This is a genomic window from Pseudonocardia sp. GCM10023141 (assembly GCF_042653605.1).
On record NZ_JBHSIR010000055.1, the window covers coordinates 170993 to 226855 of the forward strand.

Below are 55863 nucleotides of genomic sequence, written 5' to 3' on the forward strand. Positions count from 1 at the left end.
CAGTCCCAGGCTGGGGGACCGGGCGAACAGCGCCACCAGGTTGAGCGGCGGAGCGGCCGGGAGCCCGGTGAGATCCTCGGGCGGCCACTCCCGGGAGATCACCGGGTAGCCACCGACCGGGCGCAGGAACGCGAGCGCGGGATCGATGCGCCGCAGCAGCGCCAGCCAGGTGTAGTAGTGGCGGAAGAACGCGTGGAATCCGTGCTCGACCACCTGGCGCGTGCCGTCGGGCAGCGTGTGCGGCCACGCCCCGAGCCGCCCGCCGAGCGTGGGTGCGGCCTCCACGAGCGTGACGTGGACGCCCCGCTCGGCCAGCACCACCGCGGCGCTCACCCCGGCGATGCCGCCACCCACGACCACGGCCTCGGTGCCGGCGGGCGCCGACCGGGGCAGCGCCGGATCGGCAGGCACCACGACCTGGGGGCGCATCCGCAGCGGGGCGGCCCGCAGATCCTTCATGGGTCGACCCTAGGACGCCGCACCGACAGGCCCCCGGGCAGATCAGCCACCGGACGCTCACGACGCGACGGCGCCGACCGGTTGGCCACGGCGCCGATGTCGGGACGTCGGCGCGGTGGCTACGGGGTTGGCGCGGTCAGGCTGCGGCGCTGTCGGTGCGCCGCCGCGCCCGCCGGGACGCGAAGCCCAGCAGCGTGCTGCGCAGGCGGGCGACCGGCGAACCGAGCCTGCCGATCAGGGTGTCGAGCCCGCGGACCGCGAACGTGGAGTACTCGGTGAGCTCGCGCACGTACTCGCGCTGCTCGGCGGCCGTGGCCTTGCGGCCCATGGTGGCCGCGGTGCCGCTCTGCAGCCGGAACCCGCCCAGCGTCTCGTCGAGCCCGACGAACTCGCCGTACTGCAGCAGCCGCATCCACAGGTCCAGGTCGGCGACGGACCCGCGGTCGCTGCGCCAGCCGCCCGCGTTGAAGAAGTCCTCCCGCCGGAACAGCACGCCGCCGGGGCTCTCGATGGGGTTGCCGCCGTGGCGCACGATGCGCCGCGCCACCTCGACCCCGGTACGGACGCCGATGAGGCCGGACAGGCCGCGCCGCGGGACGACGACGCGGGTCTGGTCGTCGAGCAGGTGCTGGCGACCGGCGGCGAGCGCGAGGCCGGGATCGGTCTCCATCGCACCGGCCTCGAGCTCGAGGCACCGCGGGTGCAGCATGTCGTCGGCGAGCACGACCTTGACCAGCGGCGCCCGCGACAGCTGGACGGCCCGGTTGCGGGCCTCCATCTCGGGCAGCAGCTGCGCGTAGTGTTCCACGCGCATGCGTGGGTCGCCCTGGAACGAGCGCACGATGTCGGACGTGCCGTCGCGGCTGGCGTTGTCGAGGATCACGAGCTCGAAGTCGCGGTAGGTCTGGTCCAGAACGCTCCGGATCGCCTCGGCGAGGAATCGCTCACCGTTGTGCACCGGAACGCAGACCGATACGCCGGGGATCGGCAGCAGCACTCCGGACCCTCCTCGAGATCGCGCCGATGGGCTCGCGCGGTGGGGGAGCTGGGACCACCCGGGCGGCCTCGCCGAGACGACGGGTCGGTGCGCAGTCACAGCACTGTCGCGGCCAGGCTATCGGCTGTCCGAGCAGCGGCGGAGGCCGGCACCGGTGGTGGAGGAGGGCCCGCGTCGGACCGGCACGGCCGTCCGGTCGTAGGATGAGCCCTTGAGGAGGCAGACATTTAGGCCGATTGGACTAGTGACAGTTGCGCCGATCGAGGCGGATGTCACAAAGATAAAGACAGGTAACGCAATAGCAGTACCCAGAGATAAACCCCGTGATGAGCGTCCTGAGCGGGAACAACGGTCAGCGATGGGCACAAGCACGCGAACACCGCATGGTCGGTGGGGGGAGAACGGCGATGCAGCGTAACGACAGCCCGAGGGTCTCGGTGGTCGTGCCGACCCGGAACGAGGCGCGCAACCTGGAGGTTGTGCTGCCCGCGATCGCCGCAGTCCGACCTGCTGTGCACGAGGTGGTGATCGTCGACGGCAACTCGGTCGACGGCACCATCGAGACCGCGCAGCGCGTGCTCCCCTGGGCCAAGGTCATCACGCAGACCCGCAAGGGCAAGGGCAACGCCATGGCCTGCGGTTTCGCCGCGGCCACCGGCGACATCATCGTGATGTTCGACGCCGACGGGTCCGCCGATCCGGCCGAGATCCCGGCGTTCGTGTCCGCGCTGGTCGCGGGCGCCGACTTCGCCAAGGGCAGCCGTTTCATCCGGGGCGGTGGCAGCGACGACATCACGCTGCTGCGCAAGTCGGGCAACGCGGGGCTCAACGGGGTGGCCAACGCGCTGTTCGGCACGTCCTACACCGACCTCTGCTACGGGTACAACGCCTTCTGGGCCGATCTGCGCTCGGTGCTGGACCTGCCGGCGATCGACCTGCCCGCCCCCGCCGACGGCATGCTCTGGGGCGACGGTTTCGAGATCGAGACCGTGCTCAACTGCCGCGTCGCCGCGGCCGGCCTGAAGATCACCGAGGTGCCCTCCATGGAGCGCGAGCGGATCTTCGGCCAGTCCAACCTGCGCACCTTCGCCGACGGCGCCCGCGTGCTGCGCACCCTGGCCGCCGAACGGCGCCGGGCCACCCAGTTCCGTGCGGAGCGGGTGCAGGTCGAGGTCGAGTCCCGCGCGCTGACCCCCGCCGGTGGCATCCCGATGGTGCCGCCGATGCCCGAGGACGGCGACAACGGCCGGCAGGCGCCCCGCGTGAACGGCACCTTCCACGGCACGATGAACGGTGCGGGCCCGATGAACGGCGCGGGGTCGAACCAGAACGGATCGGCGTCCGGTTCCCGCCACGAGAACCCGCGCGTGCTGCTGGCCTTCGAGGAGGAGGCGTCCTGATCGAGTGTGCTTCGGTCAGCTTCACACGAAGTCCCACTAGAATTCGGCGCCAACGGGTTCGCCGGGAGATCCAGCGGATGACCGTCCGGTGACGAACGGAGTATGTCGGTGAGTGTGCCCACCACCGCGGAGTTGACGCGTGCGCGGGTGGCGCGTCGGCTGATCGCGCTGCTCCTGGTGCTGGCAGGCATCGCCGCCTGTGCGCTGTGCGCACTCGGTGTCACCGGTGGATTACTCGGCGACACGCGGCTCTACGTTACGATCACCTTCCTGATCCTCGGCCCGGGATGGGCCGCCGCCGGCTTCCTGCGCCGCGCCCCCGCCGCCCACGTGTGGTTGCTGACCTTCGGTGTCGGCGTGGCCGTCACCCTGCTGATCGGGCAGATCATGGTCAGCGCCACCTTCTGGCAGCCCCAGGGCGCGCTCTACCTGGTCACCGTGCTGAGCGTCCCGTTCCTGCTGCGCCACGCGGTGGTAGCCCAGTGACGACGAAGGACCCGCTCACCGCCAGGGCCCCAGCAGACCCGGCCACCACCGCTCTGCAGACCGTCGGGCCCGACGCCGCCACCACGGTGATGCCGGCGATCCGGGTCGCGCCGACCCCGCGTGCGACGACGCCGCCGCCCCCGGCGCCGCCGGTGTCGAGCGGTCGGGCGTCGCTGTACCGGTTCCTCTCACCGGCGCTCGCCGTGCTGGCCGTGGCGCTGCTCCCGGTGGCCGCGGCCACCACCAACCTCGACATCCTCGACGGCTGGGGCCTCGCCAAGATCCTCGGCCCGGCGGCTTGGGCCTCGGTGCTGTGCGCCGTGGCTTCCTGCGTCGCGGAGCTGTCGAACCCCCGGGCCCGGATCCCGATGCTCGCCACCGCCACCGGCGTCCTGATCCTGTGCACCACCGGGCTGCCGTCGATCATCGAGCCGGCGGCGCGCTTCGGCACCTCGTACACGATCGCCGGGTTCGTCGACGTCTACTCGGTGCAGCACGGCGTCATCACCAACTTCATCGACGCCCGCTTCTACTGGCCGGCGTTCTTCGCGCAGTGGGCCTTCTTCCGCGACGCGGCGGGCGCCACCCAGCTCGACAGCGTGCTGCGCTGGTTCCCGCCGGTCGTCGTCGCCTTCTGGGCCATCGGCATCTACGCGCTGGCCCGCTCGATGCTCGGCGGCACGCGCGCGCCGTGGGTCGCGGCCTGGCTGTTCATGGGCCTGAACTGGATCCAGCAGGACTACTTCTCCCCGCAGGCCATCGGCATCGTCTTGCTGCTGACGGTCCTGACGTTCGCGCTCGGCCCGCTGGCCACCCGCCGAACCGACGCCGCCGGCGTGCCGGGCTGGCCGCCACCGCGCCCCGGCGCGGGCCGGCTCCCGCTGCTGCGCCGCTGGATGGTGTCGGCGATGACGCCGCCCAACCGGCCCACCTTGCCACCGCGGCAGCTGCTGCTCATCTACTTCTGCGCGTCGCTGTGCCTGCTCGCGGTGATCCCGGCCCACCAGCTCACCCCGTTCGCGATCATCGGGCAGCTGGCGCTGCTGGCCGTGGTCGGCCGGTTCCGCGGCCGCGGGCTGGTGCTCGTGGGCATCGTCGGCGTGGTGGTGTTCATCCTCATCGCCGGTCGCGACTTCTGGATCAGCCAGCTGAGCATCCTGATCGGCGGCAGCGGGGTCCAGTCGGGTGTTGCCGACCGGTTGCAGGGCGACGCCGGTCAGCTGTACGTGAAGTACCTGCAGATCGTGATGGCCGGGCTCACCTACGTGCTCGGCTTCATCGGGGCGTGGGTGTACTGGCGGCGCCGTCGCGACCTCGTCCCGATCGGCCTGGCCATCGTGCCCATGGCCATCGCGGTGCAGGGCTACGGCGGCGAGGGCTTCCTGCGGATCGTGCTGTTCGGCCTGCCGATCCTGTCCATCCTGGGCGCCGACGCGCTGCGCGGGCTCGTCCGGAAGCTGCCGAGGATGCGACCCGTGCTCGCCGTCGGCATGCTCGGCCTGTTCGCGGTGCTGATCCTCATCCGCGGCGGCAACGACTCCTACCAGGTGGTCACGCCGCAGCAGATCGCCATGCTGCGCGACGTGTACGCCACCACGCCGGCAGGCCAGAAGATCCTCCCGCTGACCAGCGTCGGTCCCAACGGCATCGAGGGCGTCGGCAAGTTCGCCACCGGCGGCGGCAACGACACCTGCCCGTCGCTGGCCAGCGATCCGGTGCGCTGCACCCTCGAGGCCAACCCCGACGTCGTCGTCACCTACACCTCGGTCGAGAAGTGGGGCATCTACCTGCAGGGCAAGCCGCCGGGCTGGTCGCTGACCGCGATCAAGGACCTGGTGGCCACCGGCAACTACCAGGTCACCTACCAGGACGGCTACAACGCCGTGCTGAAGCGGACGCCTGCGCCTCCGGCCGCGCCACCGGCGGCGCCGCCCGCCGCGCCGCCCGTGGGAGGTCGCTGACATGCCTGATCCGTCACTGGACGTCTGGGTGTGGGTAGCGGTCCTGCTGCTGCTGATCGTCCTGGGTGCCCGCGCCTGGGTGGTCGAGACGGGCAGCCTGCGCGTCGGGCGCACGCCGGTGAAGGTGCGCGTGCTCACCTACGCGTCGGTCGCTGTGCTCGCCGGGCTCGTCGCGCTGCTCGGGGTGCAGGGCGGTGGGCTGCTGGTGCAGTCGGTCGTCACCGGCACCGACCCGAGCAAACAGGCCCAGATCGACCAGGGCCAGGTGCCCGATCCGAATGCTCCCGCCGTTCCTGCTGCACCCGATCCCGCGGCTGTTAATCCCCCCGCTGCGGGGGGCTGATCCACTCCAACCCCCCACAGATCTGTCTCGGCGTGTCACGCGATAGCGTCACGCTTTGACTCTTCTGGTTCCTGATCGCTGCGAACGTGCATCTGAGGGTGCATGCGCGAAGGAGGCTTTCACCCGATGTCGGGCCCGGTCTACGACTTCATCATCGTCGGCGGCGGAGCAGCCGGTTGTGTACTGGCCAACCGTCTGAGTGCCGACCGGGCCAATCGCGTCCTCGTGCTGGAGGCGGGACGGCCCGACTACTGGTGGGACGTGTTCACGCACATGCCGGCGGCGATGGGATTGGCCATCGAGAGCAAGCACCACAACTGGAAGTTCGTCTCCGAACCCGAGCCGCACATGCACGCGCGACGGATGGCTCATCCGCGCGGCAAGCTGCTCGGCGGTTCGAGCTCCATCAATGCCATGACCTTTGTGCGCGGTCATCGCGCCAACTTCGATAACTGGGCAAAAGCGACAGGACAGCAGGAATGGGATTATGCCCACTGCCTGCCGTACTTCAAGCGCCTGGAGAACTCGCTCGCCTTCGGCGACAGCGAGTACCGCGGTGGCGGCGGCCCGCAGACCCTGGAGCGCGCGGCGCTCGACAACCCGCTGTTCGGCGCGTTCTTCCTCGCCGCGCAGCAGGCGGGCTACGACCTCTCGCTCGACCTCAACGGTGAGCAGCAGGAGGGCTTCGCGGCCTTCGACCGGATCATCCGCCACGGCAAGCGGCAGTCCGCCGCGGGCGCCTACCTGCATCCCGTCGAGAACCGGCGCAACCTCGAGGTGCGCTGCCGGGCGCTCGTCACCAAGGTCATCTTCTCCGGCACGCGCGCGGTCGGGCTCTCCTACCGCGGGTCCGACGGCGTCGAGCACCAGGTGCGGGGCAAGGAGATCATCCTGTCCGGCGGGGCGTTCAACTCCCCGCAGGTGCTGCAGCTCTCGGGCGTCGGCAACTCCGACGACCTGTCGGCGCTCGGCATCCCCACGGTCCACCACCTGCCCGGCGTCGGCGAGAACCTCGAGGACCACCTCGCCGTCCAGGTGCAGCACGCGTGCACCAAGCCGATCTCGCTGATCGGGATGAAGAGCAAGCTGACGTGGCCGTCGATGGGTGTGCAGTGGCTGCTGGGTCGCGGCCCCGCCACCAGCAACATCTTCGAGGCCGCCGGCTTCATCCGCAGCAACGACGACGTCGACTTCCCCGACGTGATGGTCGGCTTCGCCGCCGTCGCGATGGCGTTCGACCCCGAGCACCAGGTGCAGGGCCACGGATACCAGGTCCACGTGGGCACCATGGCCGCACGGGCGCGGGGCAGCGTCAAGCTCGCCTCGGCCGATCCCACGGTCTACCCGAAGATCGTCATCAACTACCTGGACAACGAGCGCGACCGCGCCGACTGGGTCAAGGCGATCCGGCTGGCGCGCGAGCTACTCGCCCAGCCCGCCTTCCGCGACCTCGACGCGGGCGAGGTCGTTCCGGGTCCCGCGGTGCAGACCGACGAGGAGATCGTGGACTGGGTGGCCCGCGCCGGCCAGACCGGCCTGCACCCCACAGCCAGCTGCCGCATGGGCCATCGTGAGCTCGACGTGGTGGATCCCTCCACCATGCGGGTGCACGGGCTGCAGGGCCTGCGGGTGGTCGACGCGTCGGTGTTCCCGTCGGTCACCAACACCCAGACCTACGCACCCACGTTGATGGTGGCGGAGAAGGCCGCCGACATCATCCTCGGCAACACTCCGCTCGCCCCGCAGTACACCGGCTCGACACGTCCCCTCGGGCGGATCGCACCTCCCGCCGTTCCACTGGAACGCGTCGAGCTGCCCGCCGTGGAGGCCTGAGCAAGCGCACGGACCCCGTCGGGGCCCGGCGGGCTGCGCGCACGCGCAGCCCGCCGACCTCGAGATCCTGACCCCACAGGAGAGCCATGCCTCGGCGCTGGTCCGGTCGTGTCGTCGCGGCGATCGCCGCTGTCATCGTGCTCGCGGTGGCCACCACGGTCGTCGTCGTGACGGGGGAGTCCGACGAGCCGCCCGCCGTGACTGCGGCGCCGACCCCGCCGCCGACGACCACGGCCCCGCCGCCCACGACCGCGCCGCCCAAGCTCAGCGCGGGCGCCGAGACGAGCGCCGCCACGCTGCTCGGCTGGCCGGCGCCCAAGCGGGTCGACGAGTTCGACGGCCCGCTCTCGTCGGCCTGGGAGGTCTACGACGGCGACGGGCACAACGGCAACGGCAGGCGCTCCCCGGCGGCGATCACCACGGCCGGCGGCATCCTCACGATCACCGGTGATGCGGCGGGACGCACCGGCGGCATGGCCTGGGGGCCGGGCCAGAAGTACGGGCGCTGGGAGGGGCGGGTCCGCGCTCCCGCCGCCGATCCGAGCTACCACGCGGTGCTGCTGCTGTGGCCCGATGCCGAGAACTGGCCGGTCGGCGGCGAGGTCGACTTCATGGAGATGGTGGATCCCGCCCGCCAGTCCACCAAGGCCTACCTGCACTGGGGCCGTAGCAACAACCAGGTGACGGCCGAGGTCAACGTGGACGCCACCCAGTGGCACAACTGGGCCGTCGAGTGGACACCCGACCACATCGTGGCCTACCTCGACGGCACCGAGTGGTTCCGCAGCGACAGCACCCGCCAGCTGCCGCCGGGCAAGATGCACCTGGCGATCCAGCTGGACTGGTTCCCCGAGGACGGCTCCGCCACCCCCACCACGATGCAGGTGGACTGGGTGAAGGAGTACCCCCTCTGACGGGCGGGTATCAGGGGTTGCGGACCGGTTGGCGGGGCCTGGCCCGCGTCAGCGGTGGCACCCGGCCGCCGGCGCGGCGCGCCGCCCGGCTGGCCCGGACGTAGGCGGAGCCGCCGTCGAGCATCCAGCGCAGCCGCTGGCCGCCGTTCTCGGCCGACATGCCCTCACCCGCGGCGGCCTCCCGCTCGTCGATGCGGCGCAGCTGGGCCGCGGCAGCGGGCAGCCGGCGCAGTGCCATGGCCCCGGCGCGCGGATCGAGCGCGATCTTGGTGAGGAACGCGCCGAGGCCCATCGCGTAGCCCCGCACCTGGGTGCGCAGCGCCTCCGGTGACGAGCGGTGGTGGTGCCAGACGTAGATGCTGGGTTCGTAGGCCACCACGTGGCCGGCCAGCACGAGGCGCACCATGAACTCGCAGTCCTCGCCGCCCCGGGTGGGCGCTCCGGCGCCGAGCGCCTCGTCGAACCCGCCGACGGCCTTGGCGATGTCGGTGCGGGCCGCGAAGTTGGCGCCGATCCCGAACAGCCCCGGGGAGAAGGGGAAGATCGCCGACTCCGCCGGCGGGTCGGCCAGCGAGTACTTCCGGGCGACGAAGCCCTTGTTCCAGACGAACCCGTGCTCGGCGGCGAGCTCCTCGTCGGTCTCCAGCCGCGCCCCGATCACCGGGCCGCTGATGCAGGCCAGCTCCGGGTGGGCGGCGAAGGTGCCGGCGATCCGGCTCGCCCACCGCGCGTCGACCTCGGTGTCGTCGTCGGTGAAGGCGACGAGCCGGGTGCGGGTCTCCTGCAGGCCCCGGTTGCGGCCCACCGACAGACCGCGGCGGGCCTCCCGCACGTACACGACGTCGAAGGCGGCGAACTCGGCGACGACCTGCTCGGTGCTGTCGTCGGGCGGGTCGTTGTCGACGACGAGGACGGTGACGGCCGGGTGATCCCCGGCCAGCACCGCGTGGATGCCGCGGCGCAGGCTCTCCGCGCGGTCCCGGGTGGCGATCACCACGGTGAGCGGCTCGTGCGCGGACACCGGTGTGGTGTCGGCGACGTCCGGCCCGATCTCCGCTTCGACGGCGGCCCGCACGGCGGCGGCGTCGGCGTGCCCGTCGACCAGGTCGACCGTGGCCAGCCCGACCGGCATGCCACCGGCGGTGACCAGCAGCCGGGCCGCGACGTAGCGGCGGTCGACGACGATGTCGGCGACCGCCTCGCGCCGCTCGAACTCGCCGACCCACGTCGGTCCGGGCGGGGGCAACGCCATCCTGTCCTCCGTCTTCATCTGCCGGCCGATGTCGCTCCGGGCGTCGGTGAACGCTCGGAAAAGGAACAATATCGGCCGTTCGGACAGTCCCGGCAGCCGCGTCCCGTAGACCGATCGGACCACCGGGATGCCCTCAGTTTCCGTCTGTAAGCTGCCGAGGTGACGACCGAGTTTGCCCACCACGGGGTGGCATCGTGCCTGGTAGGGGCGCTGCCGTCCGGTTGCGCGGGGGTCGCCCGATGAGCCCGGACGATCCCGGAACGGACAGCGGGGCGCAATCCGCTCCTTCCGTGCTGCAGAACACAGACAGCACGAAGAGTGTCACAGCAGGCGTACCGGCCGCCGGGAACGCGGGGGCCCCGCCGGCCACTGCGCCCGCGGGCAAGAGCGCGCTCTCCGAGGGCCTCGCGCTGTCGATCAGCGGCGCGGTCGGTTCGCTCGCCGGGTTCGCGAGCTGGCTGATCGCGGCGCGGATGATGCCGCAGGAGGCGGTCGGCTACGGCTCGGCGTTCGTCTCGGCGTTCCTGCTGGTGGCCGGTACCGCGCAGCTGAACCTCGACTCGGCGATGATGCTGTGGATGCCCCGGTCGGGGCGCCGCGCGCCCACGCTGTTCTGGCGCAGCCACGCCGTGATCGTGCCGGCGTGTGCCGCTGTCGGGCTGGCCTACGTCGCGCTGGAGCCCACGCTCGCGCGTACCGGCGCCGGGAACGGTCCGATCGCGCTCGGCGTCGGCCTCTTCGTGATCGCCGGCATCGGCTGGGGCCTGTGGGGCATGCACGACTTCTCGCTGGTGGCCATCGGCAAGGGCTGGTGGGCGGCCTGGCGCAACGTCGTGTTCGCCGTCGTGCGGATCGTGCTGCTGCTCGCACTGGGCGCGTCGCTCGGCGCGCAGGGCATCGTGTTGTCGTGGGTCATCCCGATCGCCGTGTGGACGCTGGGCAGTGCCGTGCTCGTCGGCGCGTTCACCAGCCGGTTCGCCCGCAAGGCGGACACGGGCTGGATGCCGACGCGGAAGGAGGCCGTCACCTTCCTGGGCCCCACCACCGTGGCGCACTGGGGCACCGTGCTGCTGCTCAACCAGGTCACGGTGATCGTGGTGCAGCGGTTCGGCCCGGTACCGGGAGCGGCGTTCTTCATCGCCTGGCAGGGCGTGATGGTCATCGACATCACCGCGCAGCGCTTCATGCAGTCGCTGTCGTCGCAGATCGCGAGGGACCCCGAACGGCGCAAGGAGTACATCGCCGCGTCCCGGCGCCGGCTCCTGGTGATCTTCCTGCCGATGGTCGTGGTCGGGATCGTGCTGGCCGACTGGGGCCTCGGGATCTTCGGACCCGGCTACGCCGAGGCGGCCACCGTGCTGCGGGTGCTGCTGATCGGGATGATCCCGCGGCTGCTGATCGCGCACGAGCTGGGCAAGCGCCAGGCACTGCACGACGGGATGGGCTTCGCGCGGCTGCAACTGGTCAGCACGCTGCTCGTGATCGCGGTGGTGCTGTTCGTCCCGATCGACGACCCCGACGCCTCCGGCGGGTACGCGGTGGCGTCGCTGCTGCCCGTGGCCATCGGCTACGCCGTGGTCCAGGCGCTGTGCGCCGCCGGAGTGGTGATCACCCCGCTGCTCCGCAGGGCGGTCGGCCTACGCCAGTCGTGAAATCCGCTTCGTCCCATTGGGGCACCATGGTGGCCTGGCAGGCGGACCGTCGGGCCTCTCTGCAGCAGATGGGTGACGGCGGGTTGGTAGGGTCGCGCAATGACAGCGGTTGGGCGGCAGCACGTCGGGACGCTCAGCCCGCCCACGTTGGCCCCCGCGCCTGCGAGGCCCGCCCCGACAGGCGCCGCTCCGTCCGCGGAGCCGCTGCCGCGGGGTCCGCGTGCGCTGCTCGCACGGCTCGCACCGTCGCACCGCGACGGGCTGGCGCTGGTGCTGAGCTCCGGGCTGACGTCCGTGGTCGGCCTGCTGTACTGGGTGGTAGCGGCCCGGTTCTTCGCCCCTGAGGTCCTCGGCGTCAGCTCGGTCGCGATCTCCACGATGATGCTGCTCGGGGGCATCGCGCACCTCAACATGACCTACGCCCTGCTGCGGTTCGTCCCGGTGGCCGGGCGGCAGGCGCGCCGGCTGGTGCTGGGCGGGTACCTCGCGGGAGCGGGCTCGGCCACGATCGTCGGGGCCGGATTCGCACTCGGCGCCCCATGGTGGGCCCCGGAGCTGGTGGCCACCTTCGGGCAGGGCCCGCTGGTGATCTTCTTCGTCATCGCCACCCCGCTGTGGTCGATCTTCGTGATGCAGGACTTCGTGCTCACCGGGATCCGCCGGGCCGGGGTCGTGCCGCTGGAGAACTTCCTGTTCGCGCTGCTCAAGATCGGCCTGCTGATCGTCGCGTCGTTCGTGGTGGTGCCGGGCGGGATCGCGATCTCGTGGGTCATCGCCACCGCCGTGATCGTGATCGGCATGAACGCCTGGCTGCTGCGTGCGGTACCGCGCCACGGCGCGGCGGCGGCCGACCGGGCCGTCCCGATCTCCATCGGCGCCATCGCGCGGTTCGTGCGGGCCGACTACGCCGGTGCGGTGTTCTGGCAGGCAGCCCTGTTCGGCATGCCGGTGATCGTGCTCGCGCGGCTCGGGGCGTCCGACGCCGCGGTGTACGGCATCACCTGGACCATCGCGCAGGCGATCTACACAGTGTCCTCAGGCATGGGCCAGTCGATGGTGGCCCACAGCGCGTCGGATCCGGGCAGCCTCGACGCCGCGCGGCGCGCGATGATCCGCCGGGCGCTGTCGTTGGTGGTGCCGGCGGTCGCCGTCATCGCGCTCGGCGCGCCCGTCATCCTGTCGGTCTTCGGTGCGCACTACGCCGAGAACGGCACCGCCACCCTGGTGCTGGCCGCGCTCTCGGCCGTCCCCAACGTCATCACCGCGGCCACGGTCAACTCCGCGCGGGTGCGCCAGCGGATGGGCGTCCTGTTCGCCGTACCCACCTCCGTGGCCCTGATCGTGATCTTCGGGTCATGGGTGCTGATGCCGCGGCTGGGAATCGTCGCGGTCGGCCTGTCCTGGCTCGGGGCACAGGTGCTGGTGGCGGGCAGCATCCTGGTGGCCACCGCGCCGTGGCTGCCGCCGCTGGTCGGCACCCGGATCGAGGCGCTGCGCACGGCGGCGTTGCTGCGTCGCGTGCGTCCCTTCGCCGCGGGCCAGTCCGGTGCGGACTGGGTGATCGGGCAGCGCCTGATGGGCCGCTCCGACTCGGTCGTCGTCGCGTTCGGCCCGCCGACGGGCCCCGGGGCCCTGCTCAAGGCCAGCGACAGCATCAAGGGTCGCGAGCAGCTGCGCCTGCAGAGCATCGTCCTGCGCACCATCGCACTCGACGAACGGCTCGGCGCGTGGCGGCGGCTCGTGCCGTCGATCCTCGGCGACGGCGACATCGGCGGCTCCTACTACGTGCTCGAGTCGATGATGCCCGGCGGCGACGGCATCAAGGCGCTCAATGACCCCGCGCGGCGGCGCACGTTCAGCTCCAGCGCCGTGGCCACGATCAGCGAGCTGCACCGGTGCACGTCCAGGCCCGTGCGGGTGGGCGACGAGCAGCTGCGTCGCTGGGTGCGCGAGCCGATGGCCGAGGTCATCGCCGCGCTGCCGCGCAGCCAGCGCGCCGCCGCGGCGGAGCTGGAGTCCGCGCTGGTGGAGCAGCTCGCCGGCCGCGTCCTGTCCACCGGTCGCACGCACGGTGACTACGCGCCGGAGAACCTGCTGGTCGACGACTGGGGCCGGGTCGTCGCCATCGTCGACTGGTGCCAGGCGGAGGAGGACGGGCTACCCGTTCTCGACGTCGTCTGCTTCCTGCTGCGCTCGGAGAACCTCACCCGCGGCACGGAGCTGGGCACCCTCGTGCTCGACCGGCTCGCCGACGCCCGTCCCACCGAGCACGAGCTGCTGGCCAGGGCCCAGCGGATGCTCGGCGGCGAGGTGCTCGACGTCGGCCTGCTCACGCTGCTGGGGTGGCTCGCCCACGTCGCCCACAACCTGCGCAAGTCGCCGACGTTCGCCGCCAACCCCGTCTGGGTCCGCCGCAACCTCGTCAGCGTCATCCGCGAGGTACCGGTGATGCTCGAACGCCTGCGGGCCGGCTCTCGCACACCGTGAGTGGTTGGCGCACACCGTCAACGATGTGCGTGAGCCACTGACGGTGTGCGTCAGCTAGGCCCGCAGCCGGTACCAGGTGCCTTCGGCGCTCGTGCGGATCACCGTGTAGTCGCCGGCGAGGACGGTGCTGATGCCGGCGCCGCGATCCTGGATCCAGGGCACCGCGTCGGGCTGCACGAGCACCAGCGTGGGACGCGCGGCCTGCACCTCGCCTGCCAGGTCCTGCCACTGGCGGGCGGACATGAGGTCGAAGCCCCAGCCGTCGGTGCGCACCACGAGCGGATGGTCGCTGAGGTAGTTGTACAGCGGGTTACCCAGCACGTAGAGGCGGTCCTGCGCGGTGATCCCGACCGCGGCGATCTCGGCACGCATCGTGCCCTGGTCGGCATCGCGCTGCGCGATGCGGGCACGGCTGGCAGCGGTGAACCCGCCCCCGTCCACGGCCATCTCGGCCAGCAGCTTGCCGCCGTGGGCGAGCATCGGCACGCAGACGGCGGCCACCAGCGTCACCGCGAGCGCGCGCCGGGGTGCGCCCGGCGCCAGGCGTGGTGCCAGCGCGTCGAGCCTGCGGATGGCGAGGATCAGCAGCGGCGCGCTGAGGGAGTACCACTGGTACCACCAGCCGAACTGGAGCGCGATCACCCCGACGTTGACCACGATCCAGGCGGCCATCGCGAGATCGAGCGGATCGCGACGGCGCAGCGCCGTGCCGGCCTGCCACAGACCCAGGACGATGGCCGGGGACAGGTACTCGACGTAGCGCAGCGCGCCTTCGGCCAGCCGCGACAGCGAGCGCGAACCGGGAGCCGCACCCATGTCGGCGGCATCGACGATCCAGGTGTGCAGTGCCGCGTCGAGTGCTCCGTGGGCTCCCAGCCAGGCGAGCGTCGCCGAGACGGGCAGGACGGCGAAGGCGGTGACCACGACGATGCTCGCCAGCCGGGCCCGGGGGAGGGCGAGGAGCAGGTACAGCACGATCGCCGCGGCCGGGACGGCGGCGAGCGGGAGCTTGAAGACGCCGACCACACCCAGGCAGACGCCGGCCCCGGCCAGCCTGCCGAGCGTCGGCAGGCTCCCCGGGACGGCCGCCACCAGCACGAACGCGCCGACGGCAGGCACCAGGCACAGGATCTCGAGCTGGCCGAAGTCACCGGGGCCCGCGCCGAGGAACAGCGCGGCGGGGACGAGCGCGGGAACCCAGCGGCGCACCCACGGCGTCGCCACGCGCCGCCACAGCAGCCGCCGGACCAGTGCGCCCAGTGCCAGCGCGGCCAGCACGTCGAACACGCGCGAGCCGATCTCGCCGAACCCGAGCAGGTCGACCAGCCCGTACCAGAGGAAGATCCCGGGCTGCTTGATGTCCCAGAGCTGGGTGTAGAGCACCTCGCCCTGCAGGATCTGACGGCCCATCAGCGCGAACACCGCGTGATCGCCCCAGAACGGGTACTGCACCACGAGCCAGGCCAGCACGGCGAGCCCGGTGAGGGCGGCGGCGAGCTCCGCCCGCAGGGACGGGCGCGGTTTCGCGCGGTGCGACGGGACCCTCGGTCGCACCTCCCGCTGGGTCGGAATGGTGAGTTCCGTCATGTTCGATTGCGGGAACGGCCTCGCCGCTAGGTGCGATGCCACGTCACTCCTTCGTCTACCAGGAGAAACGCGATGCCGGTGGGGAGCCGGGAAAGAACGTGATCGTGCCGGGGCGTAATGATAGTGCAACTCTCCGTGGGAAGGGCCGTCGCTGGGGAGCCATGAGGCTACGGAATGCCCAGGTCAAGAGCTAGATCCGCGAGCCAGGCGGCAGGTTTCGGAATGTGGGCGGTCGGTCCGGAACGCGAACGTTTCCAGATGGTGAACAATTGCGCCGGGCGGCATTTCCGAAAGCGGCACGGATGCGCCGAGAGGTCCCATCGTCGCGCGTGCAGAATAGGACGAAAGGGTAGTCATCGGGCATTCGGGGGGCGGCCGTTCGAGTTCGCGAGTTCACCCGTACCGCCGAGTGACGACGGTGGCGCGTGCCTCGTTGAGCAGGCATGGCGCGCCTCATCCCGACCTCACCTGCTGCACCGGTGCCGCTGCAGACGCCGGGCATGGCCGGGATGGGCGACGCGGTGGCCACTGCACTGGCCGCCGAGACGGTCGCGCCCGGCGCCTGACGGCGGGTCACCGCGCGAGTCGGAGTGAAGGGGTATCCGAGTCGCGGGTGATCGGCCTCGGCGCCGGGCCGGCTGTTGCCGACGGCGGAATGCCGTCGCTGAGCCGCCGGTTGCCAGGACCATGAGCATCGAACTGGGGCGCTACGGCGTCTGGCGCCGCGACAGCCTGCTCGATCCGGAGCTGGCCCGACAGATCGAGACACTCGGCTACGGAGCGATCTGGGTCGGCGGATCCCCCGACGGTGGCCTGGAGCGGATCGAGGCGCTGCTCGCGGGCACCCAGACGATCCCGGTGGCCACCGGGATCGTGAACATGTGGAAGACACCGGCGGAGGAGGTGGCCGCGTCCTACCACCGGATCGAGGCCGCTCATCCCGGGCGCTTCCTGCTGGGCGTCGGGATCGGGCACCCGGAGGCCACCGCCGGCTACCGCAGCCCGTTCGACACGATCATCGACTACCTCGACCGGCTCGACGCCGCAGGCGTGCCGGTGGCCGGGCGCGCGCTGGCCGCGCTGGGCCCGAAGGTGCTGGCCGTCGCCGGCGAGCGCACCGCCGGGGCGCACCCGTACCTGACCACCCCGCAGCACACCCGCGAGGCCCGGCAGCTGATGGGCCCGGACGCGCTGCTCGCGCCCGAGCACAAGGTGGTGCTCGACGACGACCCGCAGCGGGCGCGCGCGATCGGACGACCCGCCGTCGACCGGCCCTACCTGCACCTGCGCAACTACCGCAGCAACCTGCTGCGGCTGGGCTGGACGGAGGCCGACCTCGACGACGGCGGCAGCGACGCCCTCATCGACGCTCTCGTCGCCCACGGCGACGCCGCGGCGGTGGCCGCGCAGGTGAGCGCCCACCTCGACGCCGGCGCCGACCACGTCTGCGTGCAGGTGCTGACCGACGGCGACGCCGACCCGGTGCCCGCGCTCACCCAGCTGGCCGGGGCGTTGGGTCTGGGTTGACCTCTCGGTCGGAGCCGTTATCGGAGCCGTTATCGGAGCCGTAGAGGCGCAGCAGCGACCGCGCGATGGCGGCGAGCTGCGCACGCAGCTGCGGCGGCTCCAGCACCTCGACCTCGGCGGCGAACGGCAGCAGCTGCGCCGCGGCGTTGCCGATCGACTCGATCGGCAACGCGACGGTGAGGCGGCCCGCTGCGTCGGTGTGGAGTGCTGCGTCGGTTTCGGGTGCGGCGTCGGTGCCGGCCGCTGCCGTCACGGCCTGGTGCAGCGCGCTCGACGGCAGATCGGGCAGCCGCGCGCGCAGCGCGGCGGAGACGCGAACGACGGCCGTGCCGGTGATGCGGCGCGCGTCGAACTCCGCGAGGTGATCGGCCCAGTGCCGGCCGAGGTCGAACCCGGGGTGTCGCGCGAACTGCTCGTCGGTGGGGGTGAGCCGCAGGATCTGCGACACGCGGTAGGTGCGCAGCCGCCCACCGGATGCGGCGACGACGTACCAGGCCCCGTTCTTGAGCACGAGCCCGTGCGGTTCGAGCGTGCGCTCGACCTCCCGGGGTTCGGCCCAGCGGCGGTAGCGGACCTGGACGCGGCGATCGTGCAGCACGGCCTCGGCCAGCGCCGCGAGCTGTGGAGCGGGCTCGGCGTCGCGGTACCAGGCCGGGACGTCGAGGTGGAACCGATCCCGGAGGCGCCCGGCGCGTTCGCGCTGCGTGCTCGGCAGCGCGGCGAGCAGCTTCAGCTCGGCGGCGGCCGCCTCCCGCTGTAGGCCCAGCGCGGCGGCCGGGCCCGGCATCCCCACCATGAACAGCGCCGAGGTCTCGTGGTCGGTGAGCCCGGTGAGGCTCGTGCGGTACCCGTCGACGAGCCGGTAGCCCCCGCCCCGGCCGTGCTCGGCGTAGACGGGCACGCCGGCGGCGGCGAGCGACTCGACGTCGCGGTAGATCGTGCGCAGGGACACGTCGAGCTCGGTGGCGAGCTCGCGCGCGGTGAGCCGGCGCCGCGTCTGCAGGAGGAGCAGGACGGACAGCAGACGGCTCGAACGCATGCCGCGAGGGTAGGCACCCGGTCCGACAGAAAGACTGCCATCGGTTGGCAGCTATCCCCGGGAGGCTCGGGGCATGACCGCAGCACCGGGCACGAAGACCACGAGCGACTTCGACTTCCTCACGGGCACGTTCGACGTCGTCCACCGCAGGCTCGTCGCGCCACTGACCGGCAGCACCGAGTGGGAGGAGCACGCCGGCACCTGCACCGCGCGCACGGCGTTCGATGGTGCCGTCAGCATCGACGAGATGCAGTTCCCCACCAGGGGCCACTTCGGGATGTCGGTGCGCCTGTTCGATCCGGTGGCCCGGGAGTGGAGCGTCTACTGGGTCGACAGCCGCACCGGCACGCTGCAGCCACCGGTGCGGGGGCGGTGGGAGGACGGCGCGTGCGAGTTCGTCGGCGCCGACGAGCACGACGGCCGTCCGATCCTCGCCGCGTACCGCTGGTCCGCCGTCACCGCCACCACGGCGCACTGGGAGCAGGGCTTCTCCGTGGACGGCGGCGTCACCTGGGAGACCAACTGGACCATGGAGTTCACCCGCAGGGCGACACCGCCGCCGCGGCTCGACATCCCGGCGCCCACCAGCGACTTCGACTTCCTCCGCGGGGACTGGACCGTGGCGCACCACCGTCTTGACGCCCCGCTGTCGGGCGCCACCACCTGGACCGACGTGCCGGGCACGGCGCACGGGTGGACCCACTTCGACGGCGCGGCCAGCCTTGACGAGAACGACTTCCCGGGCCCCAGCAGCGGCGGGCTGACGCTGCGGCTGTTCGACCCGGCTGCGCGGCAGTGGTCGATCTGGTGGGTGACGCGCCGCGACGGTGTGCTGACCCCGCCGGTGCGCGGCGGGTTCGACGCCGACGGGGTGGGCCGGTTCCACGGGTTCGACACGCTCGACGGTCGCCCCGTCGAGGTCCGTTTCCGCTGGACGCGTGGCGCCGTCCCGGTGTGGGAGCAGTCCTTCAGCGCGGACGGCGGCACCACCTGGGAGCCGAACTGGCGGATGACGTTCACCCGCTGAACCGCACGCCGGCAACTAGTCGGTGTCGGCGCGCGCGGTGTCGGCGGGATGGACCTGCGGGCCGTTCACGCCGCAGTGCAGGCACTTCGCGATCTCGACGCGGTCGGGTGCGGCGGCCGCGGCCAGCGGTCGCCGCACGAACACGAACGAGACGGCGGCGGCGACCACGAGCAGGCCGGCACCGATCATCATCGCCATGTGGAAACCCGCGTCGAAGGCAACGGGGTCCTGGTAGTCGGCGCCGCCGATGCCGGCGATCCCCGGGATCACGGCCACCGACAGCAGGCCCGCGGCGCGCGCGACGGCGTTGTTGACCCCCGATGCCGAGCCGGCGAACCGGTCGGGAGCGGCGTCGAGCACGGTGGCGGTGAGCGGGGCGACGGTCAGCGCCAGCCCGGCACCGAAGACCAGCACGGCGGGCAGGACGTCGGCGAGCCAGGACGTCTGCCCGCCGACCCGCAGCATGAGCAGCAACCCGCAGGCGCTGATCAGCGGGCCGATGGTCATCGGCAGCCGCGGGCCGATCCGGCCGGCGAGCGCACCGGCCCGCGCCGAGAACAGCAGCATGATCAGCGTGACGGGCAGCAGGGCCGTGCCCGCCGCGAGCGGGCTGAACTTCGCGACGGTCTGCAACTGCAGCACCAGCAGCAGGAACACCACGCCCAGCGCGCCGTAGATCAGCAGCGTGGCCGCGTTGGCGGCGCTGAACAGCGGGTTGCGAAACAGCGCGGGCGGCACCAGCGGGTGCGCGGAGCGGCGTTCCACCAGCACGAACGCGACCAGCGCGAGCAGACCGACCCCGAGCGCGCCGAGCAGCAGCGGCTGCGGTCCCTGCGCGCCGAGCCCGGTGAGGGAGTAGGTGAGCGCGCCGAGACCGATCACGGCCAGCACGGTGCCGGCCACGTCGAGACCGGATGCGGACTCCGCGTCGCGGCTCTCCGGCACGTGGCGCAGCGCCACCACGACCACGAGCGCCGCGAGCGGCAGGTTGATCAGGAACACCACCCGCCAGTTCCACTCGACGAGCCAGCCACCGAGGAACGGGCCGACCGCCCCGGCGATGCCGCCCAGTCCCGACCAGGCGCCGACGGCGGCGGCCCGGTCCGGCCCGTGGAACGACGCGGAGATGATCGCGAGGCTGCCCGGGGTCAGCAGCGCGCCACCCACCCCCTGCAGCGCACGGGCGGCGATGAGCGTGCCGGAATCGGGCGCGAGCCCGCAGGCCAGTGACGCCAGCGCGAACCAGATCACGCCGATCAGGAAGACGCGGCGGCGGCCGAAGTGATCACCCAGCGAGCCGCCGAGCAGGATCAGCGACGCCAGCGTGAGCGTGTAGGCGTTGATCGTCCACTGCAGCGCGGCGAAGCCGGCCCCGAACTCGGTGCCGATGCGCTCGAGCGCCACGTTGACGACGGTGCCGTCGATCATCGCCAGGCTCGAGCCGAGCACGGTGGTGGCCAGCACCCACCGTCCGGCCGGCGTACCCATGCGCAGCGCGCCCGCTTCGGCCACCATGGCGCGCAGCTTAAAGCGTGCCGGGTCACACGGACTCCGGGGTTACCGGTGGGTCACGTAGCGTCCGCGGTGGTCGTGTCGCCGTGCAGAAGGAGCGTCCGTTGATCAACGCGTCGGTCACCGGGGGAGTCGGGCTCGTCGAGCTGGACCGTCAGGAGCGGCGCAACGCCCTCGACGTGGAGCACTGCGGGCTGCTGGCCGCTGCGGTGGCCGAGGTGCTCGCCGCGGGCGCCCGTGCCATCGTCGTGACGGGTGCCGGCACCAGCTTCTGCTCCGGGGCGGATCTCGGCGAGGTCTACACCGACGGGTTCCGCGACGGCCTCTACACAGCGCTGCACGCGATCACCGAGGCCAGGGTGCCCGTCATCGCGGCCGTCAACGGGCCCGCGATCGGTGCCGGCACCCAGCTCGCGATCGCCTGTGACCTGCGGGTCGCCGCCCCGGAGGCGGTGTTCGGCGTGCCCACCGCGAAGATCGGGCTGGCCGTCGACCCGTGGACGGTGCACCGGATCGCGCAGCTGGCAGGCGGCGGCACCGCGCGGGCACTCCTGCTCGCCTGCGACCAGATCGACGCCGACCTGGCCCGTGCCCGCGGCCTGGTCGACCGGATCGGCTCCACCGCCGACGCGCTGGCGCTGGCCGCCGAGATCGCCGCGCTCGCGCCGCTGACGCTGGCCTACAACAAGCTGGCAGCCGATCGCACGGACCTGCCCGTCGACGCGCCCGAACTGCTTGCGGCCTTCGAGGCCTGCTGGGCGAGCGCCGACCTCGTCGAGGGGCAGCGGGCCCGGGTCGCCCGGCGGGCCCCGGTGTTCACGGGTCGCTGAGTTGTTCACGGGCCAGTGCCGCCGGCGGATACCGGTGTGGGGCCCGTTGCGACTGTGAGTGAATGTCCGACCGCCGACCGTCACCTCCCGTCCGGAGCGTCGTTGATCAGCCAGTGACGTTGGGGAGGTCAAGGACGTTGGGTGCACACATCCGGCGCGGGGGCAGGCGAACGACCGTCGTCCGCGCAGCGGTGGCGACGGCGCTCGTCGTCGCCACGGCACTGGTGACCGTCGGGATCAGCAATGCTGCAGAGGGCGCGCCTGCCGCACCCGGAGGCTCCGGCTCGATCGGTGGGCTGCTCGCCCCGACACCGACCCGGGCGGCTCGACCGCCCGCACCCGTCACCACCGCCCCTGCTCCGCCGCCCGCCGATGCTGCGGCCGTTCCGGCGCAGGGGCTGCCAGTGCGCTCCGGCACGGGTGCGGCACCGGCGGCCACACCGGCCCCGGCAGCGCCCGCGCCCGCCGCGGCACCTGCGCCCGCTCGCGCTGCTGCTCCGGCTGCTGCTCCGGTGGCCCCTGCCGGTGGGGACGCGCTGGTCCCGGGTACGCCGTGCACGGCAGCCGCGCGGGCCTGCGTCCAGCTGGACAAGCGCCTGTCCTGGTTGCTGCAGGACGGCAAGGTCATCCGGGGTCCGGTGCCGGTGATGACCGGGGACCGGGACGACCCGACGCCACGCGGCACGTTCGCCGTGCAGTGGAAGGCCGAGGTCTACACCAGCCGCGAGTACTTCACCCAGATGCCCTACTCGGTGTTCTTCGCCGACGGCGGCATCGCCTTCCACGAGGGTCGCCAGGACACCTATTCGGCGGGTTGTGTGAAGCTCAACCACGACGACGCGGTGGCCTGGTTCGGCTACCTGCAGGTCGGCGACCAGGTTCAGGTCAAGTGACGCTGGCAGCAAGCGTTCTACGGAGTGTAGAATGGACTTGTGGCGACGCTGGGTGAGTTGGAACGTGCAGTGATGGAAACGCTCTGGTCCGCCGCCACCCCGTTGACGGCTCGCGACGTGCAGGATGCGTTGGCGGGTCGGGATCTGGCCACCACCACCGTGCTGACGGTACTGGGCCGCCTCGAGCGCAAGGGGCTCGTCTCCCGGGAACGTGCCGGGCGGGCCCACCGTTACCGCTCCGTGGCCAGCCGCGAGGACCACGTCGCCGAGCTGATGCTCGACGCCCTGGACGCCGCCCCCGACCGCGGCGCGGCGCTGGCCCGGTTCCTCGGCAACATGCCCGACGACGAACGCGCCGCGCTGCGCGATCTGCTCGGCTGAACCACCTCCAGCCGCCGCAATGGAGCTGACGGCCCTCGGACTGCTGGTGCTCGGCGTGTTGCTCGCCGAGCCGGTCAGCCGCGCGCTGGCCGCGGCCCGCTGGCCGGCGCGGGACCCGGTGGGCGGGTTGCTCGCCTGGCAGGCCGTCGGGCTGGCCGGGGGACTGTCGCTGCTCGGCTCGGGCGTGGTGTTCGGGCTCGCGCCGCTGGGGCCGACGTTGCGGGTGGCGACGCCCGCCTTCGTCCACGCGCTCTCGGCGGGAGGGCTCCCGCCCCAGCTGGACGTGCTGCACCTGCTTGCGCTCATCGCCGCCACGGTCGTGGCGTTGCGCCTGGTCGGGGTGCTGCTGGCCGTCACCTTCCGGACGCTGCGCGCCCGCGCCCGCCACCGCGACCTGCTCGACCTGCTGGGCACTCCCTGGCCCGCAGCGCCCGGCGCACGCGTGCTCGACCACCCGGTGCCGGTGGCGTACTGCCTGCCCGGCCTGCGGTCGCGGCTGGTGCTGTCCGCGGGCGTGCTCGACACGCTCGACCCGCCCGGGGTGCGGGCGGTGCTGGCGCACGAGCGCACGCACCTGCGGGAACGCCATGACCTCGTCGTGCTGCCGTTCGTCGCGTGGGGTGCCACGGCACCCTTCGTCACCGGGATGGTGTGCGCCCAGATCGCCGTCGCAGCCTTGATCGAGATGCGCGCCGACGACGTCGCCGCATCCCGGGTGGCGCCGAAGGAGCTGGTCAACGCGCTGCGCTCGATGGGAGGGGCGGCCCCGGCCGCGGCGCTCAGCTCGTTCACCGCCGCGCTGGAGCACCGCCTGGAACGGATCGAGGCGCCGCCGCCGCCGCTGCCGGTCGCGGTGCGGGTGCTGGTGCGGCTCGCCGCCATCGCACTGATCGCCCTGCCCACGGTGCTGCTGTTGTTCGGATGACGGCCATGAGGTCCGAATCCGGCCAGCGCGCGGCGCGCCGCGGGGCCATCGTGCAACCGTGACGACGTACTCCGCCGTACGCACCACCGGCATCTACTGCCGGCCCGGCTGCGGGGCCCAGCCGCGCGCCGAGAACGTGCGGACCTTCGAACTGGCCGCCGCGGCCGAGGCTGCCGGCTACCGCGCCTGCCTGCGCTGCCGGCCCTACCGGGTGGCCGGGACCGTCGCCGACGACGCGCCGGAGCTGGTGTGCCGCGCCGTCCAGCTGTTGATCGGGGGTGTCCTCGACGAGGCGGGCGAGGCCGAGCTCGGCGGGCGGCTCGGCCTGTCGGCGCGGCATCTGCGCCGGCTGTTCCACGACCACCTCGGGGTCACCCCCGACCAGTTCGCCCGCTCCCGGCGGGCCCACTTCGCCCGACGGCTGCTCGACGACTCGGAGCTGTCGGTCGCCGACGTCGCGTTCGCCTCCGGGTTCGGCAGCCTGCGCCAGTTCAACCGGACGATGCGCGAGGTCTTCCGGTACTCCCCGCGGGAGCTGCGCGAGCGGCGCCGCCGGACCGACCGGCTCGCGGCCGACGGCGGGCTGGTGCTGCGGATGCCGTTCACCGCGCCCTACGACTGGGACGCGGTGCTCGGGTTCCTCGCCGAGCGGGCCGTGCCGGGCGTCGAGTCGGTGGCGTCGGGGACCTACCGCCGCACCATCACGCTCGACGGCGCCCCCGGCATGATCGAGATCGGGCCGGGTGGCGACGACCATCTCCGGCTGCGCGCGCACCTGCCGTACTGGGAGGGCGTCATCCACGTCGTGGAACGGGCGGGCCGCCTCGTCGGGCTCGACGCCGAGCCGCTGCTGGCCGCGACGCAGCTGGCCGGTGACCCCGTCGTCGGACCGCTGATCGGCGCGCGCCCGGGCGTGCGGGTGCCGGGTGTGTGGGGCCCGTTCGAGGTGGCCGTGCATGCGGTGCTGTGCCAGACCGCAGCGGGCCAGTTCACCGATGGCGCTGCGGCTCGGGAGGACATCGGGCGGCTGGCCGCCGACCACGGCGAGCCGGTGCCGGGCCTGGGTCACGGGCTCACGCACGCCTTCCCGTCCGCGGCGGTGCTGGCCGAGGCGTCGGGGGCGTCGGGGGTGTCGCCGATCGTCGGGGGGCTGGCGCGTGCGGTGGTGGCGGGCACCGTCTCGCTCGACGGGGGAGCGTCCCTCGCCGAGCTGGTGGGGGCGCTGCTGGCGGTGCCGGGTGTCGAGGAGTCCACGGCGCACCACATCGCGCTGCGGCTGGGCGCGCGCGACGCCTTCCCCGCAGCCGACCCGACCCTGCGCGGGTACGGCGCCGACGCGAGCGAGCGCTGGCGGCCATGGCGGGCGCTGGCGGCGATCCACCTCATGACCGCGCCGACCCCGCGCGGGACGTCAGGAGGGCGTCCTTCCTGACGTCCGGAGGGGCGGGGGGAGAGGTTCAGCGCAACAGGTCGTTGAGCTCGCCGTAGCCCATGGCGTCCTCCAGCGTGCTGTAGGTGCCGGCCCCGAGCAGCTCCCGCGTCGCCGCCGCCGCCCGGCCGTAGGCGGCCTGCGCCACGGCGGTGCCGACGCTGATCCGCACGACCCCGAGATCGGCGAGCTCCCTCACGCTCAGCGCTCCGGGGTGGACCATGACGTTGATCGGCAGCGGCCCTGCCACCAGCGTGCGGATGGTCTGGGCGTCGACGACGCCCGGCACGAACAGCACGTCGGCGCCGGCGGTGGCGTAGCGCTGCGCCCGGGCCATCGTGGCGGCGAGGCGTTCCGCCGGAGTGCCGGAGCCGGCGAGGAAGGTGTCGGTGCGGGCGTTGATGACGAGGTCGGCGCCCGCGGCCACCGCGGCTGCCCGGGCCGCGGCCAGTCGTTCCGCCTGCGCTCCCGCATCGAGCAGCGCGGCGTCACCGGCTCCGGGGCTGTCCTCGATGTTGACGCCCATCGCGCCGGTGGCGAGCACGGCGGCGATCGTGGCGGCCACCTCGTCGGGGGTCGTGCCGTAGCCGGTCTCGATGTCGGCTGTCACGGGCACCGACACGGCGCCGACGATCCGGCGCAGCGCGTCCAGCGCGGCGTCGCGGCCGAGGCCACCCGCGTCCGGCACCCCGGCGGCCCACGACAGGCCACCGCTGGTGGTCGCGATCGCCGCGGCGCCCGCCGCCACGATCGCCACCGCCGAGCCGGGATCCCACGCGTTGGGCAGCACCAGCGGGGGTCGTGCGTGCAGGTCGCGGAGCGCGTTGGAAACCATGGTGGAGATCCTCGGTCCGGTGGCGCCGCGGGTCTGGCCACATCCGGTCACGACCGCAGCGGCTCACCCGCCCGGTGCAGGTGGCCCAGCATCTCCCGCCACGACGCCACGAGACCCGTCTCGTGGTAGCTGACGCCGACCTCGGCGCAGTACTGCCGCACGACGGCACGGGCTGCGCGCAGGTTCGCGGTCGGCATGCTCGGGAACAGGTGGTGCTCGATCTGGTGGTTCAGCCCGCCCATCGCGATGTGGACCAGCCGGTCGGTGTAGCGGCCGCCGCGGACGTTGCGCGAGGTCAGCACCTGCTTGCGGAGGAAGTCGAGCTTGCCATCCGGCATCTCCATGCCCTTGTGGTTGGGCGCGAAGATGGAGCCGAGGTAGACGCCGAACAGGCACTGGTGCACCACGAAGAACGCGACCGCGAGCCCGGGCGGCAGCACGAGGAACAGCGCTCCGAGGTAGCCGACCGCGTGCGCGGCCATCAGCCCGAGCTCGAGGCCACGGCGCCGGATCGTCGCCGCGCCGAGCAGCCCCTGCACGCTCGCCCGCCGCAGGTCCAGGCCGGCGAGGGTGAGGATCGGGAAGAACAGCCCGGCCTGGTGGCGCTGGACGAAGCGGGCCACCCCGCGCGAGCGCCGGGCCTGTTCCGGGGTGAACGCCAGCGCGCCCGGGTCGACGTCGGGGTCGAGGCCCTCGTGGTTGGGGTTCGCGTGGTGGCGCGTGTGGTGATCCATCCACCACCCGTACGACATGCCGATCCCGAGGTTGCCCAACAGCCTCCCCGCGATCTCCGCGGCGCGGCGGGTGCGGAACACCTGACGGTGCGCGACGTCGTGGGCGAGCAAGGCGGTCTGGCCGTAGGCGACGGCGGCCAGCGCCGCCACGAGCAGCTGCCACGGCGAGTCACCGAGCAGCAGGAACGCGGCGCCGAGCGCGGCGAGTCCTGCGCCCAGCACGGCGAACCGGGTGGCGTAGTAGGCGGGCCTGCGCTCCAGCAGGCCGTGTGCGGCGACCCGGCGGGAGAGGCGCGCGAAGTCGCTGCCAGCGGCGACGGTGGCGGTGTCGATCGTCATGATCCGAGCCTGCGGTGGCGCCGGTCCGATCGTGAGCCTGCGCGCCCCCGGGTCGGGGTGGGGATCACCCCCCGTTCATCGGCCCCGAACGCTTTCAGCGTCGTCACAGCGGCCGTCTGCGAATCTGCTCCCCATCTGATCGACGACGGAGGCTTTCAGAGATGACCTTGCCGCTGCACACCGGTGACCGTACGGCGACGGTCGGCGCTGAGTGGATGGTCTGGGACAACCGCTGCCGGCTGGTCGTGACGGACCCGTGGGCGCTCTACTTCGCGCGCGAGGTGCTGGAGCGGCGCCTCGCCGTCGCCGATCGCCTCGTCAACCCGCGCCGCGCCGGATCGGTGGTGCGCCGCCTCCTGCGGGAGAGCGGCTGGCCCGTCGGTCCGCGCGAGGACGCGCTGTTCGGCCCGCAGCCCACCGACACCGACCCGGACGGCATCGGCCCCTTCCCGTACGCGCTCGCCGCGGTGCCCCCCGGGGCCCCGGTGCACGTCCCGGTCCTGCACCCGTGGCAGCGCACCCTCAGACCCGCGGTCCGGCGCCGCGAGCGCGACATCATGCACATCGCCCCCGGCGCGTCGGCCTACGCCTGGACGGCGCAGCGCTGCGCCGAGGCCGTCGCCGAGGCCACGAACTGCGGCGTGCTGGTCGCCATCGGCGACCACGTCGCGACGTCCGGGCTCGCCCCGGTGGGCGGCTGGCGGCTCGAGCTGCTCGACGAGGGCGCTGCCGCCATTCCGGGCGAGCTCCCGCCGCAGATCGTGGCGCTCGACGGCGGCGCGGTGTCGCGGGTCAGCACCGTGCGCCAGCCCCGCCTCGCGTTGTCGGACGGTCGCGTCGACCTGCGCCGCATCGTCGTGCCCACCACGGGCCGCGATGTCGTGCCGGCCTGGCGCAGCATCACCGTCGCCGCCGCGAACGGGCCCGCCGCGAGCGCGGCCTGCCGCAGTGCCCTGCTGCGCGGTACCGCGGCCGCCACCTGGCTGGACGGGCTCGGGCTCGCCGCGGAGCTCGTCGCCGCCGACGGCACGGTCCGGCGTGTCGGGTGCTGGCCGGCGCGGGCCTGATCCCGGTCCGGTGCGCGCGATCGGGGCGCGCCGCGCCCGCGCCGGGCGTAGCGTGGATGCGTGCCCCATGATCTTCCCTCTCGTGATCTTCCCCGTACCCTCGGCGCCCTGCTGGCGTCCGGCCACGAACTGCGTGGCGTCAAGGACGAGATCCGTACCAACCTGATCAGCGCGCTCCGCGAGGGGCGCGACGCGTGGCCCGGCATCGTCGGGTTCGAGTCCACCGTGCTGCCCCAGCTCGAGCGTGCCCTCATCGCCGGGCACGACGTCGTGCTGCTCGGCGAGCGCGGCCAGGGCAAGACCCGCCTGCTGCGCTCGATCGTCGGCCTGCTCGACGAGTGGTCCCCGGTCATCGAGGGCTCCGAGCTTGGCGAACACCCCTACGACCCGATCACCCCGGCCTCGCGGCGGCGGGCGGCCGAGCTCGGCGACGAGCTGCCGATCACCTGGCGCCACCGCGACGACCGCTACACCGAGAAGCTCGCCACCCCCGACACCGCCGTCGCCGACCTCATCGGCGACATCGACCCGGTGAAGGTCTCGGAGGGCCGCTCGTTGGGCGATCCGGAGACCATCCACTACGGCCTCGTGCCCCGCGCGCACCGCGGCATCGTCGCCATCAACGAGCTGCCCGACCTCGCCGAGCGCATCCAGGTCTCGCTGCTCAACGTGATGGAGGAGCGCGACATCCAGGTCCGCGGCTACACCCTGCGCCTGCCGCTCGACGTGCTGCTCGTGGCGTCGGCGAACCCCGAGGACTACACCAACCGCGGGCGGATCATCACCCCGCTCAAGGACCGGTTCGGCGCCGAGGTGCGCACGCACTACCCGATCGAGCTCGCCGACGAGATCGCGCTGGTGCAGCAGGAGGCGGAGCTGGTGGCGCCCGTGCCGCGACACCTGCTCGAGGTCATCGCCCGGTTCACGCGGGCGCTGCGCGAGTCCAGCGCCGTCGACCAGGGATCCGGGGTGTCGGCGCGGTTCTCCGTGGCCGCCGCGGAGACCGTGGCCGCCGCTGCGCTGCGCCGCGCCGCCATCACCGGCGAGGAGCAGGCCTACGCCCGGCCCGTCGACCTGGAGTCGGTGCCGGCCGTGCTGCGCGGCAAGCTGGAGTTCGCCTCCGGTGAGGAGGGTCGCGAGGCCGAGCACCTGCAGCACCTGCTGCGCAAGGCGACGGCCGACACCGCGCGTGCCCGGCTGCGCGGGATCGACCTGAACCCGCTCGCCGAGGCCGTCTCCGGCTCCCCGGTGCGCACGGGGGAGCGGGTGCCCGCCGTCGAGGTGGTGGCGGCCCTGCCCACCGTCGACGCGCTCACCGAGGTGGCCAAGCGGCTCGACGCCGGTGGGACCGAGGACCCGGGCCCGATGGCGAGCGCCGCCGAGCTGGCGCTGGAGCTGCTGTTCCTCACGCGCCGGCTGGCGAAGGACGAGTCCGACAGCGGCGACTCCGTCAGCTACGGCTGATCCTCCTGCTGGCCTGATCGGCTCCGATCAGGCCAGCAGCGCCTTCTCCAGGGTGTGGACGACGGTGCCGATCGCGCTCTGGCGCGGTATCCGGCCGGTGCTCACCATCTCCCAGCCCGAGTAGACGATCGCCCAGAACGTGGCGCGGATCCACTCGGCGTCGAACGCGGGCTCGAACGTGCCGTCGGCGAGGCCACGCCGGATGAGCCCGAGCATCGGGTCGTCGGCCGACTCCAGGCGGGCCCACAGCGAGTCGTCCCCACCTTCGAGCTTGCCCGAGGACAGCAGGACCATCAGCGGCCCGATCTCGAAGTAGCTGCGGGTCAGCCTGCGCAGCGCCGCCGCCGGTGGGCCGTCGTCGATGGACGCGCCGGCCAGCGCCGCCTCGCCGCGCTCGATCGCGTGGTCGACCAGCGCCGCGATGAGCTCGCCGCGGTCGGCGAAGTAGCGGTGCAGGGTGCTGCGGGCGACCCCGGCCGCGTCGGCGACGTCGCCCAGCGCCGCGGCCGGACGTTCCGAGAACACCCCGACGGCCGCGTCGATGATCGCGCGGCGGGTGCGCGCCCGCGTGCCGGATTCGGGCGGCGACGTGCTGGCCATGTGCCGAACCCTACCAAGGTGGATGATATCTGGTGTAAAATGAGACAGTGACGTCTCAAAAAGTAGCTGAAGTGTTCGGTGGAGTGAACCTGCGAGTGCTCTGGTCGTTCGTCCGGCCGCACCGGTGGGTGCTGGCGCTCGGCATCGTGCTGGGCCTGGCCACCACCGGGGCGACGCTCGCGACGCCGATGGTCACGCGCAGCCTGCTCGACGGGCTAGCGAGCACGAACAGCTCCGGGACGCCGATCGGACAGTGGGTGTGGTTGCTCGTCGCGCTGCTGCTGGCGGGCGCCGGGTTCGGGCTCGCACAGTGGATGCTGCTGGGGCGGCTGGCCGAGACGATCGTGCTCGACGCCCGCAGCGCGATGGTGCGCAGGCTCTTCCGCGTGCGGCTGGGCGAGCTGGCGCGGCGCCCCGGTGGCGAGCTGGTCACCCGCGTCACGTCCGACACCGTGCTGCTGCGGGAGGCGGCGGGCAGCGTGGTGGAGCTCGTCAACGGCGTGGTCGGGATCGGCGGGGCGCTGGTGCTGATGGCGCTGCTCGACGGGGTGCTGCTGGCCACCACGCTGGCCGCGATGATCGTGGTGATGATCGTGTTCGCGCTGCTCATGCCAGGCATCTCGCGAGCGCAGAAGTCGGCGCAGGCCGCCGTCGGCCGCATGGGTGGCTCGCTGGAGGGAGCGCTGCGCGCGATCCGGACCGTCAAGGCCAGCCGGGCCGAGGAGCGCGAGAGCGCCCGGATCATCGCGGAAGCCGAGGCGTCCCGGAACCAGAGCGTGCGCGCCGTGCGCATCGAGGCGGTGGCCTGGACGGTCGCCGGCAGCGGGCTGCAGCTCGCCATCCTGCTCATCCTCGCGATCGGGGCGGCCCGGGTGGGCACCGGAGCGCTCGCGGTGTCGGGGCTCGTGGCATTCCTGTTGTACGCGTTCGGGCTGATGGACCCCGTGTCGCAGCTGTCGCAGTCGATCACGCACCTGCAGGCGGGCATCGCGGCCGCGGCCCGGATCCGCGAGATCGACGGCCTGGAGGTGGAGCGCACCGGCGGTGTGGTGGTGCCGCGCCGGGAGACGCCGGCCGCCCTCTCGTTCCGGAATGTCACCGCGCGGCACGCACCGGCGGCGCCACCGGCCGTCGCCGGCGTCGACCTCGACATCGCGGCGCGCGGCCACACGGCCATCGTCGGGCCGTCCGGAGCGGGCAAGACCACGCTGTTCTCGCTGATGCTCGGTTTCGTCACCCCGACCGGCGGTGAGCTGGTACTCGGCGGCACGCCGCTCGCGTCGCTGCCGCTCGCGGAGGTGCGCAGGCGGATCGTCTACGTCGAGCAGGACACCCCGCTGGTCAGCGGGACCCTGCGGGAGAACGTGCTCTACACCGACCCCGACGCCGGTGAGGCCGCTGTCTGGGCGGCGCTGGCCGCGGTCCGGCTGGACGAGCGCGCGCGCAGCCTCGAACTGGGCCTGGACACCCCGATGGCGAACGCGGTGGTCTCCGGCGGCGAGCGCCAGCGGATCGCGCTGGCCCGCGCGCTCGTGTCCGACCCCGAGATCCTGCTGCTCGACGAGGCCACGGCCCAGCTCGACGGCCTGACCGAGGCCGCCGTGCAGGAGGCGGTCCGCCGGGTGGCACGCACCGGTGCCGTGGTCACGATCGCGCACCGGCTCTCCACGGTGGTGGACGCCGACCGGATCGTGGTGATGGAGGCCGGGGCGGTGCGGGCCGCCGGCACCCATGCCGAGCTGCTCGCGTCCGACGCGCTCTACCGTGACCTGGTGCGCGCCCTCAAGATCGACACTGGCCCGGCGCCGGACCTGATCGCTTCCTGACCCGGCGTTCAGGTTCGTTCAGGCGCCGTTCAGGATCACTGCAGCAGCCTTCCGGCCATGCACTCACCCATAGCCCCACCGCTGGTGTCCGTGGTGGTCCCGACCCGCAACGAGGCGCGCAACCTGGAGGTCGTGCTGCCGGCGCTCGCAGCGCTGCGCCCGGCCGTGCACGAGATCATCGTGGTCGACGGGCACTCGACCGACGACACCGTCGCGACCGCCCGGCGGGTGCTGCCGGCGGCCACCGTCGTCCAGCAGTCGCGCACGGGCAAGGGCAACGCGCTGGCCTGCGGGTTCGCCATCGCGAGCGGTGACATCGTCGTGATGTTCGACGCCGACGGGTCGGCGGACCCGCGGGAGATCCCGGCCTTCGTCGCAGCGCTGCGGGCGGGAGCCGACGTCGCCAAGGGCAGCAGGTTCGTCCGCGGCGGCGGCAGCGAGGACATCACGTTGCTGCGGGGCGCGGGTAACGCCGCGCTCAGCGCCGTGGCGAACCTGCTGTTCGGCACCGCCTACACCGACCTGTGCTACGGCTACAACGCGTTCTGGACGCGCCTGCTGCCACTGCTGGACCTGCCGGCCGTCGACGGGGTCGAGCCGCGGTGGGGCGACGGCTTCGAGATCGAGACGCTGCTCAACTGCCGGGTCGCCGCGGCCGGGCTGATGATCACCGAGGTGGCGTCCACGGAGCGGGAACGGATCTTCGGCCGGTCGAACCTGCGCACGTTCTCCGATGGGGCCCGGGTGCTGCGGACGCTGCTGGCGGAGCGGGTGCGCGCCCGGCAGGCCCCGGTTCACGCCGCGCGCACGGTGCCCGTCGAGGCGTAGCGTTGTCGGGGTGCGAAGGCGAGATCGACGTGTGCAGTACGGGCCCTACGCCGACGGCCCTGACCCCCTCGCCCCACCGTTCGACCTCCGGTCGGCGATGGACGAGATCGGCCGCGACGTCATGGAAGGGGCATCCCCGCGATCGGCGCTGCAGGAGCTGCTGCGCCGCGGGAACGAGGGAAGGCGCGGGCTCGACGAGCTGACGCGCGAGGTGTGGCAGCGCCGCAGCAGGCTGCAGCGGGAGAACCGGCTCGACGGCACGCTGCAGGAGGTGCGGGAGCTGCTGCAACGCGCCCTCGACGCCGAGCGCGACAGCCTGGGCCGCCAGGACACCGACGACGCCCGGTTCCGGGAGATGCAGCTCGACGCGCTGCCGTCCGACACCGGTGGCGCGGTGCGCGAGCTCAACTCCTACGACTGGCAGTCCGCCGAGGCCCGCGAGGCCTACGAGGAGATCCGCGACCTGCTCGGCCGGGAGCTGCTGGACCAGCGCTTCCAGGGCATGAAGCAGGCGATGCAGAACGCCACACCCGAGGACGTCGAGGGCATCAGGGAGATGCTCGACGACCTCAACAAGCTGCTGGCCGACCATGCCGCCGGTCAGGACACGCAGGCACAGTTCGGCGAGTTCATGGCCAAGCACGGTGAGTTCTTCCCGGAGAACCCCCAGAACACCGAGCAGCTGATCGACCTGCTCGCGCAGCGCGCTGCGGCGGCGCAGCGGATGCTGAACTCGATGAGCGCGGAGCAGCGGGCCGAGCTGATGGAGCTCTCGCAGCAGGCCTTCGGCGACCCGCGGCTCGCGCAGGCGCTGGCCCAGCTCGACGCGCAGCTCGAAGGCCTGCGCCCAGGCGAGGACTGGGACGGCCAGGGTCGCTTCCGCGGCGAGAACCCGATGGGCATGGGCGAGGCCACCCGCGCCATGGAGCAGCTCGGACAGCTCGACGCGCTCGCCGAGCAGCTCGCCCAGAGCTACCCCGGTGCGCGCATGGAGGACATCGACCTCGAGTCGCTGGGCCAGCACCTGGGCGACGAGGCCAGGGTCGACGCGCGCAGGCTGGCGGAGCTGGAGCGCGAGCTGCAGCGCCAGGGCCTGTTCGAGCGGGCGGCCGACGGTTCGCTGCAGCTCTCGCCCAAGGCGCTGCGGCGGCTGGGGGAGTCGGCGCTGCGCGACGTCGTCGACAAGATCGGAGCGCGGCGCGGCGAGCGCGACACCCGCCGCAGCGGCGCGTCGGCGGAGGCCACCGGCGCCACCCGGCCCTGGGCGTTCGGCGACACCGAGGCGTGGAACGTGCCCCGCACGCTGCTCAACGCGCAGCTGCGCCAGGCAGGCGGCGACCCGCGGCGGCTCGACGTCACGGATGTGGAGATCGTCGAGACCGAGCAGAAGACGCGCGCGGCGGTGGCGCTGTGCGTCGACACGTCGTGGTCGATGGTGCAGGACGGGCGCTGGGTGCCGATGAAGCGCACGGCGCTGGCGCTGCACCAGCTGATCTCCACGCGGTTCCGTGGCGACGACCTGAAGCTGATCACGTTCGGCCGCCACGCCCGCACGGTGGAGCTGGGCGAGCTGGTGGGGCTGGACGGTGCCTGGGAGCAGGGCACCAACCTGCACCACGCGCTGCTGCTCGCCGGGCAGCACCTGCGCCGCAACCCCGACGCGCAGCCCGTCGTGCTGGTCGTCACCGACGGGGAGCCGACCGCGCACCTGGAGCCGGACGGCAACGCCGTCTTCGACTACCCGCCCAGCCGCGAGACGCTGCACGCCACCGTTGCGGAGCTGGACCGGATCACCGGGCTGCGGGCGTCGTTCACGTTCTTCATACTGGGCGACGACCCCCGGCTGGCCGCGTTCGTCGACGGGATCGCCAAGCGCTGCGGTGGCCGGGTGGTGGCCCCGACGCTGGACGGGCTGGGTGCCGAGGTGGTGTCGGACTACATCCGGACGCGGCGCTGACGGACCTGTGCGAGAGCCTGCCGCGCCGGGCGAGTGATCAACGCCCACCGGTTCCGGTTGGATCATGAGCCAGTGCGCGCTCGACCACCGGCACGAAGATCAACGCCTACTGGGTCATGGTCAACACCGAACCAGTGAGCGTTGATCACCCCACCCGCACCGCAGCGCCCCACGCCGGGCCCACCTGTGCGCCTCGGCGAGCATGATCCGCGCGAGCCGCACCGCAGCGTCATCGACAGGGCCGTGGCGTGCGGCTCGCGCACCCCCTCCTGTTGATCTGCCGGCCCGGCGAGGGCGCCGTAGCGCGGGGCACGCCCCCATCCGCAGCTGACGTCCCGGTTCTCGTCTTTCATGGCGGCCGCAGGCCATGACGGACTTTCCTGCCATCGCCGCGCGAAGGGTGAGCCTGGGGCGCCGGGCGTCGCTCAGCGCGCCACCGGCAGCGGCTCCGGGGCCAGCCGGACGCCGGCCCGGTACACCTCGCGCACGCGCAGCTCCGGGTCCAGCACCACCAGGTCCGCCCGCCGTCCCGGCGCGATCTCCCCGACGTCACGCAGCCCGAGGGTGCGGGCCGGGGTCGTGGCCGTCATGGCCACCGCCCGCACCAGCGCCGCGGCGCGGGGCAGCGCGGCGGCCCGCACGATGTTGGCGAACAGCTCGTCGGCGGTAGCGGTGCTGCCCGCGATGGGCCCTGGATCGCCGTCGGGCGTCGCGACGCGCGCCACCCGGTCGGTGACGATCACGCGCAGCGCCCCGAGGTGGTAGCCACCGTCGGGCATCCCCGCAGCGGCCATCGCATCCGTGACGGCCGCGACGCGGGTGGCACCCGCCGAGCGCAGCACGTGCTCCCAGAGTGCGGCGTGCACGTGCAGGCCGTCGGTGACGAGCTCGACGGTGACGCGGTCGTCCTCCAGGAGCGCGATCGCCGGACCGGGTTCGCGGTGGTGCACGGGCGCCATGGCGTTGAACAGGTGCGTGCCGACCCGGGCTCCGGCCGCGATGGCGGTGCGGGTGAGCGCGTAGCTGGCGTTGGTGTGCCCGACGGCGGCGACGGCACCCGCGCCGGCGATCCGGCGCACGGCGTCGATGGCGCCGTCGCGTTCCGGGGCGATGGTGACCATCCGCACGACGCCGCTGCCCAGCAGCACGTCCAGCTCGGCCGGGTCCGGGTCGCGCAGCAGCAACGGGTCGTGGGCGCCGCAGCGCGCCGCGGCGAGCCAGGGGCCCTCCAGGTGCACACCGGCGAGGTCTCCGTCGTGGACGAGCTCGCCGAGCGCGGCGACGTCGCGGCGCAGCTCGGCCGGGCCCGCGGCCACGAGGCTGCCGAGCATCGTGGTGGTGCCGTGCGCGCGGTGGAACCGCACGGCGCGCATGGCCTCCGCCGGATCACCGCCGGTGAACGCCGCACCGGCACCGCCGTGCACGTGCTGGTCGACGAACCCCGGTACCAGCACGGCGTCACCGAGGTCGACGTCGGCGGGGGCCGGCGGCCGGCCGTCGCCGACGGCGGTGATCCGGTCGCCCTCGATCTCGACCCAACCGGGGCCCGCCCGGTCGGCGGTGACGACGACGCCGGCGGCCAGGACGGTCACAGGGTTTCCGTGACCTTGCGCAGCCCGCGCGGCGCGTCCGGGTCGCCCCCGCGGTCGACGGTGACGTGGCGCGCCAGCATCTGGAACGGCAGGATCTCCAGCAGCGGCGACAGCTCGCCGGGCACGCCCGACGGCAGCGTGAAACCGGCCGCCGCGCCGGCCACCGCTGCGGGGGTGCCCACGCAGAACACGTCCGCGCGGCGCTCGGCGAGCTGCGCGAGCACCGGCTCCATGGCTCGGCCGCCGATGCCGTCGGCCACCACGGCGAGCACCGGGACCTGCGGTTCGACGAGCGCGAGCGGCCCGTGCAGCAGGTCGGCGCCGGAGAAGCCCTGCGCGGAGACGTAGGCGGTCTCCATCAGCTTCAGTGCGGCCTCCCGCGCCGTCGGGTAGGAGTAGCCGCGGCCGGTGGTGAGCATCCGCTGGGCGAAGCGGTAGCGCTTGGCCAGCTCGGCCACCTCGCCGTCGCGGGCGAGCAGCGCCTCACCCAGATCGGGCAGGGCCGCGGCCGCGCCACCCGTGCCGCCGCGCACCCGGTCGAGCAGCAGGTGCAGCGCGAGCAGCTGCGACGTGTAGGACTTCGTGGCGGCGACCGCCCGCTCGGGCCCCGCCAGCACATCGACGTGGGCGTGTGCGGTGGCCGCGAACGCGGACTCCGCGTTGTTGGTGACGGCCACGGTCAGCGCGCCCTGCGCCCGGCCGACCTCCAACGAGCGCACCAGGTCCGGTGAGCCGCCCGACTGGCTGACGCCGATCATCAGGACGTCGCGCAGGTCCGGGCGCGCGCCGTAGGCCGTCATCGTGGAGGGGGAGACGAGACCGGCCGGCAGGCCGTGCTCGATCTCGACGAGGTACTTCGCGTACAGCGCGGCGTGGTCGCTGGTGCCGCGGGCGACGAGCAGCACCATGCGCGGGGCACGCTCACGGATCAATGCGGCGGCCCGGTCGAGACCGGCGGCGGGGCCGTCGACGAGCAGCCGACGCCAGGCGGCGGGCTGCTCGGCGATCTCGGCGGCCATCAGTGCGCCGGGCTGTGCGGCCGGGGGGAGTGCGGTCGTGGTCATGCGTGCTCCAGATCGGGATGTAGCAGCGCTTCGGCGAGCCGGACGGCGCCGTGGACGTGGGGTGCGGTGAGCACGTGCACCGGGGTGCCGGCCAGCCGCTCCCGAACGCCCTGGACGAGCAGGGGCTGGTGCACGGCGAAGCCACCGCCGAGCACCACCGGGCCGGGGCTGCCGAGCCGCGTCATGACCGTGCCGGCGAGCGTGGCGAGCGCGTCCGCGGCGGCGTCGAGCAGCGCCCGTGCCGCGGGGTCGCCCGCGACGGCCAGGTCGGCGACCGCACCGGCGCGGGTGGCCCAGTACCGCTTCTCGGGTGTCGCGTAGACGTGGTCGATGAGCTGCTCACGATGGTCGAGGTCGCAGGCGTCGAGCACCGCGCGGCCGAGTGCGTCGACCGGCTCACCGCGGTCCATGGTGTGCAGGGCGTGGCGCACCGCCTCCAGCATCACGTGGAAGCCGCTGCCCTCGTCGCCGAGCAGGTGGCCCCAGCCACCCGCGCGGGACTCGCGGCCGTCCGGGCCGATGCCCCATGCCACGGATCCGGTGCCGCTGATCAGCGCGACCCCGGCGTCGGCACCGCTCGCGGCGAGCACGAGGTGGGCGTCGTGGACGACGCGTACGCGGGCGCCGGGGACGCAGGCGGAGATCAGGTCGCGGATGATGCCGACCGAGTGCGGTGAGTCGGCGCCTGCGGCGCCCGCGCAGACCGCCACCACGTCCCGGACACCCACGGCGTCCAGGACGATGCCGAGCTGGCGGCCTGCTTCCACGACGCTGACCGCGGCGATGTTGGCGCTGCCCGCGTCCGACTGCGCCACCACGACCCCGGCCTCGGACCGGACCGCCCGGGTACTGGACCCGCCGATGTCGATCCCGATCACCGCGCCGCTCACCGACACGCGCACCTCCGGACTAGATGTTTGGTCTAAGTTGCTGCTGACGAGGCTCGCAGACCCGGCCTGCCCGGTCAAGAACGACTGGCCCACTCGGCGGCTGAGCGACACTGGAATCATGCCGACCTGCGCGCTGTGCCCCGCCGAGCGGACCCCGGACGACCCGTCGTCGCTGGCCTGGGTGCGTGAGCAGGAGCCTGGTCGGGAGGTGCGCTGGATCTGCCCGCAGTGTGCTCGTCGCCACGTCCGCGACATCGAGGGCAAACTCGCACCCGAGTGGTGGGGACCCAACGCGTAAGTTGGTGCGCATGCATTCCTGGGCATCCGTCGACGTCCCCCGGATCGGTGGCAGCGGTCCGTCGCTGCGCCTCCACGACTCGGCCACTGGCCGGATCCGCCCGACGGCACCGGGCCCCGAGGCCACGATGTACGTCTGCGGCATCACGCCCTATGACGCCACCCACCTCGGGCACGCGGCAACGTATCTGGCGTTCGACCTGGTCAACCGGGTGTGGCGCGATCTCGGACACGACGTGCACTACGTGCAGAACGTCACCGACATCGACGACCCCCTGCTGGAGCGCGCCGAGCGCGACCAGGACGACTGGGTGGTGCTCGGGATGCGCGAGACGGCGCTGTTCCGCGAGGACATGGAGGCGCTGCGGGTACTGCCGCCGCGCCACTTCATCGGCGCGGTGGAGGCGATGGGCGAGATCGCCGAGCTGGTGGGCAAGCTGCTCGCCGGCGGCTCGGCCTACCGCGTCGACGACGACGAGTACCCGGACGTGTACTTCGACACCACGGTCACCGGCAGGTTCGGCTACGAGTCGAACTACGACGAGGCCACGATGATCGCGCTGTCGCGTGAACGGGGCGGCGACCCGGACCGTCCCGGCAAGCGCCACGCCCTCGACCCACTGCTGTGGCGCATGGCCCGGCCCGGTGAGCCGTCGTGGGAGTCCGACCTCGGTGCGGGCCGCCCGGGCTGGCACGTCGAGTGCGCCGCCATCGCCCTCAACCGGCTGGGCAACCAGATCGACCTCAACGGGGGCGGCTCCGACCTGATCTTCCCGCACCACGAGTGCGGTGCCGCGCACGCCGAGGCCCACACGGGTGTCGCGCCGTTCGCCCGCCACTACGCGCACTCGGGCATGATCGGCCTCGACGGCGAGAAGATGTCGAAGTCGCGCGGCAACCTCGTGTTCGTCTCGAAGCTGCGCTCGCAGGGCGTCGACCCGAACGCCATCAGGGTGGCCCTGCTCGCCGGGCACTACCGCACCGACCGCCCCTGGACGGCCGAGCTGCTGGAGCAGGCGCAGGAGCGGCTCGCGCGCTGGCGGGAGGCCACGTCCCTGGCCACCGCCCCCGCCGCCGACGACCTCGTGCTGCGCCTGCGCACCCACCTCGCCGACGACCTCGACACCCCGGCCGCGCTCGCCGCCGTGGACGCGTGGGCGGCCGAAGCGCTCGAGCGTCGGGGCACCGACGCGGCGGCGCCCGCGCTGGTGCGCAACGCGCTCGACGCGCTGCTGGGTGTGGCCCTCTAGCGGGGTGCTCGGTCGGGCGGCTCGGCGTCGCCCGTCCCGGCCTCCTCGACGTCCTCGCCGTCCGGTGTCGTGGGTGCGGAGCCGGACGTGCTGGGGACCGGGATGCCGAGGTCGAGATCGGGCATTCCGGGCCGCCGGGGCGGTTCCGGGCTCAGCCGTGGCGTCGGAGTCATGCCGGGGGCTACCCGTTCTGGTTGAGTGGGGCACATGGCCCGCAACGTGCTCGGCGGTGAGCTGCTCTCGTGCAGCACCGACCCGATGACCGGTTTCTACCGCACCGGCTGCTGCGACACCGGCGGCGAGGATTCCGGCGTCCACACGGTGTGCGTCCGGGTCACCGCGGAGTTCCTGGAGTTCAGCGCGTCGGTGGGCAACGACCTGTCCACGCCGCATCCCGAGTACGGCTTCGCCGGCCTGCAACCCGGCAACCAGTGGTGCCTGTGCGCCGACCGCTGGGTGGAGGCGCACGAAGCCGGCAAGGCGCCGTCGGTGGTGCTGGAGGCGACCCACGCCCGCACCCTCGAGTGGGTGGATCTCGCCGACCTGCAGAGGCACGCGGTGACGCCCGGATGATCACGGTCGACCTGGCGTTGCGCCTGCGCGCCGCCGGGCTGGAGTGGACACCGTCCTCCGGTGACCGGTTCGTGATCGCCGACCGCGACATGGACGCCGACGTCTTCGTCGTCAGCGAGCTCACCATCGACGTGCACGAGGCCCCGACGGGCCGGCTGATCCGGTTCAACGGCACCACCGAGTGGGCGCTCGACAGCCTCGAGCAGGAGGCCGTGGTCTGGCTGCCGTACGAGGGACAGCTGCGTGATCTGCTCGGCGACCGGTTCCGGCGGCTGGAGCCGGTCGGCGACGGCTTCGCGGTGGTCACCGAGGTCGCCGGGCGCGAGGTCCGCGAGATCGACACGGATGCGGAGCGGGCCTACGCCCGGGCTTTGCTGTCGGTGCTGGCGGGTTAGGACTCGTCTGGTCGGGAGCGGGGCTTGGGTGCCTCGTGGGGCCCGGTGGTTCGTGGCGGCCGGTGGCTGTGTGCGCCTCATGGAACCGTGTGGCTGTGGTTCGTGGCTCTCAGGCCGCCTCATGGAACCTTGTGGTCGTCGGGCAGTGCCGATGGGGCGTCCCCATGACTGCAATGCCAGGGGGCCTGGCTCGTCCTACCGCCGGACGCGGTGATCACCGGCCGATCCGCGGCCACCATCCGTGGCTGCCCGCTGGCGAGGGCAGGTGATCCGGTGGAAGTGGTGTCGCCGCTCGACCGGCGGGTCACGCGAAAGGGGATCGATCTCCGGCGCACCGACCTCGAGGCGGACGAGTCCGTGCCATGGGGAACGGTCCGCATCGCCAGCCCGTTGCGGATGGCACTCGATCTTGCGTTGGATCGACCGCTACCCGATGCCGTCGCGGACCTCGATGCCGTGCTGCGCAAGGAGAAGGTCGATCGGGGTGAGCTCGCCGCCTACGTCGCCGGCCGCAACGAGCGGGGGATCGTCGCGGCTCGCCGAGCGGTCGCGCTGGTCAACCCGCTGGCAGAGGTTCGACCCGAATCGAGGATCCGGGTACACCTCGTGCTCGCCGGTCTGGATCCGGTGCCGCAGTTCTTCGGGGGCGCCGGTCTGAGCGCTCCGAGGCCGGACAGCCACAAGGTTCCATGAGGCGCAGGCCCGGAACCGGCCCGGCACTCTCCATCAGCCCCGCAGCGATCCGGGTCGCGATCGCGGCAGCGCCGCCGGCACCACCACCGCGAGCAGTGCGGCGGGAAGCAGGAATCCGGCCAGCGGGTCGGCGTGGTAGATCGGCGTGATCGCCACCGGGCTCAGCGCGCTGCCCCCGAACCGGACGGCCTGCACCACCGACATCGAGCCGGTGGGGTTGGGGTCGGCGCTCTCCGGATCGTCGGGACGCAGGACCAGCGCGTTGACACCCACCAGCACGAGCTGGGTGGCCACCCCGCCCAGCATCCAGATCACGCCGACCATCCAGACGGTCGGGGCGAGCCCGACGCCGAGCACCACCAGCACGCCGAGCCCGGTGCCGATGAGGATGCCGCGGCGGGCACCGATCCGGTCGACGCCGCCACCGAGCAGCCGGGCCGTGAGCAGCCCCGCCACCCCCAGCCCGGTGAGCACGAGTCCGCGGGCGCCGGAGGTCAGGGTGAACTCCTCCTCCAGCCGCAGCGCGACGAGGAAGTTCAGCCCCGACAGGCAGCCCCACCCGATCGCCGCGACGAGCCCGATCCGCAGCACGGTGGGTCGCCACGCGGTGCGCAGCGCCGGACGGGCGGTGGGCGGCGTGGCCGCGTTCGGGATGCCGACGGCAGCGAGTCCGGCCGCCACCGCGGCCACCGCGACGAACGCCCAGCGCCAGTCCAGTTCCGCGGCGAGCCCGCCGAGCAGCGGGGCCGAGGTCTGCGCAGCGGACTGCAGCGACCCGTACCAGCCCAGCGCGCGCCCCAGGCGCTGCGGCGCGACGGTTCCCGCGAGCGCGACGAGCAGCAGCGGCGTCGTGAACGCGTTGGCCGCGCCCTGCAACGCCCGCGCGGCCAGGAACAGCGGCAGTGCAGAGGCCACCACGCACGCCAGCGACGCGACGATGTACACGAGGTAGGCGCACACCACGGTGCGGCGGCGCCCCCAGCGCTCGCCCAGCGTCCCGGACACGAGCATGATCGCCGCGAACGGCAGCAGGTACGCCGTGACGGAGACCGCCGCGGTGCCCGCGGACACGCCGAACGTGGCGCCCAGCTCGGGCAGCATCGCCACCGTGACGCCCCCGCCGAACGGGCCGAGGAACGCTCCCGCGTAGATGCCGCCCCTGGCGAGGCGCTCGCGCGTGCTCAGCTCCCCGCGCCGCCCGTGCCGCGGCGGCGCAGGTAGCGCTCGAAGTCGGCGGCGATGGCGTCGCCGTCGGCCTCGGGCAGCACGTCGGCGTCGGCCTCGGCCTGCTCCTCGAGCTGGCGCACGTACTCGCGCACCTCGTCGTCGGCCTCGGCCATCTCCGAGACGGTGCGCTCCCACTCCTCGGCCTGCTCGGGCAGTGCCCCGAGCGGGACCTCGACGTCGAGGACCTCCTCCACACGGTGCAGCAGCGCGACGGCGGCCTTGGGCACCCGCGCCTGCGACACGTAGTGCGGCACCGACGCCCAGAACGACACCGACGGGATGCCGGCCTCGACGCACTCGTTCTGGAAGACGCCGACGATGCCGGTGGGGCCTTCGTACGTGGAGAGTTCGACCCGCAGCTCGCTGGCCGACTCCTTGTCGTAGGCGATGCCGCTGACCGGCGTGGGCCGCGTGTGCGGGGTGTCGGTGAGCAGCGCGCCGAGCGTGATCACCTTCGTGACACCGAGGCGCTCGATGTGGCCGATCAGCTCCTGGCAGAACGTGCGCCAGCGCATGTTCGGCTCGATGCCGTTGACCAGGACCACGTGCCGCTCGGTGCCGGGCAGCGTGGCCACCGACAGCCGGGTGGTCTGCCATTCGATCTTGCGGGTGACCCCGCCGGAGAGCCGGACGTGCGGTCGTGTGACCTGGAAGTCGTAGTACTCCTCGGGATCGATCGAGAGCAGCGGCGTGGCGTCCCAGCTGAGTTCGAGGTGCTCCAGTGCAGCGCTGGCGGCCTCGCCGGCGTCGTTCCACCCCTCGAACGCGGCGATCATCACCGGGTCGACGAGGCGGGGCACGTCGTTTTCCGCGCTCTCGGCTGCGGTTTCCGGGTCGCGATCGGTCATCTGTCCAGCCTACGGGCGCGGCGCCCGCGGCGGCGGGTGCCACCCCCGGCGAGGGGCGACTTCGCCGACCGGACGGCCGGGGACCGTGTGAAACTCGTCGGCCGGCGCCGTCCCGGACGCAACGGCGTGGAATGGTCGCAGGTGCTGCCGCTCTGCCCGAGCAGTCCACCGACGCGCTGGTGGCCCACCACCCGGAGGCGACGTACTCACCATGCAGGTTGAATCCCCAGCGGCGGTCCTCTGGGACATGGACGGCACTCTCGTCGACTCCGAGAAGGTCTGGACCGTGTCGCTCGTGCAGGCCGCGCAGTGGCTGGGCGGCGAGCTCAGTCCCGCGGCCCGGGAGGCGATGGTCGGGTCGAACATGACGCGCACCCTCGTCATGCTGTTCGACGACCTGGGGCTGCCCCACGATCCCGAGCGGCTGGCGGCGGCCGAGCGGTTCCTCACCGACCGCACGGCCGATCTGTTCGCCGAGGGGCTGGAGTGGCGGCCCGGCGCGCTCGACGCGCTGCGCATGGTCCGGGCCGCAGGCTGGCCGACAGCGCTGGTCACCAACACCTGGCGGTCCCTCACCGAACGGGCGCTCGACGGCATCGGCCGCGAGCACTTCGACGTCTCGGTCTGCGCCGACGAGGTGCGCAGCGGCAAGCCCGACCCGGACCCCTACCTCCGCGCCGCCGAGCTGCTCGGCGTCGCGGCGTCGGAGTGCCTGGCCGTCGAGGACTCACCGACCGGCGCGCTGGCCGCACAGCGGGCGGGTGCCTCGGTGCTCGTCGTGCCGTGCGACGTCGAGGTGGCGACCGCGCCCGGCCTCGTGCTGCGCGCCTCGCTGGTCGGGCTGCGCCCCGACGACATCCGTTCGAGCTACGTGGAGTCGCGCGCCGAGCGCGTTGCATGATCGATAGAGTGCGATCTCGCCGGATGTCGAGCTCTCGCGCGGAAAAACCGTGACCGGCATGAGACCGTTTGTCCCTGTACGAAGTCCTCTCGTGGCGGTAATGACCGTTCACGGGAGCTGCCCGGGCCGTCGCGACCTGCCATCCGGCGCATCGCGGCTGCCGGAGGCAGCACGACCCGCACGTGCATGCCGAGGCGACGCGCGCGGGAGCCGACACTGAAGGCCGAGAGACCACGCGATGGCAGGAGATACGCAGGTGAAGACGTTCGACGAGCTGTTCGCCGAGCTGACCGAGCGGGCCGCCAGCCGGCCGGCGGGTTCGGGAACCGTGGCTGCGCTCGACGCCGGCGTCCATGCGCAGGGCAAGAAGGTGCTCGAGGAGGCCGGCGAGGTGTGGCTGGCCGCCGAGCACGAGAGCGACGGTGAGCTCGCCGAGGAGATCTCCCAGCTGCTGTACCGGCTGCAGGTGCTGATGCTGGGCCGCGGCCTCACGCTCGAAGACGTCTACAAGTACCTCTGATCGGTCGCACAGCACTTTCGCACAGCACTACCGAGGAGAAAGTTCCGCCATGCTCCGCATCGCACTCCCGAACAAGGGCACTCTCGCCGAGCCGGCTGCGGCGATGATGCGGGAAGCCGGCTACCGGCAACGCTCGGACTCGCGTGACCTCAGCATGTTCGACGAGGAGAACGAGATCGAGTTCTTCTACCTGCGGCCCAAGGACATCGCCACCTACGTCGGTTCCGGCGACCTGCACCTGGGCATCACGGGCGCCGACCTGATGGACGAGTCCGGCAGCCAGGTGCGCCCGGTGATCGAGCTGGGCTTCGGCAACTCCAAGTTCCGCTTCGCCGCACCCGCCGAGGGCGTCGACGGCCGGGAGTGGAAGCTCGGCGACCTCGAGGGCAAGAAGATCGCCACCTCCTACCCGCGGCTGGTGCGGGCGCACCTGGCGCGGAGCCGGATCCGCGCCGACATCATCAAGCTCGACGGCGCCGTCGAGATCTCGGTGCAGCTCGGCCTCGCCGACGCCATCGCCGACGTCGTGTCGTCGGGTCGCACGCTGCGCCAGCACGGGCTGGCCGCGTTCGGCGACCCGATCGCGGAGTCACAGGCCACGCTGATCGAGCGCGAGCCCCGGCCCGACCGCGAGGAGTCGGCGGAGACCAAGGCCGAGAAGGGCGTGTTCTCGGCGCGTCTGCAGGGTGTGGTCTACGCGCGGCAGTACCTGATGGTCGACTACGACTGCCCGGAGTCGGTGCTCGAGCAGGCCAAGCGGATCACGCCCGGCATGCAGGCGCCCACGGTGGCGCCGCTGTCGGACAGTGGCTGGTACGGCGTGCGGTCGATGGTGCGCAAGCAGAACGCCAACAAGGTCATGGACGATCTCGCCACGCTCGGTGCGCGCGCCATCCTGACCTCGGAGATCCGGTCCTGCCGCGCGGTGGACGGCACCAACTTCGGCCGCTGAACGGGCGCGCCTGAGCACGCGCGCTCAGGCGCGATCGGCCGGTGTCTCCTCGCCGGGCTGCTCCTGCGGCCAGCCGGGGTAGGCCGGTGGGGTGCCCTCCCATGCCGGGCAGAGCGCCTTGTGGCTGCACCATTCGCACATGCGGCCGCGGTTGGGCCGGAAGTCGCCGGTCTCGCCTGCGGTGCGAATGGCCAGCCAGATCGCGTCGAGCGTGCGCTCGAAGCGGCGCAGCTCCTCCTCGTCGGGTTCGTAGGTGAGCGCCTCGACGTCGGCCAGGTACAGCAGGCGCAGTTGCGCGGGCACCACGCCGCGCAGCTGCAGTAGCGCGAGCGCGTAGAACTTCATCTGGAACAGCGCCCGCGCCTCCGACACCTCCCGGGGTGCCGTGCCCGTCTTGTAGTCGACCACGCGCAGCTGCCCGTCGGGGGCGACGTCGAGCCGGTCGACGTAGCCGCGCAGCAGCACGCCCGACGCGAGCTCGGTCTCCACCAGCAGCTCCCGCGACTCCGGCTCCAGCAGGCGGGGATCCTCGAGCCGGAAGTACGACTCCAGCAGCGCGCCTGCCGACTCCAGCCACGCCGGCAGCGCGGGATCGTCGGCATCGGTGAACAGCTCACCCAGCAGCGCGGGGTACTCGGCCCGGATGGCCTCCCACGCGGGCGCGACGAGATCGCGGGCCGCCGCGGGCAGGCGGTCGGGCGCCGGCAGCTCGTAGAGCCGCTCGAGCACCGCGTGCACGAGCGTGCCGCGGACCTGCGCGCGGGTGGAGCGCTCCGGCAGCCGGTCGATGGCCCGGAACCGGTAGAGCAGCGGGCACTGCTTGAAATCCCCGGCCCGCGACGGTGACAGCGCCGGGCGCCGCCGCGGCCGGACCGCTGCAGCGTCATCGGCGGCGACGTCGAGCGCTGTGCCGGGGGTGTTCATCACGCTTCGGAGCGTAGGCGGCGGCACCGACAGTGACGGGCCACCCCGGCCGGGGGAACCACCGGTCATCCCGCTAGCGTCCCGGACAGTGAAGACCCTTCGCGCCGCGATCGCGGTCGTGGCACTCGGAGCCGCGCTCACCGCCTGCGGCAGCAGGGTGCCCGGCATCCCGAACGCGGCCCCGGCGGCAGGGGCCGGGGCACCCCGGTCCGCCACGGGCGCGCCGACGGGCGGCCCGGCTGCTGCTCCCGATGCCGCCGGCACGCGCACCGGGGACGCCGGCGCCGTGGAGGCCGCGTTCCTCGGCTACCACATGGCGCTGCTGACGAGGGACTGGACGACGGCGTGCACCCTCGCGGCCCCCGCCACCGTCGCGAAGCTGCAGGAGAACCTGCGGACCCAGAGCGGGGTCACGGCTGCCACCTGCGAAGAGGCCTTCACCGCGATCTACGCCGACCCGGCGGGGGCCACCCGGGCCGACGCGATCCTCGGCAGCAGCCACATCGAGCAGGTCGACGTCGCCGGCGACACCGCCACCGTCGCCTGGTCGTCCACCTACAACGACCAGCGCTCGGTCACCACCTCGATGCTCACCCGCATCGCGGGCAAGTGGCTGCTGCTCGACACCCCGACCTGAGCATCCGAGCAGATGATCACTGGGCCCGGCCCGCGGCGGCGACCGGCGGACCGTTAGCGTTGCCGATCGTGTCCGAGACCCCACCGAACGTCGACGTTCCCGTGCCTGCCAGGGGCGGCCCGTTCCGCCCCGGCGACCGGGTGCAGCTCACCGACCCCAAGGGGCGGCACTACACCGTCACGCTCGAGGCCGGGGCGGAGTACCACACCCACCGCGGCGGGCTGCGCCACGACGACCTGATCGGCAACCCGGAGGGGAGTCTCGTCGTCTCCCCGACGGGCACGCCGTACCTCGCGCTGCGTCCGCGCCTGGCCGATTACGTGCTGTCGATGCCGCGGGGCGCCCAGGTGATCTATCCGAAGGACGCGGCCCAGATCCTGATGTGGGGCGATGTCTTCCCCGGAGCCCGCGTGCTGGAGGCCGGTGCGGGCTCCGGAGCACTCACCTGCTCGCTGCTGCAGGCCGTCGGACCGACCGGCAGCGTCATCTCCTACGAGATCCGCGACGACCACGCTCCGCATGCGGAGCGCAATGTGCAGCAATTCTTCGGCGGCACGCCACCCAACTGGTCCTTGCGCGTCGCCGATCTCGCCACTCACGACGGCGTGGCGGAACCGGTCGATCGGGCCGTACTCGACATGCTGGCACCATGGGAACAGCTCGACACCGTGGCGAAGTCACTCATCCCGGGCGGGGTGATCGTCGGTTACGTCGCCACCACCACGCAGCTGTCGCGGCTCGTCGAAGACCTTCGTGGGCAGCAGTGCTGGACGGAGCCGCAGGCGTGGGAATGCCTGGTCAGGCCGTGGCACGTCGTCGGGCTCGCCGTGCGACCCGACCACCGCATGCAGGGGCACACCGCGTTCCTGGTGACGGCTCGGCGGCTGGCCGACGGCGTGGTGCCGCCACGTCCGCAACGCAGACCGACCAGCAGATGACCGCATCCGGAGCAGTCGGTCTCGTAGGCTGTCACGAATCACCGACGATGCCACAGCGTCAAGGTGCCGACAGGCTGAGTGGTGGATCACCGGTTCGCCGCACGGCTGTTGTCGGCAATCGCAGGTACCGTATGGAAACGGAACACGGAGGGAGGATGCCGTGAACCCCTACGACGGTCCCGGCAGGCGTGAACCAGGTGATCACGGGGAGCTTTCGCCCGCAGAAGCCGCCGCACAGCTCCGCTTCCTCGAGGAGGAAGTGGCGCTGTTGCGCCGGAAGCTCACCGAGTCGCCGCGCCAAGCGCGCGTTCTGGAGCAGCGTCTGGCGGAAGCGGCAAGCCGCCTCGCGCAGCTCTCCGCTCGCAACGAGAAGCTCACCGAGACACTCAAGGAAGCGCGCGGTCAGCTGATCGCGCTGCGCGAGGAGGTCGACCGCCTCGCGCAGCCGCCCAGCGGCTACGGCGTGTTCCTCGCCCGTTTCCCGGACGAGACGGTGGACGTGTTCACCTCCGGTCGGCGGATGCGGGTGGCGGTCTCACCGGCCGTGTCCACCGAGGAGCTCAAGAGCGGCCAGACGGTGCGGCTCAACGAGGCGCTCACGGTGGTCGAGGCCGGTGAGTTCGAGCGCGTGGGCGAGGTCGTCTCGCTGCGTGAGGTCCTCACCGATCCCGGTGTCGACGGCCTCGCCGGTCGGGCGCTGGTGGTCGGCAACGCCGACGAGGAGCGGGTGGTGTGGCTCGCCGCCCCGCTCACCCTGCCGGCCGACCACATCGACTTCGTGCCGCTCAAGCCGGGCGACTCGCTGCTGGTCGACAGCAAGGCGGGCTACGCCTACGAGCGGGTTCCCAAGGCCGAGGTCGAGGATCTCGTGCTGGAGGAGGTGCCCGACGTCGACTACTCCGACATCGGTGGCCTGTTCCGGCAGATCGAGCAGATCCGCGATGCGGTGGAGCTGCCGTTCCTGCACGCCGAGCTGTTCAAGGAGTACGAGCTGCGGCCCCCGAAGGGTGTGCTGCTCTACGGCCCGCCCGGTTGCGGCAAGACGCTCATCGCCAAGGCGGTGGCCAACTCGCTGGCCAAGAAGATAGCGGCCATCCGGGGCGACGACCCGAAGGAGGGGCGTGCGTTCTTCCTCAACATCAAGGGTCCGGAGCTGCTCAACAAGTTCGTCGGTGAGACCGAGCGGCACATCCGCCTGATCTTCCAGCGGGCTCGGGAGAAGGCGTCGGCGGGTACGCCGGTCATCGTCTTCTTCGACGAGATGGATTCGATCTTCCGGACCCGTGGGTCGGGGGTCTCGTCCGACGTCGAGACCACGATCGTGCCGCAGCTGCTGGCGGAGATCGACGGTGTCGAGGGCCTGGAGAACGTCATCGTCATCGGCGCCTCCAACCGTGAGGACATGATCGACCCGGCGATCCTGCGGCCGGGCCGGCTCGACGTCAAGATCAAGATCGAGCGTCCGGACGCCGAGGCGGCCCAGGACATCTTCTCGAAGTACCTCACCGACACGCTGCCGATCCACGCGGACGACATCGCGGAGTTCGGCGGCAACCGCAAGGAGTGCATCGACGCCATGATCCAGCGGATCGTGGAGCGGATGTACGACGAGACGGAGGAGAACCGGTTCCTGGAGGTCACCTACGCCAACGGCGACAAGGAGACGCTCTACTTCAAGGACTTCAACTCCGGCGCCATGATCCAGAACATCGTCGACCGTGGTAAGAAGTCGGCGATCAAGGCGGTGCTCGAGACCGGGGCTCCCGGCCTGCGGGTGCAGCACCTGCTCGACGCGATCGTCGACGAGTTCGCCGAGAACGAGGATCTGCCCAACACCACCAACCCCGATGACTGGGCCCGGATCTCGGGCAAGAAGGGCGAGCGGATCGTCTACATCCGCACGCTCGTCACCGGGAAGAACACCGAGACCGGTCGCGCCATCGACACGGCCTCCAACACGGGCCAGTACCTCTAGGTTCGTCAGTCCGGCACCGGCCGGGGTCCTCGCTCTGCGGAGCGCGGGCCCCGGCCGTCGTCGTCCGGTGTCCGATCCGTTCACGACGGTGCGGACCCGCGGCCCTAGCGTGGGTGCCATGAGGATCGAAGCACGCCTGGACGTGGTCGGAGTGGTGGTCGCAGACATGGCGAAGTCGCTGGCCTTCTACCGCGCTCTCGGGCTCGACATCCCCGCCGACGCCGATGGCGAACCGCACGTCGAGGTCGGGATCGCGGGTGGGCTGCGGCTCGCGTTCGACACGGAGTCGACGATCCGCTCGTTCCACCCGGAGTGGCGGGCCGTCCCCGGCGCGGGACGGATCGGGCTGGCGTTCGCCCTGCCCGACCCCGCCGGTGTGGACGCCCTGTACGCCGCGGTGGTGGCGGCGGGGCATCCCGGTGTGCTGGCGCCGTTCGACGCCTTCTGGGGCCAGCGCTACGCGACGGTGAGCGACCCGGACGGCAACGGCGTGGACCTGTTCGCCCCGCTGGGGTGAGGGTTTCGGCTCAGCCGGCTCGGCGCCACGCCCGCGAGCGCGCGAACCTCGCGTGACAGGTGCGGCTGGTCGGCGTACCCCGCGATGGCGGCGGCATCGGCGAGGGCGACGCCGCCGTGGAGCAGCGCGGCGGCGCGGCGGAAGCGCAGCACCCGCCGCAGCACGGCGGGCCCGTACCCGAACGCCGCCAGGCTGCGGCGGTGCAGGGAGCGGGTGGTCCAGCCCAGCGCGTCGGCCACCTCGGCCGCGGTCTCACCACGGTCGAGGCGCGTGACAGCGGCTCGCACCTCGGTACCGGCCGGTTCGCCGGGTAGGGCCATCGCCAGCCCGGCGAGCGCAGCGGCCGGTGCGGCCCCGTACTCGAGGCGGGCCATGGCGTCGCGGGCGAGCACCGGGTGCAGGTCGGCGACCGGCACCCGCTCGTCGCGCAGCGCCTCGGCCGGGACGCCCAGCAACGCGGGCAGCATGCCGGGGGCGAACCGCAGCCCGGCCGAGCACACCCCCGGCTCGCGACGCACCGGATGGGCACGCGTATCGGGGCCTGCGACGACCAGCGCCGAACCGGTCCAGACCAGATCCATGCAGGCGTCGGGCAGCACCGGCTGCAGCTGGGCCGGCTCCCCGGGCCCGACCTCGGCGACCCAGCAGCACTCCACCGCACCGCGCAGGGCGGTGGGGGCGGGCAGCTCGCGGTAGGTCACGGGGCCAGGGTAGGCCCCGAGCAACTGCCCCAACGCATGAACGGCACCTCCGGGGTCACCGGATGTGCCGTTCGTGCGGGGTCCTGATCAGGGGATCAGGCCGGTCGGTCAGGCTGCGCGGAGCACGCCCTCGATCTCCAGGTGGATCTGCACCTTCTCGCTCACGACGACGCCGCCGCCGTCGAGCGGCATCGCGATGTCGACGCCGAAGTCGCTGCGGTTGATCGTGGTGGTGGCGGTGAAGCCGGCGCGCGTGCCGCCGTAGGCGTCGGGTCCGAAGCCGCCCAGCTCGAGCTTGAGGGTGACCGGGCGGGTGACGCCCTTGATGGTCAGCTCACCGTCGACGGCGTAGTCGTCGCCGTCGGCGCGCACGGCCGAGGAGGCGAACGTCCAGGTCGGGTGCTTCTCGACCTCGAAGAAGTCGGCCGAGCGGATGTGCTCGTCACGCTGGTCGGTGCCGGTGCTGATCGACGTGGCGTCGATCGTCGCGTTGACCTCCGATGCGGTGATGTCCGCGCCGGTCACGATCGTGCCGCTGAACGTGGCGAACCGACCGCGTACCTTGCTCACCATCATGTGGCGGACCGAGAAGGAGACGTCGGAGTGAACCGCGTCGATGTCCCAGGTGCCGGCGATGTAGCCGGGGATCTGTGTCGCTGTGGTCATGGGGAGGACCTCCGCAGGTTTTGTTGAACTCTCAGGTGTTGAGAGGGACACTAGCTGAAACGTGTTGAGGGTTCAACTATTCCTGGAGGTGTGTTGTGTCGGCGACACGATGGTTGGACGCGCACGAACAAGGGACCTGGCGCAGCTTCCTCACCGCCAACCGGTTGCTGTTCGACGGTGTCGAGCGCCAGCTCCAGCAGTGCGCCGGGCTGCCGCACGCGTACTACGAGATCCTGGTGCGCCTCTCCGAAGCGCCCGGCCGAACGCTGCGGATGAGCCAGCTCGCCTCGACGTCGCTGTCGTCACGCAGCCGGCTCAGCCATGCCGTCGCGCGCCTGGAGGAGGCCGGCTGGGTGCGCCGCGTGCCCGCGCCCTCGGACCGCCGTGGAGCCAACTGCGAGCTCACCGACGCCGGGATGGCCCGGCTGGAGGAGGCCGCTCCGGGGCACGTGGAGGAGGTGCGGGCGCTGCTGTTCGACGCGCTGTCACCGGAGCAGGTCACGGCGCTGCGCGACATCAGCGAGACGCTGGTGGCCCACCTGACGGACTCGCCGCTGTGGCCCGCCGTCGGCGACGGTGTCGCCGGGAGCGGCGCGGTGGGGTCGGCCACCCCCTGACCGGCGGGCGAGCCCACCGGCCCCCAGCCGTCAGCAGCTCGGAGGCATCGATACTGCCGGTGTCGCCGGGCCCCGCCGGGCCAGCCATCTGTCGATCCCCATCCGCCCGTCCGGCACGAAGGGCCAGCGGGAGGGGGCGGCGAGCCGTGCGCGCAGCTCGTCGAGCGTGACCCAGCCGGCCCACGCGACCTCCTCGGGCTGCAGGGACAGGGGTCCGTCCCAGCGGGTCTCGAACGTGAACATGTGGCAGCGCACCCCGGCGGCGTCGAACGCGAAGTGCTCGAGCGCGGTGAGCGGCACGCCGCGGACGCCCAGTTCCTCGGCCAGCTCGCGGCGGGCCGCGGCCTCGATCGACTCGTCCGGCCCGATGACCCCGCCCGCCCAGCAGTCGTGCAGTCCCGGCCAGATCAGCTTGTCGGCCGTGCGGCGGTGCAGCAGCACCCGCTCGCCGTCGACACTGCGCAGCAGCACCCCGGTGGCGCCGTGCCACAGCCCGTCGCGGTAGACGACACCCCGTTCGGCCGAACCGATGACGCTGCCGGACGGGTCGTAGACGGCGATGATCTCCTCGGCGGCACCCACCTGCCCATCTTCCCCGGCCCGCTGCGGGTGCTGCGGATAGGCTCAACCCATGAGCTCGCATGAGGGTCGTTCATGACCGCCCGCCGCATCATGGGCACGGAGATCGAGTACGGCATCTCGGTACCGGGCGACCCCACGGCCAACCCCGTCATCACCTCCACGCAGGTGGTGCTGGCCTACGCCGCCGCGCAGGAGATCCCGCGCTCGCGCCGCGCCCGTTGGGACTACGAGGTGGAGTCGCCGCTGCGCGACGCCCGTGGCTTCGACCTGTCGGCCCCCACGCTGCACACCAACACCGACAACGAGCTCGACGACCTGGGTGCGGCCAACGTCATCCTCACCAACGGCGCCCGGCTCTACGTCGACCACGCCCACCCGGAGTTCTCCACGCCGGAGGTCACCACCCCGCGCGACATCGTGATCTGGGACAAGGCGGGGGAGCGGGTGATGGAGGAGGCCGCGATGCGCTCGGCCACCGTGCCCGGGGCGCCGCGGATCCAGCTCTACAAGAACAACGTCGACGGCAAGGGTGCGAGCTACGGCTCCCACGAGAACTACCTGATGGCCCGCCAGACCACGTTCCCGTCGATCGTGGCCGGGCTCACGCCGTTCTTCGTCACCCGGCAGGTCGTGTGCGGGGCGGGACGGGTCGGCATCGGCGCGTCCGGTGACGAGACGGGCTACCAGCTCTCGCAGCGCGCCGACTACATCGAGGTCGAGGTCGGGCTGGAGACCACGCTCAAGCGCGGCATCATCAACACCCGCGACGAGCCGCACGCCGACGCCGACAAGTACCGCCGCCTCCACGTCATCATCGGCGACGCGAACATGAGCGAGTACTCCACTCTCCTGAAGGTGGGGACGGCCGCGCTCGTTCTCGACATGATCGAGAAGGGGGTGCGGTTCGACGAGCTGCGCCTCTCCGAGCCCGTGCGATCGGTGCACCGGATCAGCCACGACCCGTCACTCAAGGTGCTCGTCGACCTGGCTGACGGGCGCAAGATGACCGGCCTGGACATGCAGCGCGCCTACTTCGAGAAGGCCCAGAAGCACGTCGAGAACACGATGGGTGCCGACGTCGACGACGCCACCGCGGAGGTGCTGCAGATCTGGGGCGAGGTCCTCGACGACCTCGGCCGCGATCCGCTCAGCACCGCCGACCGGCTGGACTGGACGGCGAAGCTGCGGCTGCTGGAGGGTTACCGCGAGCGCGACGGCCTCACCTGGGACGCGCCGCGCCTGCACCTCGTCGACCTGCAGTACACCGACGTCCGCATGGCGAAGGGCCTCTACAACCGTCTCGCCACGCGGGGCTCGATCAAGCGGCTGGTGTCCGAGGACGACGTGCTCGACGCCATGCACAACCCGCCGGAGGACACCCGCGCCTACTTCCGGGGGCGGTGCCTGGAGCGCTACCCGACCGAGGTGGCGGCGGCGTCGTGGGATTCGGTGATCTTCGACCTCGGCCGCGAGTCGCTGGTGCGCATCCCCACCCTCGAACCCCTGCGCGGCACCCGCAAGCACGTGGGTGAGTTGATCGACAACTCGCGCACGGCCGAGGAGCTCGTCACCGCCCTCACCCGGGGCTGAGGGCGGGAGAAACCCCGTCTCAGCCTGCGACTCGCCAAGGCGCAACCCCGCAACGGCGGGCGTGTCGCCGATCGGCTGGGTACTGTTCATGTATCGGGTTCCGGGATGCCGCGCGGGTGCGCAGCGGCCGGCACCGGATGCGAGGAGGAGGACCGATGTCGCAGGAACAGACCAAGCGCCAGGGTGGCGGCGGCGGAGACGACGAGGGCGGTTCCGACGCGGCAGCGGCCGGGCAGGAACGCCGTGAGAAGCTCGGCGAGGACGTCGACACGATCCTCGACGAGATCGACGACGTCCTCGAGGAGAACGCCGAGGACTTCGTCAGGGCCTACGTCCAGAAGGGTGGCGAGTAGCAGCAGGCGCTCCGGCACCCGCTCTACCCGCCAGACCGCACGCGCACGAGGAGAGGCACGCACCTGACCATGGAGTCCTGGCCGCCGGTCACCCCGTCCGGGCTGGGCGCGTACCTCGCGCCCGGTCCGTCGTCTTTCACCGACTTCCTCGCCGTGCACGCGCCTCAGCTGCTGCCCGGTCGCCTTCCGGAGGGGCTCGCACCACGCCACCTCGGGGCGGGCGCCGGGCACCCGCTCGACATCCCGCACGGCACCACGATCGTCGCGCTCACCTACTCCGAGGGCGTCGTCATCGCGGGCGACCGCCGGGCCACGTCCGGCAACGTCATCGCCCAGCGTGACATCGAGAAGGTGTTCGTCACCGACGAGTACTCGGCGGTCGGGATCGCCGGTGCCGCCGGCATGGCACTGCAGATGCTGCGCCTGTTCACCGTCGACCTGGAGCACTACGAGAAGACCGAGGGCGTGTCGCTCTCGCTCGACGGCAAGGCCAACAAGCTGGCCGGCATGGTGCAGCAGAACCTCGGCGCGGCCCTGCAGGGCTTCGTCGTGGTGCCGCTGTTCGTGGGCTACGACA

56 protein-coding genes (2 of these 56 only partly in view) are annotated in these 55863 nt (G+C 72.5%); 37 read left to right on the top strand and 19 right to left on the bottom strand.

Going from position 1 to position 55863, the window contains the following annotated elements; translation table 11 throughout:
- Positions 1-459 carry the start of an FAD-dependent oxidoreductase gene (locus ACFPFQ_RS29845; protein WP_379624748.1) on the bottom strand. The gene continues 1080 nt to the left of window position 1, outside the view, so 459 of the gene's 1539 nt are visible here — the first part of the coding sequence; its start codon is at positions 457-459; its stop codon lies beyond the left edge, outside the window.
- A 136-nt stretch (positions 460-595) separates the two neighbouring features.
- A complete protein-coding gene (locus tag ACFPFQ_RS29850) occupies positions 596-1456 on the bottom strand; it encodes a glycosyltransferase (RefSeq protein ID WP_379624750.1) in 861 nt (286 codons plus the stop codon).
- Between the two features lie 407 nt (positions 1457-1863).
- Between ACFPFQ_RS29850 and ACFPFQ_RS29855 the strand changes: the two genes are divergently transcribed.
- The 6 genes from ACFPFQ_RS29855 to ACFPFQ_RS29880 all read left to right on the top strand — a co-directional run bounded on the left by ACFPFQ_RS29855 (position 1864) and on the right by ACFPFQ_RS29880 (position 8393).
- Complete coding sequence (locus ACFPFQ_RS29855; protein ID WP_379624752.1) at positions 1864-2856, top strand: glycosyltransferase family 2 protein; 993 nt, start codon at positions 1864-1866, stop codon at positions 2854-2856.
- Positions 2857-2964: 108 nt separating this feature from the next.
- Positions 2965-3342, top strand: a complete 378-nt coding sequence (locus ACFPFQ_RS29860) for a hypothetical protein (RefSeq protein WP_379624753.1) — start codon at positions 2965-2967, stop codon at positions 3340-3342.
- A complete protein-coding gene (locus ACFPFQ_RS29865; protein ID WP_379624754.1) occupies positions 3339-5303 on the top strand; it encodes a hypothetical protein in 1965 nt (654 codons plus the stop codon). Before ACFPFQ_RS29860 ends, ACFPFQ_RS29865 begins: the two co-directional genes overlap by 4 nt.
- Position 5304: 1 nt before the next feature.
- On the top strand, positions 5305-5646 hold the full coding sequence (locus tag ACFPFQ_RS29870; protein WP_379624756.1) for a hypothetical protein: 342 nt from the start codon (positions 5305-5307) through the stop codon (positions 5644-5646).
- A gap of 126 nt (positions 5647-5772) precedes the next feature.
- A complete protein-coding gene (locus ACFPFQ_RS29875) occupies positions 5773-7479 on the top strand; it encodes a choline dehydrogenase (protein WP_379624758.1) in 1707 nt (568 codons plus the stop codon).
- 86 nt (positions 7480-7565) lie between these two features.
- Positions 7566-8393, top strand: a complete 828-nt coding sequence (locus ACFPFQ_RS29880; protein ID WP_379624760.1) for a glycoside hydrolase family 16 protein — start codon at positions 7566-7568, stop codon at positions 8391-8393.
- Between the two features lie 10 nt (positions 8394-8403).
- Here ACFPFQ_RS29880 and ACFPFQ_RS29885 read toward each other — a convergent pair whose 3' ends face one another.
- Positions 8404-9645, bottom strand: coding sequence for a glycosyltransferase family 2 protein (locus ACFPFQ_RS29885; RefSeq protein ID WP_379624762.1), 1242 nt, complete (start codon positions 9643-9645; stop codon positions 8404-8406).
- A gap of 290 nt (positions 9646-9935) precedes the next feature.
- Here ACFPFQ_RS29885 and ACFPFQ_RS29890 point away from each other — a divergent pair, with 290 nt between their 5' ends.
- Positions 9936-11297, top strand: coding sequence for a lipopolysaccharide biosynthesis protein (locus ACFPFQ_RS29890; RefSeq protein WP_379624764.1), 1362 nt, complete (start codon positions 9936-9938; stop codon positions 11295-11297).
- 99 nt (positions 11298-11396) lie between these two features.
- Entirely contained in the window at positions 11397-13784 is a 2388-nt protein-coding gene (locus ACFPFQ_RS29895) for a phosphotransferase (protein ID WP_379624766.1), read from the top strand.
- Between the two features lie 54 nt (positions 13785-13838).
- Here ACFPFQ_RS29895 and ACFPFQ_RS29900 read toward each other — a convergent pair whose 3' ends face one another.
- Positions 13839-15371, bottom strand: a complete 1533-nt coding sequence (locus ACFPFQ_RS29900; protein WP_379624768.1) for a hypothetical protein — start codon at positions 15369-15371, stop codon at positions 13839-13841.
- Positions 15372-15814: 443 nt separating this feature from the next.
- Here ACFPFQ_RS29900 and ACFPFQ_RS29905 point away from each other — a divergent pair, with 443 nt between their 5' ends.
- Both ACFPFQ_RS29905 and ACFPFQ_RS29910 read left to right on the top strand, forming a co-directional pair.
- A complete protein-coding gene (locus ACFPFQ_RS29905; protein WP_379624770.1) occupies positions 15815-15937 on the top strand; it encodes a hypothetical protein in 123 nt (40 codons plus the stop codon).
- A gap of 121 nt (positions 15938-16058) precedes the next feature.
- A complete protein-coding gene (locus ACFPFQ_RS29910) occupies positions 16059-16898 on the top strand; it encodes an LLM class F420-dependent oxidoreductase (protein WP_379624771.1) in 840 nt (279 codons plus the stop codon).
- Here the strand turns inward: ACFPFQ_RS29910 and ACFPFQ_RS29915 are convergent.
- Positions 16864-17937 (bottom strand): helix-turn-helix transcriptional regulator, encoded by a 1074-nt coding sequence (locus tag ACFPFQ_RS29915; protein WP_379624773.1) that lies wholly within the window; start codon positions 17935-17937, stop codon positions 16864-16866. The two genes, ACFPFQ_RS29910 and ACFPFQ_RS29915, sit on opposite strands and share 35 nt — an antisense overlap.
- Positions 17938-18010: 73 nt before the next feature.
- Here ACFPFQ_RS29915 and ACFPFQ_RS29920 point away from each other — a divergent pair, with 73 nt between their 5' ends.
- Positions 18011-18964 (top strand): hypothetical protein, encoded by a 954-nt coding sequence (locus ACFPFQ_RS29920; RefSeq protein WP_379624775.1) that lies wholly within the window; start codon positions 18011-18013, stop codon positions 18962-18964.
- Positions 18965-18979: 15 nt separating this feature from the next.
- Here ACFPFQ_RS29920 and ACFPFQ_RS29925 read toward each other — a convergent pair whose 3' ends face one another.
- On the bottom strand, positions 18980-20479 hold the full coding sequence (locus ACFPFQ_RS29925) for an MFS transporter (RefSeq protein ID WP_379624777.1): 1500 nt from the start codon (positions 20477-20479) through the stop codon (positions 18980-18982).
- Between the two features lie 101 nt (positions 20480-20580).
- Between ACFPFQ_RS29925 and ACFPFQ_RS29930 the strand changes: the two genes are divergently transcribed.
- From ACFPFQ_RS29930 to ACFPFQ_RS29950, 5 genes are all read left to right on the top strand, one after another.
- On the top strand, positions 20581-21306 hold the full coding sequence (locus ACFPFQ_RS29930; RefSeq protein WP_379624779.1) for an enoyl-CoA hydratase: 726 nt from the start codon (positions 20581-20583) through the stop codon (positions 21304-21306).
- Positions 21307-21443: 137 nt separating this feature from the next.
- The gene (locus ACFPFQ_RS29935; RefSeq protein WP_379624781.1) at positions 21444-22199 is read left to right on the top strand and encodes a L,D-transpeptidase; all 756 of its coding nucleotides are present in this window, start codon (positions 21444-21446) and stop codon (positions 22197-22199) included.
- Between the two features lie 39 nt (positions 22200-22238).
- Positions 22239-22580, top strand: a complete 342-nt coding sequence (locus tag ACFPFQ_RS29940; protein ID WP_379624783.1) for a BlaI/MecI/CopY family transcriptional regulator — start codon at positions 22239-22241, stop codon at positions 22578-22580.
- 19 nt (positions 22581-22599) lie between these two features.
- Positions 22600-23505 (top strand): M56 family metallopeptidase, encoded by a 906-nt coding sequence (locus ACFPFQ_RS29945; RefSeq protein ID WP_379624785.1) that lies wholly within the window; start codon positions 22600-22602, stop codon positions 23503-23505.
- Positions 23506-23563: 58 nt separating this feature from the next.
- Entirely contained in the window at positions 23564-24937 is a 1374-nt protein-coding gene (locus tag ACFPFQ_RS29950) for an AlkA N-terminal domain-containing protein (RefSeq protein ID WP_379624787.1), read from the top strand.
- Between the two features lie 25 nt (positions 24938-24962).
- Here ACFPFQ_RS29950 and ACFPFQ_RS29955 read toward each other — a convergent pair whose 3' ends face one another.
- Both ACFPFQ_RS29955 and ACFPFQ_RS29960 read right to left on the bottom strand, forming a co-directional pair.
- A complete protein-coding gene (locus ACFPFQ_RS29955) occupies positions 24963-25769 on the bottom strand; it encodes an isocitrate lyase/PEP mutase family protein (protein WP_379624789.1) in 807 nt (268 codons plus the stop codon).
- A 47-nt stretch (positions 25770-25816) separates the two neighbouring features.
- Complete coding sequence (locus tag ACFPFQ_RS29960; RefSeq protein ID WP_379624791.1) at positions 25817-26842, bottom strand: fatty acid desaturase family protein; 1026 nt, start codon at positions 26840-26842, stop codon at positions 25817-25819.
- A gap of 161 nt (positions 26843-27003) precedes the next feature.
- Between ACFPFQ_RS29960 and ACFPFQ_RS29965 the strand changes: the two genes are divergently transcribed.
- A complete protein-coding gene (locus tag ACFPFQ_RS29965) occupies positions 27004-27909 on the top strand; it encodes an FAD:protein FMN transferase (protein ID WP_379624793.1) in 906 nt (301 codons plus the stop codon).
- Between the two features lie 60 nt (positions 27910-27969).
- Positions 27970-29373, top strand: coding sequence for an ATP-binding protein (locus ACFPFQ_RS29970; RefSeq protein ID WP_379624795.1), 1404 nt, complete (start codon positions 27970-27972; stop codon positions 29371-29373).
- Positions 29374-29400: 27 nt separating this feature from the next.
- Here the strand turns inward: ACFPFQ_RS29970 and ACFPFQ_RS29975 are convergent, their stop codons facing one another.
- The gene (locus ACFPFQ_RS29975; RefSeq protein WP_379624797.1) at positions 29401-29973 is read right to left on the bottom strand and encodes a TetR/AcrR family transcriptional regulator; all 573 of its coding nucleotides are present in this window, start codon (positions 29971-29973) and stop codon (positions 29401-29403) included.
- Between the two features lie 71 nt (positions 29974-30044).
- Here ACFPFQ_RS29975 and ACFPFQ_RS29980 point away from each other — a divergent pair, with 71 nt between their 5' ends.
- Genes ACFPFQ_RS29980 through ACFPFQ_RS29990 form a run of 3 tightly spaced genes read left to right on the top strand, consistent with a single transcriptional unit; the run spans position 30045 to position 34584 of the window.
- A complete protein-coding gene (locus ACFPFQ_RS29980; protein WP_379624799.1) occupies positions 30045-31799 on the top strand; it encodes an ABC transporter ATP-binding protein in 1755 nt (584 codons plus the stop codon).
- Between the two features lie 57 nt (positions 31800-31856).
- Positions 31857-32627 carry a glycosyltransferase family 2 protein gene (locus ACFPFQ_RS29985; RefSeq protein ID WP_379624801.1) on the top strand — a complete coding sequence of 257 codons (771 nt, stop codon included), beginning with the start codon at positions 31857-31859 and terminating at the stop codon, positions 32625-32627.
- 10 nt (positions 32628-32637) lie between these two features.
- Entirely contained in the window at positions 32638-34584 is a 1947-nt protein-coding gene (locus tag ACFPFQ_RS29990; RefSeq protein ID WP_379624803.1) for a VWA domain-containing protein, read from the top strand.
- Positions 34585-35009: 425 nt separating this feature from the next.
- Here the strand turns inward: ACFPFQ_RS29990 and ACFPFQ_RS29995 are convergent, their stop codons facing one another.
- From ACFPFQ_RS29995 to ACFPFQ_RS30005, 3 genes are read right to left on the bottom strand one after another with little or no spacing between them, the layout of a single operon-like run.
- Positions 35010-36176, bottom strand: a complete 1167-nt coding sequence (locus ACFPFQ_RS29995) for an N-acetylglucosamine-6-phosphate deacetylase (RefSeq protein WP_379624805.1) — start codon at positions 36174-36176, stop codon at positions 35010-35012.
- Positions 36173-37240 (bottom strand): SIS domain-containing protein, encoded by a 1068-nt coding sequence (locus ACFPFQ_RS30000; RefSeq protein ID WP_379624807.1) that lies wholly within the window; start codon positions 37238-37240, stop codon positions 36173-36175. Before ACFPFQ_RS30000 ends, ACFPFQ_RS29995 begins: the two co-directional genes overlap by 4 nt.
- On the bottom strand, positions 37237-38130 hold the full coding sequence (locus ACFPFQ_RS30005) for an N-acetylglucosamine kinase (protein ID WP_379624809.1): 894 nt from the start codon (positions 38128-38130) through the stop codon (positions 37237-37239). The genes ACFPFQ_RS30000 and ACFPFQ_RS30005 overlap by 4 nt, the downstream gene beginning before the upstream one ends.
- 118 nt (positions 38131-38248) lie before the next feature.
- Between ACFPFQ_RS30005 and ACFPFQ_RS30010 the strand changes: the two genes are divergently transcribed.
- Both ACFPFQ_RS30010 and mshC read left to right on the top strand, forming a co-directional pair.
- A complete protein-coding gene (locus ACFPFQ_RS30010) occupies positions 38249-38428 on the top strand; it encodes a hypothetical protein (RefSeq protein ID WP_379624811.1) in 180 nt (59 codons plus the stop codon).
- A gap of 10 nt (positions 38429-38438) precedes the next feature.
- Positions 38439-39677, top strand: a complete 1239-nt coding sequence (mshC, locus tag ACFPFQ_RS30015) for a cysteine--1-D-myo-inosityl 2-amino-2-deoxy-alpha-D-glucopyranoside ligase (RefSeq protein WP_379624813.1) — start codon at positions 38439-38441, stop codon at positions 39675-39677.
- Here mshC and ACFPFQ_RS30020 read toward each other — a convergent pair.
- A complete protein-coding gene (locus tag ACFPFQ_RS30020; protein WP_379624815.1) occupies positions 39674-39850 on the bottom strand; it encodes a hypothetical protein in 177 nt (58 codons plus the stop codon). The genes mshC and ACFPFQ_RS30020 overlap by 4 nt on opposite strands.
- A gap of 34 nt (positions 39851-39884) precedes the next feature.
- Between ACFPFQ_RS30020 and ACFPFQ_RS30025 the strand changes: the two genes are divergently transcribed.
- From ACFPFQ_RS30025 to ACFPFQ_RS30035, 3 genes are all read left to right on the top strand, one after another.
- Positions 39885-40250, top strand: coding sequence for a DUF2237 family protein (locus ACFPFQ_RS30025; RefSeq protein WP_379624817.1), 366 nt, complete (start codon positions 39885-39887; stop codon positions 40248-40250).
- Positions 40247-40645 (top strand): hypothetical protein, encoded by a 399-nt coding sequence (locus tag ACFPFQ_RS30030; RefSeq protein ID WP_379624819.1) that lies wholly within the window; start codon positions 40247-40249, stop codon positions 40643-40645. The genes ACFPFQ_RS30025 and ACFPFQ_RS30030 overlap by 4 nt, the downstream gene beginning before the upstream one ends.
- A gap of 273 nt (positions 40646-40918) precedes the next feature.
- Positions 40919-41338, top strand: a complete 420-nt coding sequence (locus ACFPFQ_RS30035) for a hypothetical protein (protein ID WP_379624821.1) — start codon at positions 40919-40921, stop codon at positions 41336-41338.
- Between the two features lie 33 nt (positions 41339-41371).
- Here the strand turns inward: ACFPFQ_RS30035 and ACFPFQ_RS30040 are convergent, their stop codons facing one another.
- Positions 41372-42523, bottom strand: a complete 1152-nt coding sequence (locus ACFPFQ_RS30040; RefSeq protein ID WP_379625478.1) for an MFS transporter — start codon at positions 42521-42523, stop codon at positions 41372-41374.
- The gene (locus tag ACFPFQ_RS30045) at positions 42520-43413 is read right to left on the bottom strand and encodes a PAC2 family protein (protein WP_379624823.1); all 894 of its coding nucleotides are present in this window, start codon (positions 43411-43413) and stop codon (positions 42520-42522) included. Before ACFPFQ_RS30045 ends, ACFPFQ_RS30040 begins: the two co-directional genes overlap by 4 nt.
- A 211-nt stretch (positions 43414-43624) precedes the next feature.
- Here ACFPFQ_RS30045 and ACFPFQ_RS30050 point away from each other — a divergent pair, with 211 nt between their 5' ends.
- The 3 genes from ACFPFQ_RS30050 to hisG all read left to right on the top strand — a co-directional run bounded on the left by ACFPFQ_RS30050 (position 43625) and on the right by hisG (position 45786).
- Positions 43625-44314, top strand: coding sequence for an HAD family hydrolase (locus ACFPFQ_RS30050; protein ID WP_379624825.1), 690 nt, complete (start codon positions 43625-43627; stop codon positions 44312-44314).
- A 256-nt stretch (positions 44315-44570) separates the two neighbouring features.
- Entirely contained in the window at positions 44571-44834 is a 264-nt protein-coding gene (locus tag ACFPFQ_RS30055) for a phosphoribosyl-ATP diphosphatase (protein ID WP_379624827.1), read from the top strand.
- Positions 44835-44883: 49 nt separating this feature from the next.
- On the top strand, positions 44884-45786 hold the full coding sequence (hisG, locus tag ACFPFQ_RS30060) for an ATP phosphoribosyltransferase (RefSeq protein ID WP_379624829.1): 903 nt from the start codon (positions 44884-44886) through the stop codon (positions 45784-45786).
- Positions 45787-45810: 24 nt separating this feature from the next.
- Here hisG and ACFPFQ_RS30065 read toward each other — a convergent pair whose 3' ends face one another.
- Positions 45811-46710 (bottom strand): RecB family exonuclease, encoded by a 900-nt coding sequence (locus tag ACFPFQ_RS30065; RefSeq protein WP_379625480.1) that lies wholly within the window; start codon positions 46708-46710, stop codon positions 45811-45813.
- An 88-nt stretch (positions 46711-46798) separates the two neighbouring features.
- Between ACFPFQ_RS30065 and ACFPFQ_RS30070 the strand changes: the two genes are divergently transcribed.
- The 4 genes from ACFPFQ_RS30070 to ACFPFQ_RS30085 all read left to right on the top strand — a co-directional run bounded on the left by ACFPFQ_RS30070 (position 46799) and on the right by ACFPFQ_RS30085 (position 50777).
- Positions 46799-47347: a hypothetical protein gene (locus ACFPFQ_RS30070; protein ID WP_379624831.1), complete on the top strand. Its 549-nt coding sequence runs from the start codon at positions 46799-46801 to the stop codon at positions 47345-47347.
- Between the two features lie 68 nt (positions 47348-47415).
- A complete protein-coding gene (locus ACFPFQ_RS30075) occupies positions 47416-48285 on the top strand; it encodes a tRNA (adenine-N1)-methyltransferase (RefSeq protein ID WP_379624833.1) in 870 nt (289 codons plus the stop codon).
- A 160-nt stretch (positions 48286-48445) separates the two neighbouring features.
- On the top strand, positions 48446-50260 hold the full coding sequence (gene arc / locus ACFPFQ_RS30080; RefSeq protein WP_379624835.1) for a proteasome ATPase: 1815 nt from the start codon (positions 48446-48448) through the stop codon (positions 50258-50260).
- Positions 50261-50378: 118 nt separating this feature from the next.
- Complete coding sequence (locus ACFPFQ_RS30085) at positions 50379-50777, top strand: VOC family protein (protein ID WP_379624837.1); 399 nt, start codon at positions 50379-50381, stop codon at positions 50775-50777.
- Here ACFPFQ_RS30085 and ACFPFQ_RS30090 read toward each other — a convergent pair.
- On the bottom strand, positions 50717-51478 hold the full coding sequence (locus tag ACFPFQ_RS30090) for a DUF6597 domain-containing transcriptional factor (protein WP_379624839.1): 762 nt from the start codon (positions 51476-51478) through the stop codon (positions 50717-50719). The genes ACFPFQ_RS30085 and ACFPFQ_RS30090 overlap by 61 nt on opposite strands.
- A 108-nt stretch (positions 51479-51586) precedes the next feature.
- Complete coding sequence (locus ACFPFQ_RS30095) at positions 51587-52144, bottom strand: YceI family protein (protein WP_379624841.1); 558 nt, start codon at positions 52142-52144, stop codon at positions 51587-51589.
- A 95-nt stretch (positions 52145-52239) separates the two neighbouring features.
- Between ACFPFQ_RS30095 and ACFPFQ_RS30100 the strand changes: the two genes are divergently transcribed.
- Positions 52240-52761, top strand: a complete 522-nt coding sequence (locus tag ACFPFQ_RS30100) for a MarR family winged helix-turn-helix transcriptional regulator (protein ID WP_379624843.1) — start codon at positions 52240-52242, stop codon at positions 52759-52761.
- A 30-nt stretch (positions 52762-52791) separates the two neighbouring features.
- Here ACFPFQ_RS30100 and ACFPFQ_RS30105 read toward each other — a convergent pair whose 3' ends face one another.
- On the bottom strand, positions 52792-53343 hold the full coding sequence (locus tag ACFPFQ_RS30105) for an NUDIX hydrolase (protein WP_379624845.1): 552 nt from the start codon (positions 53341-53343) through the stop codon (positions 52792-52794).
- A gap of 72 nt (positions 53344-53415) precedes the next feature.
- On the opposite strand from ACFPFQ_RS30105, the gene dop reads away from it, so the two are divergent.
- From dop to prcB, 3 genes are all read left to right on the top strand, one after another.
- The gene (gene dop / locus ACFPFQ_RS30110) at positions 53416-54933 is read left to right on the top strand and encodes a depupylase/deamidase Dop (protein WP_379624847.1); all 1518 of its coding nucleotides are present in this window, start codon (positions 53416-53418) and stop codon (positions 54931-54933) included.
- A 155-nt stretch (positions 54934-55088) separates the two neighbouring features.
- On the top strand, positions 55089-55286 hold the full coding sequence (locus tag ACFPFQ_RS30115) for a ubiquitin-like protein Pup (protein ID WP_379624849.1): 198 nt from the start codon (positions 55089-55091) through the stop codon (positions 55284-55286).
- Positions 55287-55355: 69 nt separating this feature from the next.
- Positions 55356-55863, top strand: the 5' portion of a protein-coding gene (gene prcB / locus ACFPFQ_RS30120) for a proteasome subunit beta (protein WP_379624851.1). 359 nt of this gene lie beyond the right edge of the window; only the first 508 of its 867 coding nucleotides appear in the window; it begins with the start codon at positions 55356-55358; the stop codon falls past the right edge of the window.

Coding starts and splice junctions, on each gene's coding strand:
- ACFPFQ_RS29855 (WP_379624752.1), top strand. CDS start 1,864: ATGCAGCGTAACGACAGCCCGAGGGTCTCGGTGGTCGTGCCGACCCGG.
- ACFPFQ_RS29870 (WP_379624756.1), top strand. CDS start 5,305: ATGCCTGATCCGTCACTGGACGTCTGGGTGTGGGTAGCGGTCCTGCTG.
- ACFPFQ_RS29875 (WP_379624758.1), top strand. CDS start 5,773: ATGTCGGGCCCGGTCTACGACTTCATCATCGTCGGCGGCGGAGCAGCC.
- ACFPFQ_RS29880 (WP_379624760.1), top strand. CDS start 7,566: ATGCCTCGGCGCTGGTCCGGTCGTGTCGTCGCGGCGATCGCCGCTGTC.
- ACFPFQ_RS29885 (WP_379624762.1), bottom strand. CDS start 9,645: ATGGCGTTGCCCCCGCCCGGACCGACGTGGGTCGGCGAGTTCGAGCGG.
- ACFPFQ_RS29895 (WP_379624766.1), top strand. CDS start 11,397: ATGACAGCGGTTGGGCGGCAGCACGTCGGGACGCTCAGCCCGCCCACG.
- ACFPFQ_RS29900 (WP_379624768.1), bottom strand. CDS start 15,371: ATGACGGAACTCACCATTCCGACCCAGCGGGAGGTGCGACCGAGGGTC.
- ACFPFQ_RS29905 (WP_379624770.1), top strand. CDS start 15,815: ATGGCGCGCCTCATCCCGACCTCACCTGCTGCACCGGTGCCGCTGCAG.
- ACFPFQ_RS29910 (WP_379624771.1), top strand. CDS start 16,059: ATGAGCATCGAACTGGGGCGCTACGGCGTCTGGCGCCGCGACAGCCTG.
- ACFPFQ_RS29915 (WP_379624773.1), bottom strand. CDS start 17,937: ATGCGTTCGAGCCGTCTGCTGTCCGTCCTGCTCCTCCTGCAGACGCGG.
- ACFPFQ_RS29920 (WP_379624775.1), top strand. CDS start 18,011: ATGACCGCAGCACCGGGCACGAAGACCACGAGCGACTTCGACTTCCTC.
- ACFPFQ_RS29925 (WP_379624777.1), bottom strand. CDS start 20,479: ATGGTGGCCGAAGCGGGCGCGCTGCGCATGGGTACGCCGGCCGGACGG.
- ACFPFQ_RS29945 (WP_379624785.1), top strand. CDS start 22,600: ATGGAGCTGACGGCCCTCGGACTGCTGGTGCTCGGCGTGTTGCTCGCC.
- ACFPFQ_RS29955 (WP_379624789.1), bottom strand. CDS start 25,769: ATGGTTTCCAACGCGCTCCGCGACCTGCACGCACGACCCCCGCTGGTG.
- ACFPFQ_RS29960 (WP_379624791.1), bottom strand. CDS start 26,842: ATGACGATCGACACCGCCACCGTCGCCGCTGGCAGCGACTTCGCGCGC.
- ACFPFQ_RS29965 (WP_379624793.1), top strand. CDS start 27,004: ATGACCTTGCCGCTGCACACCGGTGACCGTACGGCGACGGTCGGCGCT.
- ACFPFQ_RS29975 (WP_379624797.1), bottom strand. CDS start 29,973: ATGGCCAGCACGTCGCCGCCCGAATCCGGCACGCGGGCGCGCACCCGC.
- ACFPFQ_RS29985 (WP_379624801.1), top strand. CDS start 31,857: ATGCACTCACCCATAGCCCCACCGCTGGTGTCCGTGGTGGTCCCGACC.
- ACFPFQ_RS30000 (WP_379624807.1), bottom strand. CDS start 37,240: ATGACCACGACCGCACTCCCCCCGGCCGCACAGCCCGGCGCACTGATG.
- ACFPFQ_RS30010 (WP_379624811.1), top strand. CDS start 38,249: ATGCCGACCTGCGCGCTGTGCCCCGCCGAGCGGACCCCGGACGACCCG.
- mshC (WP_379624813.1), top strand. CDS start 38,439: ATGCATTCCTGGGCATCCGTCGACGTCCCCCGGATCGGTGGCAGCGGT.
- ACFPFQ_RS30020 (WP_379624815.1), bottom strand. CDS start 39,850: ATGACTCCGACGCCACGGCTGAGCCCGGAACCGCCCCGGCGGCCCGGA.
- ACFPFQ_RS30025 (WP_379624817.1), top strand. CDS start 39,885: ATGGCCCGCAACGTGCTCGGCGGTGAGCTGCTCTCGTGCAGCACCGAC.
- ACFPFQ_RS30030 (WP_379624819.1), top strand. CDS start 40,247: ATGATCACGGTCGACCTGGCGTTGCGCCTGCGCGCCGCCGGGCTGGAG.
- ACFPFQ_RS30045 (WP_379624823.1), bottom strand. CDS start 43,413: ATGACCGATCGCGACCCGGAAACCGCAGCCGAGAGCGCGGAAAACGAC.
- ACFPFQ_RS30050 (WP_379624825.1), top strand. CDS start 43,625: ATGCAGGTTGAATCCCCAGCGGCGGTCCTCTGGGACATGGACGGCACT.
- hisG (WP_379624829.1), top strand. CDS start 44,884: ATGCTCCGCATCGCACTCCCGAACAAGGGCACTCTCGCCGAGCCGGCT.
- ACFPFQ_RS30065 (WP_379625480.1), bottom strand. CDS start 46,710: ATGAACACCCCCGGCACAGCGCTCGACGTCGCCGCCGATGACGCTGCA.
- ACFPFQ_RS30085 (WP_379624837.1), top strand. CDS start 50,379: ATGAGGATCGAAGCACGCCTGGACGTGGTCGGAGTGGTGGTCGCAGAC.
- ACFPFQ_RS30095 (WP_379624841.1), bottom strand. CDS start 52,144: ATGACCACAGCGACACAGATCCCCGGCTACATCGCCGGCACCTGGGAC.
- dop (WP_379624847.1), top strand. CDS start 53,416: ATGACCGCCCGCCGCATCATGGGCACGGAGATCGAGTACGGCATCTCG.
- ACFPFQ_RS30115 (WP_379624849.1), top strand. CDS start 55,089: ATGTCGCAGGAACAGACCAAGCGCCAGGGTGGCGGCGGCGGAGACGAC.